The sequence below is a fragment of the Prosthecobacter fluviatilis genome (assembly GCF_042655725.1).
Taxonomy (GTDB): Bacteria; Verrucomicrobiota; Verrucomicrobiia; order Verrucomicrobiales; family Verrucomicrobiaceae; genus Prosthecobacter; species Prosthecobacter fluviatilis.
In genome coordinates, this window is sequence record NZ_JBHSMQ010000012.1 from 1 (window position 1) to 57,671 (window position 57,671).

General features: G+C 64.4%; 45 protein-coding genes (1 of these 45 running past the window's edge). 26 read left to right on the forward strand and 19 right to left on the reverse strand.

The window, feature by feature from the left end; genetic code table 11:
* Positions 1 to 116 precede the first annotated feature (116 nt).
* The 8 genes from ACFQDI_RS22510 to ACFQDI_RS22545 all read left to right on the forward strand — a co-directional run bounded on the left by ACFQDI_RS22510 (position 117) and on the right by ACFQDI_RS22545 (position 11,184).
* Positions 117 to 851 (forward strand): hypothetical protein, encoded by a 735-nt coding sequence (locus ACFQDI_RS22510; RefSeq protein ID WP_377171218.1) that lies wholly within the window; start codon positions 117 to 119, stop codon positions 849 to 851.
* Between the two features lie 17 nt (positions 852 to 868).
* Entirely contained in the window at positions 869 to 1,483 is a 615-nt protein-coding gene (locus ACFQDI_RS22515; protein WP_377171220.1) for a hypothetical protein, read from the forward strand.
* Between the two features lie 367 nt (positions 1,484 to 1,850).
* On the forward strand, positions 1,851 to 2,573 hold the full coding sequence (locus ACFQDI_RS22520) for a hypothetical protein (protein ID WP_377171222.1): 723 nt from the start codon (positions 1,851 to 1,853) through the stop codon (positions 2,571 to 2,573).
* A gap of 251 nt (positions 2,574 to 2,824) precedes the next feature.
* Positions 2,825 to 4,510, forward strand: coding sequence for a hypothetical protein (locus ACFQDI_RS22525; protein ID WP_377171224.1), 1,686 nt, complete (start codon positions 2,825 to 2,827; stop codon positions 4,508 to 4,510).
* Between the two features lie 206 nt (positions 4,511 to 4,716).
* Positions 4,717 to 6,903, forward strand: coding sequence for a hypothetical protein (locus ACFQDI_RS22530; RefSeq protein WP_377171226.1), 2,187 nt, complete (start codon positions 4,717 to 4,719; stop codon positions 6,901 to 6,903).
* A gap of 155 nt (positions 6,904 to 7,058) precedes the next feature.
* Positions 7,059 to 8,639, forward strand: coding sequence for a hypothetical protein (locus ACFQDI_RS22535; protein ID WP_377171228.1), 1,581 nt, complete (start codon positions 7,059 to 7,061; stop codon positions 8,637 to 8,639).
* A 10-nt stretch (positions 8,640 to 8,649) separates the two neighbouring features.
* A complete protein-coding gene (locus ACFQDI_RS22540; RefSeq protein WP_377171230.1) occupies positions 8,650 to 9,234 on the forward strand; it encodes a hypothetical protein in 585 nt (194 codons plus the stop codon).
* 558 nt (positions 9,235 to 9,792) lie between these two features.
* Complete coding sequence (locus tag ACFQDI_RS22545; protein ID WP_377171232.1) at positions 9,793 to 11,184, forward strand: hypothetical protein; 1,392 nt, start codon at positions 9,793 to 9,795, stop codon at positions 11,182 to 11,184.
* Positions 11,185 to 11,262: 78 nt separating this feature from the next.
* Here the strand turns inward: ACFQDI_RS22545 and ACFQDI_RS22550 are convergent, their stop codons facing one another.
* A complete protein-coding gene (locus ACFQDI_RS22550; protein ID WP_377171234.1) occupies positions 11,263 to 13,218 on the reverse strand; it encodes a HEAT repeat domain-containing protein in 1,956 nt (651 codons plus the stop codon).
* Between the two features lie 575 nt (positions 13,219 to 13,793).
* On the reverse strand, positions 13,794 to 14,198 hold the full coding sequence (locus tag ACFQDI_RS22555; RefSeq protein WP_377171236.1) for a hypothetical protein: 405 nt from the start codon (positions 14,196 to 14,198) through the stop codon (positions 13,794 to 13,796).
* Between the two features lie 159 nt (positions 14,199 to 14,357).
* Here ACFQDI_RS22555 and ACFQDI_RS22560 point away from each other — a divergent pair, with 159 nt between their 5' ends.
* Entirely contained in the window at positions 14,358 to 15,245 is an 888-nt protein-coding gene (locus ACFQDI_RS22560) for a hypothetical protein (RefSeq protein WP_377171238.1), read from the forward strand.
* A gap of 207 nt (positions 15,246 to 15,452) precedes the next feature.
* A complete protein-coding gene (locus ACFQDI_RS22565) occupies positions 15,453 to 17,564 on the forward strand; it encodes a tetratricopeptide repeat protein (RefSeq protein WP_377171240.1) in 2,112 nt (703 codons plus the stop codon).
* A 103-nt stretch (positions 17,565 to 17,667) separates the two neighbouring features.
* On the opposite strand, the gene ACFQDI_RS22570 is transcribed toward ACFQDI_RS22565, so the two are convergent.
* The 6 genes from ACFQDI_RS22570 to ACFQDI_RS22595 all read right to left on the reverse strand — a co-directional run bounded on the left by ACFQDI_RS22570 (position 17,668) and on the right by ACFQDI_RS22595 (position 22,655).
* Positions 17,668 to 18,759 (reverse strand): hypothetical protein, encoded by a 1,092-nt coding sequence (locus ACFQDI_RS22570; RefSeq protein ID WP_377171242.1) that lies wholly within the window; start codon positions 18,757 to 18,759, stop codon positions 17,668 to 17,670.
* Between the two features lie 56 nt (positions 18,760 to 18,815).
* Positions 18,816 to 19,583: a hypothetical protein gene (locus tag ACFQDI_RS22575; RefSeq protein WP_377171243.1), complete on the reverse strand. Its 768-nt coding sequence runs from the start codon at positions 19,581 to 19,583 to the stop codon at positions 18,816 to 18,818.
* A gap of 44 nt (positions 19,584 to 19,627) precedes the next feature.
* The gene (locus tag ACFQDI_RS22580; protein ID WP_377171245.1) at positions 19,628 to 20,344 is read right to left on the reverse strand and encodes a hypothetical protein; all 717 of its coding nucleotides are present in this window, start codon (positions 20,342 to 20,344) and stop codon (positions 19,628 to 19,630) included.
* A 100-nt stretch (positions 20,345 to 20,444) separates the two neighbouring features.
* Positions 20,445 to 21,203: a hypothetical protein gene (locus ACFQDI_RS22585; RefSeq protein ID WP_377171247.1), complete on the reverse strand. Its 759-nt coding sequence runs from the start codon at positions 21,201 to 21,203 to the stop codon at positions 20,445 to 20,447.
* A gap of 179 nt (positions 21,204 to 21,382) precedes the next feature.
* Positions 21,383 to 21,961: a hypothetical protein gene (locus ACFQDI_RS22590; RefSeq protein ID WP_377171249.1), complete on the reverse strand. Its 579-nt coding sequence runs from the start codon at positions 21,959 to 21,961 to the stop codon at positions 21,383 to 21,385.
* Between the two features lie 82 nt (positions 21,962 to 22,043).
* Complete coding sequence (locus tag ACFQDI_RS22595) at positions 22,044 to 22,655, reverse strand: hypothetical protein (protein WP_377171251.1); 612 nt, start codon at positions 22,653 to 22,655, stop codon at positions 22,044 to 22,046.
* A 369-nt stretch (positions 22,656 to 23,024) separates the two neighbouring features.
* Between ACFQDI_RS22595 and ACFQDI_RS22600 the strand changes: the two genes are divergently transcribed.
* The 4 genes from ACFQDI_RS22600 to ACFQDI_RS22615 all read left to right on the forward strand — a co-directional run bounded on the left by ACFQDI_RS22600 (position 23,025) and on the right by ACFQDI_RS22615 (position 26,239).
* Positions 23,025 to 24,671, forward strand: coding sequence for a hypothetical protein (locus tag ACFQDI_RS22600; protein ID WP_377171253.1), 1,647 nt, complete (start codon positions 23,025 to 23,027; stop codon positions 24,669 to 24,671).
* The gene (locus ACFQDI_RS22605; protein ID WP_377171255.1) at positions 24,668 to 25,528 is read left to right on the forward strand and encodes a tetratricopeptide repeat protein; all 861 of its coding nucleotides are present in this window, start codon (positions 24,668 to 24,670) and stop codon (positions 25,526 to 25,528) included. Before ACFQDI_RS22600 ends, ACFQDI_RS22605 begins: the two co-directional genes overlap by 4 nt.
* Before the next feature lie 221 nt (positions 25,529 to 25,749).
* Positions 25,750 to 25,998: a hypothetical protein gene (locus ACFQDI_RS22610; RefSeq protein WP_377171257.1), complete on the forward strand. Its 249-nt coding sequence runs from the start codon at positions 25,750 to 25,752 to the stop codon at positions 25,996 to 25,998.
* Positions 25,979 to 26,239, forward strand: a complete 261-nt coding sequence (locus tag ACFQDI_RS22615; protein WP_377171259.1) for a hypothetical protein — start codon at positions 25,979 to 25,981, stop codon at positions 26,237 to 26,239. The genes ACFQDI_RS22610 and ACFQDI_RS22615 overlap by 20 nt, the downstream gene beginning before the upstream one ends.
* A gap of 43 nt (positions 26,240 to 26,282) precedes the next feature.
* Here ACFQDI_RS22615 and ACFQDI_RS22620 read toward each other — a convergent pair whose 3' ends face one another.
* A complete protein-coding gene (locus ACFQDI_RS22620) occupies positions 26,283 to 29,414 on the reverse strand; it encodes a HEAT repeat domain-containing protein (RefSeq protein ID WP_377171261.1) in 3,132 nt (1,043 codons plus the stop codon).
* Positions 29,415 to 29,613: 199 nt separating this feature from the next.
* Between ACFQDI_RS22620 and ACFQDI_RS22625 the strand changes: the two genes are divergently transcribed.
* Positions 29,614 to 30,219 (forward strand): SOUL family heme-binding protein, encoded by a 606-nt coding sequence (locus tag ACFQDI_RS22625; protein WP_377171263.1) that lies wholly within the window; start codon positions 29,614 to 29,616, stop codon positions 30,217 to 30,219.
* A 21-nt stretch (positions 30,220 to 30,240) separates the two neighbouring features.
* Here ACFQDI_RS22625 and ACFQDI_RS22630 read toward each other — a convergent pair whose 3' ends face one another.
* From ACFQDI_RS22630 to ACFQDI_RS22640, 3 genes are all read right to left on the reverse strand, one after another.
* The gene (locus ACFQDI_RS22630; protein WP_377171265.1) at positions 30,241 to 31,788 is read right to left on the reverse strand and encodes a glycoside hydrolase family protein; all 1,548 of its coding nucleotides are present in this window, start codon (positions 31,786 to 31,788) and stop codon (positions 30,241 to 30,243) included.
* Between the two features lie 21 nt (positions 31,789 to 31,809).
* Positions 31,810 to 32,715, reverse strand: coding sequence for an alpha/beta hydrolase (locus ACFQDI_RS22635; protein ID WP_377171267.1), 906 nt, complete (start codon positions 32,713 to 32,715; stop codon positions 31,810 to 31,812).
* A 213-nt stretch (positions 32,716 to 32,928) separates the two neighbouring features.
* Complete coding sequence (locus ACFQDI_RS22640; protein ID WP_377171270.1) at positions 32,929 to 37,062, reverse strand: tetratricopeptide repeat protein; 4,134 nt, start codon at positions 37,060 to 37,062, stop codon at positions 32,929 to 32,931.
* Positions 37,063 to 37,247: 185 nt separating this feature from the next.
* On the opposite strand from ACFQDI_RS22640, the gene ACFQDI_RS22645 reads away from it, so the two are divergent.
* Both ACFQDI_RS22645 and ACFQDI_RS22650 read left to right on the forward strand, forming a co-directional pair.
* A complete protein-coding gene (locus ACFQDI_RS22645; RefSeq protein WP_377171272.1) occupies positions 37,248 to 37,793 on the forward strand; it encodes a carbohydrate binding domain-containing protein in 546 nt (181 codons plus the stop codon).
* Positions 37,794 to 37,848: 55 nt separating this feature from the next.
* Positions 37,849 to 38,274 (forward strand): hypothetical protein, encoded by a 426-nt coding sequence (locus ACFQDI_RS22650; RefSeq protein ID WP_377171274.1) that lies wholly within the window; start codon positions 37,849 to 37,851, stop codon positions 38,272 to 38,274.
* A gap of 98 nt (positions 38,275 to 38,372) precedes the next feature.
* On the opposite strand, the gene ACFQDI_RS22655 is transcribed toward ACFQDI_RS22650, so the two are convergent.
* Together ACFQDI_RS22655 and ACFQDI_RS22660 are read right to left on the reverse strand one after the other, a co-directional pair.
* Positions 38,373 to 38,867: a hypothetical protein gene (locus ACFQDI_RS22655; protein ID WP_377171276.1), complete on the reverse strand. Its 495-nt coding sequence runs from the start codon at positions 38,865 to 38,867 to the stop codon at positions 38,373 to 38,375.
* Between the two features lie 55 nt (positions 38,868 to 38,922).
* Positions 38,923 to 39,429: a hypothetical protein gene (locus ACFQDI_RS22660; protein WP_377171279.1), complete on the reverse strand. Its 507-nt coding sequence runs from the start codon at positions 39,427 to 39,429 to the stop codon at positions 38,923 to 38,925.
* A gap of 247 nt (positions 39,430 to 39,676) precedes the next feature.
* Here ACFQDI_RS22660 and ACFQDI_RS22665 point away from each other — a divergent pair, with 247 nt between their 5' ends.
* Positions 39,677 to 40,420, forward strand: a complete 744-nt coding sequence (locus tag ACFQDI_RS22665) for a carbonic anhydrase family protein (RefSeq protein ID WP_377171281.1) — start codon at positions 39,677 to 39,679, stop codon at positions 40,418 to 40,420.
* Positions 40,421 to 41,066: 646 nt separating this feature from the next.
* Here the strand turns inward: ACFQDI_RS22665 and ACFQDI_RS22670 are convergent.
* Genes ACFQDI_RS22670 through ACFQDI_RS22685 form a run of 4 tightly spaced genes read right to left on the reverse strand, consistent with a single transcriptional unit; the run spans position 41,067 to position 47,462 of the window.
* Positions 41,067 to 42,470, reverse strand: coding sequence for an efflux transporter outer membrane subunit (locus ACFQDI_RS22670; RefSeq protein ID WP_377171284.1), 1,404 nt, complete (start codon positions 42,468 to 42,470; stop codon positions 41,067 to 41,069).
* Between the two features lie 41 nt (positions 42,471 to 42,511).
* Positions 42,512 to 45,652: an efflux RND transporter permease subunit gene (locus ACFQDI_RS22675; RefSeq protein WP_377171287.1), complete on the reverse strand. Its 3,141-nt coding sequence runs from the start codon at positions 45,650 to 45,652 to the stop codon at positions 42,512 to 42,514.
* Between the two features lie 29 nt (positions 45,653 to 45,681).
* Entirely contained in the window at positions 45,682 to 46,779 is a 1,098-nt protein-coding gene (locus ACFQDI_RS22680; protein WP_377171290.1) for an efflux RND transporter periplasmic adaptor subunit, read from the reverse strand.
* Complete coding sequence (locus tag ACFQDI_RS22685; protein ID WP_377171292.1) at positions 46,776 to 47,462, reverse strand: TetR/AcrR family transcriptional regulator; 687 nt, start codon at positions 47,460 to 47,462, stop codon at positions 46,776 to 46,778. Before ACFQDI_RS22685 ends, ACFQDI_RS22680 begins: the two co-directional genes overlap by 4 nt.
* 253 nt (positions 47,463 to 47,715) lie before the next feature.
* Here ACFQDI_RS22685 and ACFQDI_RS22690 point away from each other — a divergent pair, with 253 nt between their 5' ends.
* The 4 genes from ACFQDI_RS22690 to ACFQDI_RS22705 all read left to right on the forward strand — a co-directional run bounded on the left by ACFQDI_RS22690 (position 47,716) and on the right by ACFQDI_RS22705 (position 51,086).
* On the forward strand, positions 47,716 to 48,096 hold the full coding sequence (locus tag ACFQDI_RS22690) for a hypothetical protein (RefSeq protein WP_377171294.1): 381 nt from the start codon (positions 47,716 to 47,718) through the stop codon (positions 48,094 to 48,096).
* 109 nt (positions 48,097 to 48,205) lie between these two features.
* A complete protein-coding gene (locus ACFQDI_RS22695) occupies positions 48,206 to 50,392 on the forward strand; it encodes a multicopper oxidase family protein (RefSeq protein ID WP_377171296.1) in 2,187 nt (728 codons plus the stop codon).
* 61 nt (positions 50,393 to 50,453) lie between these two features.
* Positions 50,454 to 50,708, forward strand: a complete 255-nt coding sequence (locus ACFQDI_RS22700; protein ID WP_377171298.1) for a YHS domain-containing protein — start codon at positions 50,454 to 50,456, stop codon at positions 50,706 to 50,708.
* 66 nt (positions 50,709 to 50,774) lie between these two features.
* Complete coding sequence (locus tag ACFQDI_RS22705) at positions 50,775 to 51,086, forward strand: hypothetical protein (protein ID WP_377171300.1); 312 nt, start codon at positions 50,775 to 50,777, stop codon at positions 51,084 to 51,086.
* Between the two features lie 77 nt (positions 51,087 to 51,163).
* Here ACFQDI_RS22705 and ACFQDI_RS22710 read toward each other — a convergent pair whose 3' ends face one another.
* Positions 51,164 to 51,685 carry an RNA polymerase sigma factor gene (locus ACFQDI_RS22710; protein WP_377171302.1) on the reverse strand — a complete coding sequence of 174 codons (522 nt, stop codon included), beginning with the start codon at positions 51,683 to 51,685 and terminating at the stop codon, positions 51,164 to 51,166.
* A 111-nt stretch (positions 51,686 to 51,796) separates the two neighbouring features.
* Between ACFQDI_RS22710 and ACFQDI_RS22715 the strand changes: the two genes are divergently transcribed.
* The 4 genes from ACFQDI_RS22715 to ACFQDI_RS22730 form a co-directional block, all read left to right on the forward strand.
* Positions 51,797 to 52,537 carry a heavy-metal-associated domain-containing protein gene (locus tag ACFQDI_RS22715; RefSeq protein ID WP_377171304.1) on the forward strand — a complete coding sequence of 247 codons (741 nt, stop codon included), beginning with the start codon at positions 51,797 to 51,799 and terminating at the stop codon, positions 52,535 to 52,537.
* Between the two features lie 162 nt (positions 52,538 to 52,699).
* The gene (locus ACFQDI_RS22720; RefSeq protein ID WP_377171306.1) at positions 52,700 to 54,877 is read left to right on the forward strand and encodes a peptidase domain-containing ABC transporter; all 2,178 of its coding nucleotides are present in this window, start codon (positions 52,700 to 52,702) and stop codon (positions 54,875 to 54,877) included.
* A gap of 52 nt (positions 54,878 to 54,929) precedes the next feature.
* Positions 54,930 to 56,234, forward strand: coding sequence for an HlyD family secretion protein (locus ACFQDI_RS22725; RefSeq protein ID WP_377171308.1), 1,305 nt, complete (start codon positions 54,930 to 54,932; stop codon positions 56,232 to 56,234).
* Positions 56,235 to 56,292: 58 nt separating this feature from the next.
* Positions 56,293 to 57,671: the 5' portion of a TolC family protein gene (locus tag ACFQDI_RS22730; protein ID WP_377171310.1), read on the forward strand. Its footprint extends 88 nt past the window's final position; 1,379 of the gene's 1,467 nt are visible here — the first part of the coding sequence; its start codon is at positions 56,293 to 56,295; the stop codon falls past the right edge of the window.

Here is a 57,671-nt window from a genome sequence, read left to right on the forward strand (position 1 = left end):
AAGTGGAGTTCAAGCATCGTTGGAATGTTCAAATAATGTTACACAAAAATTTTAATACATATGCCTGTAAATGAACCTGCCAAAAAACGAATCCTGCCCTTAATCAAGTGCCATTCATGCCTGGCATTTCATCCACGCAGAGTGACAAGGTGGTCAAGACCTCCAGCAGCAGCCCGGAAGGCTGCGGCAGCAAGGGCGACCTGTATGATATTCCAGACGCAACGTTTAAGTCATTGACTGCAGCTGATATATTTAAGAAAAACCAAGACGAAGGTGGTCTTGCACTTACTGAACGCAATGGCGGTTACATTGGTGATAAAATCAAAGCGAAGGCGACGGTCAAAAAGGACGCCAACGGCAAGTATGTAGGATATGTGTGCATACCGCGTATTTATACCTACAGTCCTACTTCCTACATTGCCCGGCCGCAGCTCCGATGGACCTCGGGCAAACCCGGAGCAGACACAGCGGACATCACCGCCAAAACGGTGGCTGATTTGACCGAGCACGAAAAAGCCCACATCAAGGTTGATCAAGCAGTGGGACGGCGTATCTCCAAATACTATTCGGAAAATATATTCAAGCTTAAGACCAAGCCTTATGCAACCGAGGAAGAGGCAACAAAGAAAGTGCTCAACATGGAGCAAATGTTCTTTCTCGGATGCCACAGAGCGTTCACAACGATGAGGGACAGATACAATGACAAGCATCTTCCCACCCACGTACGTGCCTGCAAGGGAGGATCGGGCACCGAGTTCTATGAGCCTAATCCAGACTGGTTTACCAGCCTGGGCCTGGATGACAAGATTCAGAATGAGCCCGTGAATGTCCCGTTGCCCACAGACCCATAATCCTTTTGAATGAACCTATGAAAAATCGCCTTCTACTTCTTGCGTGCTTTCTCGTGGCGGCAACCTGCCTCCCAGGGCAGACCCCAGGGCAGCCCGCCGAGCCGACGGTGTATACCAGTGCCCAGATCCTGCCTTTCCTCAGGCTCTATGATCTGGAGGGCTTGAGCGATCTCATTCACAGGGGCTCTGACGTCGGCAAAGAAGTGGCTGTTTCATTCAATGATTACCCCTGGTACAATGTGCCCTTTAAAATGATGCGCGTCGAAGGTGACAATGTGTCGCTCAAGACGGATGAACGTGGCTATTATGTCCTGCTCCCCTTTCTCCCGCCCACGCTGGAGAAGCTTGCAGAAGCGCGCACGTTTCAGGAAGTGCTGCAGACTCTGGTGCCGCCTTCCCGCTCAGGAAATGAGGCCTACTTCAACATCATGTATGTTCCCGAGTCCACCCAGTTTCTAGAGTTGGACAAGGGCAATATTGGTCTGATCCTAACGGCGGCATACCTCTATCAGGACAGGATTGTTTGGGTGGAGTGCGAGATGCACTACAAGCAAAGCAAGGTAGCGCGCACCGTCGCCACTCCATTTGATGAGTCGGTGATTCAGATCCATCTCTCACCGAAATATAAATGAGCCATTGAGTGCCAAGTTTTGGCAGATGACTGCTCGTGGCGCTTGAAGGCGAAGAGAGCTGTTGTTTGCGAGCCCATCATCGATGAGCGGGCTGTTATCCGATCAACGGAAGATATAAGATATAATATCAGTCTTTCACTTGTAGCCACGACGGCTCTGCTCGACTGCCACAACCAGCTTGCCCGACTCCCTTCTCAAAACCCGCGCCACTAGCATCCGAGGCAACGATCTGTCATGAGGTTGAAAATGAGAAGCGTAGGCGTCTCACCTTTGCTAAATGCCTGGCATCTTTTCTGGCATCTTTTCCTGTTGCGAACATTCGAATTGCCGATTGACGCCCCAGTCATGATCAAACTAAGGTTTTGGAGTGAGTAAATTAACTGCCAGGCTTCTTTTCGGCGGATCGCTGCTTGCAGCACTGGGTGCAGGATTGTCTCTGGGCTTTTTGACGGATTATTTCCTCGGTTGGAAATTTGGGGCGTCCCAGCTGGTGCTCGAGTTGACTGACACTCTAAGCTATTCAGTGCTGGCTTTCATGGCGATCGTGGCGCTGGTGAGTGCGATCTCCTTTTATCGGAAGAAAAAGCCGGCAGACATCCCCGGTGCGGCCTGGTCTTTGCTTCATCATTGCATCACCCTGGCAGCGGTGCTGGTCATGGGTGTCAGTTCCTACTGCATCCTGCCATCGAGTGTTCGCAACACTGCTTTTGGATGGGGAGTGACGGACTTTTTGAACGCGTTTCCTGGGGAGGCAGACCTCCTTAGAAAAACACTGACAGCGAAAAGACCTGCTCCGGCGGAAGGTGAAATCGATCTTTCGGATACACCAGCCCCCCTTATTGGAAGCAGCTGGGAAAGTCGACCAGGCATCCGTGGAGTGGGTTATGCCAGACGTGGCAATGCCCTTGTCTTTGAAAGTTATTTGCATGGCCACAACCGGCACATTGTCGCTGTTTATTTGACTGGTGTGGATGAGGCTGCCACAGAAAAGGTGCTTGCTGAGGACCTCTGGATACTTCATGCGCGTCCTTTATTCAGCACTAGAACGCAAGGACTGACGCTGGAATGGCAGGATATCACTTTCAGATAGCCTGACAGGCGCAGAAGTCAGCCCATCAAGGTATTTTCAAAAAATGCGGACAGCGCCACAAACATGCCAGGCATTTTGCCTTTGGCGACGGGTGAAAAAGCGCGCTGATTTTGCGCCCCGCCAGCAGCGGGCATCCTGCATTTCATGCCTTGTCATCTCCACCGGCATTCCATACGGTTTTTAAACCACATCATACCACATTCCGGTATCTTTTCACTTGCATCCCCAGATCCAGACCCAAGACTTTTCCCATGTCCTTCATCTTCTCCACCTCCCACCTTCCTGAAACACGAGTCCGCCGCCCTGCTCACCTCGAAGACGAGGAGAAGGAAGACACCATGCAGCCCATGCCCCGCGCCGGCGGCGTCCGCGCCTTCAGCCACCTGCCGGTGCGTGACAATCCTGCGCCTTCCACCGCCCCGCTCCGGGAAGACAGCCCCCGGAGAGGGATCGCCCCGATCCCTCCACGCTCCGCCACACCCACCAGCCCCGCGCCCACCAGACTGGAGGATCAGGATGATCCCCCTCCTTCAGAAGCCGACCCCGAAGACGACACCGCCCCGCAAGACCACGCAGACGACAGTCCCTGGTACATGCCCCGCATCACCGCCCAAGACCTGCCCCCGCAGGCCCACGATGAGGATGTGGGCAGCTCCAGCCTGAACCGCCCCGTCCGCAACTCAGGCTTCGACGACGCGCATTCTGCTGAACGCAGCACCTCCACCACTCGAGACAACGGCTTCTCACCCTCCCCGCAAGACCTCCGCGATGGCTTCCACGCTCCCTCCCCGGACTCTCCCACCCGAGAAACCCCCGCTCAAGACAGCCGCCCCGCCCTGACCCGAGGCCGCATCTTTGAAAAGCGCCTGCCTCCCGGCCTCCGAGGTCAGAGCACAGGCCAGTTCCAAAGCCTGGCTGACAAGCCTGAATACCATGGTCTGGTGTACCGCCCCGGCAGCACAGAGAATGAGCGGCATCAAGCCGACGGCTTCTTCCAGAATGTGGCAGACACCCGCGCCACAGGGCAGGCTCCATCAAGCCCCAAAGCACCGCAAACATTCGCGCAGAATGTCACTCCTGGGTCGAAACCACCATCGGGCACGGCATCTGGTGCCGCTGCAGCCAATGCACCCGCCCCCGCCTCGGGAGACCCGGATCAAAGATCAAACATCTCAATCGACGACGATCAAAATTCCCCCTTTGCGAAAGCTGTGCAAGATGCCCTGAACAGAGAACTCCAGGAGTCGCCCACCACAGCTGCAATCATGCAAGCAGTCAGGAGTCTTCCCAACAAGATCCGAATCGTTCCAAAATCGGGAAAAGGCGAGGCAACCATGAGCATCGGCGATGACGGCACCGTGACCATTGAAATCAATCCAAGCGAACTGTCTGGCGCAACTTTCGGGCACGAACTGGCCCATGTGATTCAGCGGGTTGCATTTAAAAATGAATATAAAGAAGCCCTCGCCAAACCTGACAAAAACAATCCCAACCCCTTTGAGCGAGCACGGAAGAAAGCCAGCGAGGCACTGAATCAAATCATCCCGGTGGCATACCATGGAGATCCCGGGGACGACTACACGGAAAACGAAGCCGTTCGCGTGTCCAACATTGTGAATGCGGAACGAACAGCCGCCAAAATCAAAGAACAGTTCAAGGGCAGAACCAACGTCCCCCCGGAGGAAATCGCCAAAGCTTTCTGGCAGGAAGCCCGGAATCTGGAGGAAGGCAAACATTTCAGAAACACGTATGCAATCCCCATGCTCACCAGGTACGGCAATCATGATTTTATCCACGTGGCAAAGACATTGGGAAATGGAGTCACGCCAGAAATGCTGAAGAAGGTGAGGAACTCCATGGACAATCCCCCTCGTTATCAAACCTTTTACATTCCACCCGCACCACCAGCATTCCAGCCCGCGTTGAGACCACGTTGAATGCGATCTTCAGGTCCGTTTGATCCCCTCTCTCCTGCTTCATCACGGTTCACCGTTGCAAATCATCGGGGATGGGTTCAGCCTGAGGCATGCGGTACTCGGCCATCTCAAAGAAGCTTGGATCACGATGCGTACACCGAACGGGGCTGGCTGCCGCCGCGCTGGCCTGCTGCTGCTTCGCCGTGCTGGCATCCGAATCCAGGCCCATGATCCCGCCGGAGAAGGAGCCTGCGCCGTGGCAGCGCGCGGGCATCGAGGCGGCGCTGGCTGATCCGGCTCCCATGGTGCAGTATCACGCGCTGCACTACTGCAAGCGCAAGAAGTGGGTGGCGCAGCTTCACCTCCCCACCACGCAGTGGCTGAAGTGGCTGGCCCTCCCTGACAGAGATGTCCGGGAGCTGGCAACCAGCGCCGCTGCGCAACTGGGCGCGCAGATGCCGCCGGAGGTGCAGCACGCACTGGCACGCCTGCAGCATGACAAGGGTGCGGAGATCTCCGCACGACACGCCGCCACAGAGGCGCTCGGGCGGGTGGGCGGCGGCATGATCCCCGAGGTGCAGCTGGAGATGGCGGCTCTTCTCGATCAGCCACAAACCGATTTGGAGCAGAGGATGGCCGCCAGCAAGGGCCTCGGTGAGCTGGGGTCCGCCATGACCGCTGCCACGCAGGAGGCGCTGCTCTCTCTCCTGAAGAACCCGCAGGCCCCTGCTGAAGCCGCCTTCCATGCGGCGGAAGCAGTGGCCGGTCTGGGTGCCAGCATGCCGCCACAGGCACGGGAGGTGATGCTGGGCCTGCTGCTGGACACGCATGCCAGCCTCTCGCTGCGGGACAGCGCAGCAGTGGCCATGGCCCGCCTGGGGCCGCAGATGCCGCCGCAGGCACTGGAGCTGCTGCGCGCAGCGCTGCGGGATCCCGCCGCCAGCCATCCCCTCTACTTCGTGGCTGCCAGAGCCCTGGCCATGCTGGGGCCGCGCATGCCGCCGGAGGTGCCGCAGGCGCTGCTGGCCGCGTATGATGTCCAGCCGCCCGCACAGGGCGGTGAAGATGCCAGAAAAGAGCACCTCCTGCTCCATGAAAATATCGCACATGCGCTGAAGCTGACGGCGCCGCACATGCCCCAGGCTGTGCAGCAGGGGCTGCTGGAGCGCTTTCTCAAGGCCGCGCGCACACCGCAGCCGCCCGTGACAGCGCAGGATGCCGAGCACTTCATGATGGAGCGCGACATCCTGGGTGCGGAGCTGCGCATTCTGGCCGGAGCAGGCACGCATGCGAGCCCCCCGGTGATGAAGGAAATCCTGGCCGAGTTTCTGAGCCCGGCCGCCCGCGATGACTCACGGCAGGCCATCGCGGAGGATTTCTTTCAGCAGCTTGCCACGGGTGGCGCGCTGCCGCCGGAGATCCAACGCGCGCTGGCGGCCTGCCTGCCGGACAAGAACGCCGTGCTGCATGCGCGCGCGCTGGCCGCCCAGACACTGGGGCACCTGGGTGCCGCTGCCAGCCCGGAGATCAGGCATGCTCTGGTGGCGCTGCATCAGGACCAGGCCGCAGACGAGATCCTGCGCTCCAGTGCGCTGGAGGCCATGACGCACCTGGGCGCAAACATGCCTGCGGAGGCCGTGCCGGCGCTGGTGGGCATCATCACACAAGCGGCCGCAGAGACCGCGCCCCCCTCTGCCCCGCGCAGCGTTCCCCTGATCCCCGTGGAGTTCGCCGTACCCGCACTCGGAAACCTGGGCGAAAAAATGCCATCCGAGGTGCAGGAGGCGCTGCTGGCAGCCATGCAGCACCCCATGGGCAACGCCCAGACACCCTGGGACGCCGCCTACGCCCTGGCGCAGATGGGCGACAAGCTCCCGCCGCAAGTACAGCAGCGCCTCCTTGCCCTTCTCGATGCACCTGGGCTAACGTGGCAGACGCGCCTCGCCATTGACCAGACGCTCGGTGTTTCCGGCATCCATCCCATCACAGACGCGCAGGTCGCAGAACTCCTCGCCAAAACCTATGCTGGCGAGCCCGATCCCGAGCTGCGCTTCTACCTCCACCTCTGGCTCGGACGCACACCCGCGCACCTCCAGGCCGTGCGCTGGCTCGGCAGCACCCAGACGGATCCGCCTTTGGGAGACACACCGCCGCAGTCAATCCTCGGCCTCATCTCCCGCTTCTGGCCCCACAGCGCCGGCATAGACGCCTCACACACCGCACTGCGCCACGCCATGGCCCGCCGTACCAGCCAGCTCATCACCACCCATCTGAAATCCCGCCCGCTGGACGAGCCCCTGCGCAAAGTGCTGAACACACTCGCCACCCAGCTTGCAGAAGCCCCCTCCCCCGACTGCGCCACCGCCCTGCGCGCTGTGCAGGCCGCACTGGCGGCGGGTGAAAAAGCGCGCTGATTTTGCGTCCCCGCCAGCAGCGGCCAAACGGCGGGCATCCTGCATTTCATGCCCCGTCATCTCCACCAGCATTCCATACGGTTTTTAAACCACATCATACCACACTACGGTATCTTTCCACTGGCATCCCCAGATCCAGGCCCAAGCTTTCCTGCATGGCCTTCATCTTCTCCACCTCCCACCTTCCTGAAACACGAGTCCGCCGCCCTGACCACCTCGAAGATGAGGAGGACGAAGACACCATGCAGCCCATGCCCCGCGCCGGCGGCGTGCGCGCCTTCAGCCACCTGCCGCCCGCGCGCGCTCTGGCAGACTCCTCCGGCCCGCTCTCCGCACGCCCCGCCACCCCCGTCGGCCGCCCACGCCGGCACATCGAGCCCGAGGACGATCAGGACAGCACCCAAGCCCCCGTAGCTGAATCCGACCACGGTGATGCCACCCGCGCCCATGCTGACTACGCGGATGACACCCTCTGGCACAGCCCCCGCATCACCGCCCAGGACCAGCCCCCGGAGAGCCATCAAGAAGACGACCGCGCCCTGGAGGAGGAAGACCATCCCGACCCCTCCATGCACCGCGACTCATCGCGCACCCGCAGCAGCGGCTTCATCCCTTCCCCGCAGGATCTCCGCGACGCCTTCCACTCCACCATGGGCGAAGACTTCTCCCAGGACGACCGCTCTGCCCAGCCCTATGGCCTCCGGGATCAGCGCACAGGCCAGCCCCAGGGGTTCGCAGGCAAAGCTGTATACCACGATCTGGTGTACCGCCCCACAAGCAGCCCTGAGAATGAGCGGGATCAACACGAAGACTTTTTCCAACACACGTCTGGCACCAGCGCCACGCGGCAGGCTCCATCCAGCCCCCGGGCACCGCAGACATTCGCACAGAGCGCCAGGCCTGCGGCGCAGCCCGTGCCAAAGGCGGGCCAAAACACTTTCGCCGCACCTCCCCCGCCACCCAAGACGCCCGACCAACAGTCACAGGCAGACATGGCGCGGAGCGTTCTCAAATCATATCCTGAAGACCAAAGGTTGGAAAAAGCGAAGAACCTGATCGATCTCAAAGTCCAGTACACCCTTCATACCCAGGGAATACCGGGCCTGCAAAAAATGGTGTCCGGTGAAGCTGGTTTCTCCAAAAACATCCAGACAGGCCTTCTGGACAACTACCTAAACGGCGCCCCGAAAAAACAATACAAGATGAGTCATCAGGATGTTTATGACTGCAACATCGGCCTGAACTTCGCCCGGTCCGCAGAATTTCTGAAGGCCTTGAAGGAGAACACCACCGGAACCACTCCCAAAGTCTGGACCTTCAAAGCCAATGTCCCCGCGATAGCTGGCACCAGCGCAACTCTCGGCAATTTTACCGCCCAGGTTGACATGAAGGTGACAAGCCACCTCGAACAAGACAAGAATGGAAACTGGATCACCAAGTGGGAGGTGTCGGGAGCTTTCACGGTCAATGACACCTACGACTTTGACATCGTGGACAAAGAGGCGGAAAGAGCGGTCAATGACATGGTCAACGGCGTGAATCAAGGCCTGTATCAGGGAAGAACCCAGGCAGGCCAGCTCAAGACCCTCCTCATGTCACGCGTCCCCGGAACAGGATTTGCAGTCACCTCGGATCCCATTACATTCACCCAGACATCGAATCAATCCACCGCACAAATCATCACCGATGTGGGAACCTACCCGCCAAAGTCGACTGCTCCGCCGCCATCCAGGTAGCCTGGGGCTGGTGGCCCTGCTGCTGAGCGCGGCGGCGGCACTCTGCCTCACGCCCTGGGAGCTTCAGCGTCATCACAAGACCTCGGACGATGACATCGAGGTGCTCTATGTGTTTGATGACGAGGCCCTGTTTCAGTACCGCTTTCCCACCTTTGACGGAAAGCGGAGCTACCGACTGGATCTCGTCAGGGCGGTGCCCGGAGATGAGCCGGAGGTGGCCACTGCCATTGGTGATGAGATCGAGGAAGAGCAGGTTCTGGAGATCGAAGAGGGCTGCAGGATAGAGCTCACAAGCGGAAAAAAGCTGCTGATCACAGGTTACCCGCCCGCGGCAAACCGCAACATGTCGCTTGCGGAGCTCAGCCAGTATGAAAAGACCCGGAAATTGCTCTGGTGGCTGATCGATGAAAAGACGGTGGTCAAAGCCGGCACGCTGGAGGAGCTGGCGAAGGCCGTGCCTGAACTCAAGCCCGCGCTCGAAAAGCTGAAGCTGCTAAAGGCGGCGGATCTTTTCGAGCACCTCAAAAAAGAGCCGGACATGGCCGCCCCGCGCAGCGCAGCAGCACCACAGGCAGGAGCCGGGCCGTCCAAATAAAGCCGCTCTCGCCAGACTGGCCTCATCAGCACGCGCCTCATAATACCATGTAATGGTATTTTTATTTGCATTCCCGCTTCATGACCCAAACCATGCTCCATGGCCTTCATCTTCCCCACCTCGCACCTCCCCGAATCCGGACGCCCTTACGATGACGACGAGGAGGAAGACAACACCATGCAGCCCATGCCCCGCGCCGGCGGCGTCCGCGCCTTCAGCCACCTGCCGGTGCGTGACAATCCTGCGCCTTCCACCGCCCCGCTCCGGGAAGACAGCCCCCGGAGAGGGATCGTCCCGATCCCTCCACGCTCCGCCACACCCACCAGCGCCGCACCCTCCAGAACGAGGGATCAAGATGATCCCCCTCCGCCAGAACAGGCCCACGGTCGCCGGGAAGACAGCCCCCGGAGAGGGATCGTCCCGATCCCTCCACGCTCCGCCACACCCACCAGCCCCGCACCCTCCAGAACGAGGGATCAAGATGATCCCCCTCCGCCAGAAGCCGACCCCGAGGACGACACCGCCCCGCAAGACCACGCAGACGACAGGCCCTGGTACATGCCCCGCATCACCGCCCAAGACCTGCCACCGCAGGATCACAATGAGGACGCACACGCCCCAACCCTCAAACCCTGGGAAAACACCACCCGCAGCTCCGGCTTCGATGATGCGCCTCCCGCAGCCTCCAGCACCCGCAGCAGCGGCTTTCCCCCTTCCACGCAAGACCTCCGCGACGACTTCCACGCCCCCACCTCAGACTCTCCCAGCAGAGAAGCCCCGGCGCAAGACCACAGCACCGCCCTGCCCCGAGGCCGCATCTTTGAAAAACGCAGCGCTCCAGAGTCGTTTTTGAGGCAGCAACTGGGCAGGAATGCCAGCGGCCCCTCTTCACAACAACGCCTTCAGGGATCCCATCAAGTGCTTGCCGCGCAACAGCAGGCGCGTGGGGCCAATCCCCCGACTAAGGGCGGTGCGCCCGCAGCACAGCCTCAAGCCCTGGCTCAAGCTCAGCGTCCAGCCGCCGCTCCTGCACAAGCTGCTCCCGCAGCCCCTCACTCCCCCGCCGGAAGCGGCTGGGTAGATCAAGCCGGGCAGCACCCATACAAGATTCATGAGGCAGATGAGAATGCGGAGATTGTCCGCACCGCCGACGCCTCGGCACCTCCTCCGCAAAAGGGCGCTAAATTTGGAGAGCACGCCCGCTCAGTCATCAATGCAGCACTTGAGAATTCTCCCACTGCCAGAGCTGTGCTCAATAAAGCGCGTGAACTTTCGGGAAAGGATGTGGTCATCCACTCAACAACCGCTACCAACGCCCAACCGTATATCGGTCTCGACGGCACCATCCACATCTATGTGAATCCTAACACGCTCCTGCCCGGGACGCTCGCCCATGAAACGGCTCATGCCATTCAAAATTGGTATCAGCAAGCAGCGAAAAGAGGCGCTGCCCCCCCGACAGACCAAGAATTGGATGATGCCAAGCTGCGGGGAAGGCAAGAGCTGCATAAGATCGCGCCGGTGACGTATATTGACCCCAGGAGCAAGCCCGAGGACGACACCAGCGATCACGAACCTCGTAGCAAATCCACGGAAAATGAAGCGATGCGCATCGCCAACATCGTCAATGCCGAGATCAGCGCCGCGAAAGTAAAGGCGAAGATGGAAGCCTTCAAAAAAGAACGGCCGGAAGAGTTTGAAACGATGCTCAAAGATCCCAAAAAAATGGCCGAATCTGTTGCCCAATCATTTTGGTTCGAGCAGAAAAAGCTCGAAGCCATTTCTCACCAGACCGATATGCATGTCCCCATGCGTGAAAGTACTCTCTATGGGAAGGAAGGCGGCCTCAAGCACGTGCTTGAGATGCTGGGATATGGGGTGACTGAGAGCCATATAAAGAACGCAGCTCCCATCAGGCATCGCTATGCTCCACCCACTCCACCCAGGTAAAAAGCTCTGCCTCCACAGCGCCTTCATGCAGCGCCTCTCCCGGCGTACCCTGCCTCTTTTTGGAATCTCACTGCATCATCATTTCTTCCCCGCACTCCGAGCCAGCACACGTTCGACGGCACTGCGTGCGGTGGCAGAGGCGGGCTGGGTTTCTTTGACGTCGTCGGCTTTCAGGCTGGCCTCCAGGCGCGTGAAAAGCGCGACGACTTCTTCATCCGGCGTAGCGCCAATGCTTTGCGCGACATCGGCGGCGCGCTGGGCCATCTCCCTGCGCACCGCAGGATAGGCCGCACTGTGAGGCCAGAGTTTGAGCAGCGTGCGCAGCACGGCCTGCTGCTCCTGCGCACTCAGTGCAGTTCCTTTGGCAGGCAGTGGATCGGCAGGCCGCCCCAGCCAGCGCACGCTCAGCAGCAGCTCAGGATCATGCCCGGACCAGAGGTAGAGGGAGAATCTGAGAGACTGCAGATCCTTGTCATCCACAGCGGCGGCTGCTCCTGCGAGCGCGGCGCACTGCCAGGCGGGATCGCGCTGGAGGTTTCCCCAGAGTTCGAGGGGTTCAATGGCCCAGTAACGTGTCAAGAGATCGGTGCTCTGGAGCAAGGGAAGTGAGGACGAGATGGCAGGAGCGGCGGCGGCGGGCCCCATGCGCTCCAAAGCGCGCAGGATGTGGCGGTTCAGCGTGTTGTCTCCGTCTTTGAAATGCTGCACCAGCGCCGGGACCACGAGGGGCACCACACTGGGGCCAAGCTGCCCCAGAGCCTCCGCAGCGATATGCTGGGAGAAGTTGCCCAAATGCCCGAGCCCCTGCGTGTCTGGATCATCAAGCACCGCCAGCAGATCCCTGGCAGCAGGCGCAGCCGCCGGGCCCAACTGGCCGAGCGCGACAACGGCGCAGAGCCTGCACTCCTCGTTTTTCTTCTTTAGAAATGGCAGCAGTGCAGGCAGCGCCACAGGTGCCGCAGACGGTCCCATACAGCCGAGAGAATCGATGACCGTGCAAGGCAGATAGGGCTCCTTGCTCTGCAGCAGCGGCAGCAGGGCACGGGCCACCGTGGGCGCGGCTTCATCCCCCACAGCGGTCAGGGCTCTCGCGGCAAGAGCCTGCACCATGGGCTTGCTTTCGTCCTTCAGGAGCGGCAGCAGATCCTTCAGGTAGGGCACGAGCCTGGGCCCCACCTTCTGCAGGCAGACCACCACCGCCTCCCGCACGTATCTTTCAGGGTCTGTGAGCAGGGGCAGAATGAAAGGGATGCCCTCGCTGTAGAGCCCCTCCCCCGGACCTCCGTAGATGAGCAGATACATGGCATCGTGCCGCGCGCTCCACGCGGGGGTCTTGGCCGGGAAAACGTCCTGCGGCCCGGAGTCCTTCGCTTTGAGCAGGCTCAGCAGCGCCTTGCGGCAGGCGCCCTCCTCGCGGTCCATGTTTCGCAGAGCCTGGACAGTGCTGAGGACAACGCCAAAGTCGTCATCCTGCAGCAGCGGGACGAGGGCGCTGACCATCTCCTCTGTGGCCAGCGGCCCAGCCTGACCGAGCGCCTTGACGGCACTCTCACGCTCATAGAAGTGCGGATCATGCAGCTGCGTGAGCAGTTCCTTCACTCTCTCCGGCGCGATCTTCTCCGGCGCTTTTTTCCCAGCCTCTGCGCCCTCAGGCGGAGCTGGATCGCGCTCCTTCTCGGCTGCTCCCGCGCCGCCGGGTGTGGGCGTTGGGCTCAGTTGCTCCAGCGCTTTCGCCGCCCTTTTTTTGATCTCCTCATCCGGGCTTTGCAGCAGCGGCTCCAGGTCCTTCGCGGTGAGCAAGCCATCGCCCCAGTGTTTCCAGGTGATATGCTGCACCGCCAGAGAGCGGAGGAGTGGAGAGGCATCCGCCAGCGCAGCGCGCAGCCCCGCCGCCTGCCATGGCTGAGGCCGGGCGCTCTGCTTTTCTTCAGGGGTGGGAAAGTATTCCTGGGCTGCGGCAATGCACTGCAAGGCAAGCATCGCGCAGACCACCCAGCATACTCTGCCAGCACGACCCCTGAAAAGAAAAGACATGCCGTCAATTACACCACTCCCATGGCGCTTTGAGCAAGGTTTTTTTGCAGGCAGCAGAAAGCCAGAGCCGCCCCGCCGCCGTGAACCTGCCGGACGAAGCCTCTCCATCCTCCCGCCTGAAAACCAAGAACCAAGAACCAAGAACCAAGAACCAAGAACCAAGAACCAAGAACCAAGAACCAAGAACCAAGAACATATATCATTTCCTACCACACCTCGGTATTTTCACACTTGCATCCCCAGATCCAGGCCCAAGCTTTTCCGCATGGCCTTCATCTTCTCCACCTGCCGCCCACGCGTGGTCTGGCAGACACCTCCGGCCCGCTCTCCACACGCCCCGCCACGCCAATAGGCCGCCCGCGCCCTTACACCGATCCCGAGGACGATCAGGACACCGCCCACGCACCCGCGCTTGACTCCGAACATGAGAACGACACCCGCTCCCGGTTGAAATTGAAATGTTTGAGCTTCATGTATCTACAAAATGCCTGGCATGAATGGCAAGCCTGACGGCATCTTTTTGCGGTCAAATCGACAGCCTCACGTAAAGCATATCATACCACATTTTGGTATTTTTAATTTGCATTCCTGAATCTGGGCCCAATTATTTTATCATGTCCTTTCTTTTTGCCTCCTCCCACCTCCCTGAAACCCGAGTCCAGCGTCCTGAAGATGAAGAGGAGGATGACGTGCAGCCCATGCTGCACAGTGGCGGCGTGCGCGCCTTCAGCCACCTGCCGGCGAAAAGAGTGGCCGCAGATCCCGCCGGGCAGGGGCCGCTCTCCCAGCGCGGTGCGCGGGCCCTCGGCCACCCGTTCCAGCGCACTGAGACCGAGGACGCGGCCACGCCCCATGAAGACGGCATCGCAGCCGCCAAGGCCAGCGGCGTTTTCGATGCCGTCCGCCAGCAATTCAACCGCGACGACTCCCCCCACTTCATGGATGAGGACGGCAACCTCCGCCCGCGTGATGAGGCCCACCAGCAGGACTCCCCTTCCCCCCGTGACCTTCGCAGCCTGCAGTTCGGTGCCGGAGCGCCACCCCGACCCGCGTGGAGCGCCGGGTACGCTGCCGGTGCCGATTCCAGCCGCAGCCCCCGCACCTCTTATTCTGCGTCCGATGATACCAGACCTTGGTATATGCCACCCATCACCCCCGAGGATCTCGATTCTCAGCACCTCGGTGATGATGACGCCGCCGGTTCCCATTCCGCCATCAACGGCATGCCGGAACTCAATAACCTCATGTATCGCACCCCCGGTGCATCCACGCCCAAGCCCGGGCTTCAAGATCTCGTGCACCGCTTCAACGGCAACCCCGAGGAGGCGGGCGATCACCGCAGCGACTATTTCCATAGTGCGGCAGCAGCAGCCGATGCGAGGGGGCGCCTCACGCAGCATAGCAACTCCTATGGAGCCGCTCCCGACAACCGTGGCAATGCCGGCAACTCCAGCTTCGGCAGCCCGTTGGCATCCACAGCTCCAAGCTCCCCGCCGCTGACCACCCAAGATGTCTTGGACTTGGCAGACAAATCAGAGCTGGGCGCTGCGAAGCGACAATTCAAAGCCCTTCTGGCAGAGCAGCAAAGAATCTCAAAAGAGCTCGCTGATGCCAGACAGGTGCTGCAAGCCAATCAAGACAACATCAAGAGCCTCGAAGAACTTCGACTGGTTCTCAAAGGTGCCAAGAAAGGGTATGAGCGCGGAAAGAAGCCGCTCCCAAAACCCGCAAGAGAAATCCTTGAAGACATCATGAAGAAAACAGGCGCCGATCCCGCTGCACAGATCGAAAGGCTGGAGCAGATGATCAGGGAATCCGAAGCTCGGACGGCTGAAAACGAGAGGGCGATCCAGCAGGCCGAAGAAGCCTATCGCCAGGCGCTTAAAGCGACTCAAGATGCGGGTCAGCGGATGCGGACCCTTGAAGAGCAAAAAAATCGGCCACCCGTACCGCCCCCTGCCCCAGCACCCGTGCCATCGCCGTCCCCCACGCAGCAGTACAAGCTGCCAACACAGCCTTGGACGTGACTGACAGCCTGAAGCCAGGTGGAAGGGGGAAAGATGAAGCACCCTGCACCTGGCCCACTTTGGACACTGTTAAACGTTGCTGGCACTCCCCCTGACACTAAGAATTACAAAGCACCCCAACGTTTGTTTTAGGTCAGAAACCTCGTGACGTTCCTATGTGCGCGGTTCATCATGGCATGCCATCACGTACCTGACCCCGCGCCTACCATGAAACCGCTTCTGTCCTCAGCGCTCTCCTTTGTCCTGCTATTTTATACCATGGGTACGGAGCCCGCGCGCGCGGCGGAGGGCGGCGAGAAGAAGGCAGGCCAGAACAGCCCTGCAGCAGTGGCTGATGAGAAAGCCTTCGCGGCTGCGGAGGCTCTGTACGCGGAGGCCAAATTCGTCGAGGCGGAGAAGGCCGCGCAGGCGCTGGTGGCGGCGCGCACGCAGGCGCTGGGCGCGGAGGCCCGGGAAACACTGCGCGTGCGCCTCCTGCTGGCGGAGTCCCTGCGCATGCTGGGCAAGATGGCGGAGTCTGAAAAGCAATTGCGCGAACTGCTGCCGGTGGTGACGAAAGTCTTCGGAGCGGAGGATCGCGAGACGCTGCGCTGCCAGTCCGCCATGATCGCGGCCATCGGCAGCCAAGGAAGGAACGAGGAGGCCGAAGAGGGGTTGCGCAGCCTCATTGCCACCGCGACACGGGTGCTCGGAGCTGAGGATCCCGTCACTCTGGTGGCGCGCCGGCGTCAGGCTGAGGGCTGGCACTTCCAGGGAAAACAAAAGGAGGCCGAAGCGGACCTGCGCGAGAGGCTGGTCATTTACGAGCACAAGCTTGGAGCCGAGGACAGGGAGACACTGCGCTGCCAGTACCATCTCATCCGAGTCTTGTCTGCGCAGAACAAATATGCTGAAGTCGTGGAGCTATGCCGCAGGCTGCTCCCCGTGGAGACGAAGGTGCTCGGAGCTGAGCACGAGGAAACGCTGTCTTGCCAGAATCATCTCATCCAAGCCCTGACGGCCCAGGACAAGCACGCCGAAGTGGAGGCGCAGTGCCGCAGCCTGCTGCCACTTCAGATCAAGGTGCTCGGCGCGGAAAACACCGACATTTTGGCAACACGCATACGTCTGGCCTTCGCCTTGAGACAGCAGGACAAATGGGCGGCAGCCGAGGCGGAATACCGCCTGCTGCTCCCACTGCAGCTCAAGGTTCTCGGCACGGATAACAAGGAAGTGGTGGACACCCGCGGCGGGCTGGCTCTCTCCCTGCGCCATCAGGAAAAACTGGCGGAGGCCGAGGCGGAATATCGTGAGTTTCTGCGGCTCTGCGAACGCGTGCTCCGTCCGGATGACTGGTCCATGCTCCACCTTTACGAGCTGGAAGATTTCATCAAAACCCTCAACAAGAAGGACAAAAAGACGCTGGCTGTCAAGTGGAGCCGTCGGCTGACCGACCTGCACACGAAGCTGTGCGGCCCCGAGGACAGATTTACTTTGTACCAGCGCGACTTCGGGGTCCGCACCCTGACGGACGCGGGAAAACTGACGGAAGCCGAAGCGGAGTGCCGCCTGCTGCTGCCCATTTACGCACGGGTGTTTGGCCCGGAGTCCAAGGATGCGTTGGATGAGCGCATGACCCTTTCCAAAATCCTGCACGAGCAGAAACGGTACGCAGCGGCGGAAAAGGAGTGCCGCCAGGTGCTGGACATCGCTTCGCACGTGTACGGTGCCGCAGATAAGTTCACCTTGGGCCATGTCATGCTGCTGATCATATGGCTCGAGAGGGTGGAACTGGCTGCGGATGAAGCCAATCTGCGGCTGGTGGACCGGAACAAGGATCTGGCAGTCCTGCTGCGCCAGTACCTGCCCGCCTTCATCACGGCCTATGGCAAAGGCCACAGCAAGGTTCTGAACCTCCAGAGCACATTCATCACCACGCTGATGGAGCTGCGCCAGTTCGCGGAGGCGGAGAAGGAATGCCGCAGCCTCGTGGCCGATGCAATCCGCGCGCTCGGGCCAGAGGCCAAACAGACCCTGAAGGCACGCGGCATTCTGGCGAGCCTGTTCGATCAACTCGGCAGAAAACCGGAGGCCGAGAAGGAATACCGCGAGGTGCTGGCTCTCTCCGAACATGCGCTCGGCGCTGAGAGTACGGACACGCTGGAAACCTGCCACCGCCTGGCCCTGTGCCTGGTCAGGCAGAAGAAAGAAAAGGAGGCCCTGAAGTACGCCCAGCGCGCCTACGCAGGCCGCCTGAAGGTGCTGGGCCGGGACCACAAAGACACACGCGAGGCCAATGAACTGGTGGAGCGACTGACCAAGCCCGAGACGAAGGCGTGAGCCGCAGCCCTGGGCAAAATGGCTGCAGCTGTTTTCTTTTTTTTGCGGAAGTCGCTGGATGGACTGGCGGAGGGGCACCGCAAAAGGGGCGGTGCCGGGCGGCCTAGGCCTTGGGCGCCTTCACCCGCAGGTAGCGCATGCCCCACACATGGTCTGGCGAGGCGGCCTCGGGGCGGTCCAGCGTGCCGGTGCTGCCTTTGAGCTCCATCTTCCACTGCCCAAACCCCTCCACGGTGAGGGTCAGCCTGTCCCCCTTCGAGTTCGCCTTCCAGAGGCCGGTGTGCGGTATTTTAGGATTGGCCAGGTCGTTGATGCTGACGGTGCCGTCCGGATGAAAATGCAGCTCGCCATGGGCGGGACCGACAGAGCCGTCCGGCCGCTCGGTGGCGTGGTAGGTCCACTGCGGGGGCATGGGGGAGAGGGTGGCCGCGGCCCCCTTCCCGGCATCGTTCTCCGCACGCGCCGCGCCCGGCTCCGCCCTGGCCTTGAGGTAGCGCGTGCCGACGGGGCGCACCAGTTCGGCCTCGTTGCCATATATCCTCATCTCGCAGGTTTCCCCGCCTTTTTCACCTTCGAGAATCACGCTGAGCACATTCGCCCGGCTGGTGGCCGACCACCTGCCCGGCGTGGAGTCATTGACGTTGCCCAGGACCAGCGTGCCGTCCGGTTTCATGTCCATGAAGCCATTGTCCACCTGCCTTTCCGGCTTCAAGTGGTAGGACCAGTGCATGGGAAACGGACTGGCGGGCGCTGCTGCGGCGACACCTCCACCCGCATTGATCTCCGCACGCACCTTCCCCAGCTCCGCCACCACCTCCAGACTGCCGCCCTCCTTGCCGTTGAGCATGGCCTCGATGCGCGCCACCGCCGCCTTCTGCGCGGAATCCAGCGCCTTCACACGGGCGGCATCGTAGAGCTTGAAGATGTTCGCCGCGCTGGCCTGCGGCTTCAGCACCGGCTCTCCCGCCAGCTTGGCCTTGAGCTGCTGCTGCAGTTCCTCCGCCCCTGCGGTGTCACCGGCTTTCACCAGCGCGGCAATGAGCGGCACGGTGGCCTTTTCCAGCGTCTCGTTCACCTTCACCAGCGCCGCCGCCGAGGCTTTGCGGTAGTCTTCGGCGATCTTCGCCGGCGTATCCGCCAGCACGGAGGAAACGGTGACCAGCAGGAGAGTGGCGCGGAGGAGGAGGCGTTTCATAGGCGCAGGGTGATGAATGAAGGGGGCGTGTGGGAAAATGAGCAGTGCTGGGCGGACTAGGCCTGGGGGGCTTTGATCCGCATGTAGCGGCGGCTCACGCCGGGGCAGTCCATCGTGGCGGTGGAGCCCTTGACCTCCATCTGCCACACGCCTTCGTCGCCTTTCAGGTAATCCATTTTGATGGTGATTTTGTCGCCTTTTTTGTTCGACTTCCACTGTCCTGGCTTCGGCGTCTTGTCCTTGCCCCGGTCCAGCATGATGACCGTGCCATCCGGCTTGAAATGCATCTCCCCGTAGACCACGCCCACGGAGCCGTCCGGCTTCTCCGTGACATGATAGGTCCACACTTCCGGCAGCTGGGTGGCGCTGCCAGCGCTCCTGCTGAGCTCAATCTCCTCCCGCACCTTCGCCAACTCCGTGACGACATCCAGCTTCCGTCCTTCGCTGCTGCCCAGCATGGCATCAATCCGGGAGATGGCGGCCTTCTGCACGGGCTCCAGGGCTTTCAAGCGTGCGGCGTCGTAGCTGAGAAAGAGCACGGCAGCCGCCTCCTGCGGCTTTAGCACGGGCTCCCCGGCCAGCTTGCTTTTCAGCTGCTCACGCAGAGCCTCGGCACCTGCACCATCCCCCGCTTTGACGAGATCCGCGATGAGAGGCACGGTGGCCTTTTCCAGCGTTTCATTCACGCGCTCCAGCGCCTTGGCGGCCTGCTTCTGGTAGTCTGCCGCGATCTTGGCCGCAGTGTCTGCCAGAGCACCGGTGGTCAGCAGGAGCACCGCAGCGGCGGCCAGAAAGAAGAGGAAGTGGGGGCGTGGATGCTTCATGGGAATTGAAATGTGGCGGGTGGATGCTTCAAGCACGAAAGTTTTCAGGGCGCGGAGGCAGCCTTGAGGTGGCGTTTGCCTATGTCGGGGCGGTCAATGGTGCCGCTCTTGTCATCGTAGGTCATTTTCCACACCGCCCCTTTCCAGGTGAGATGCAGGCTGTTTTTACCGGCCTGCACCCAGCCGCCTCTCTGCGTGCCATACCTTGATTTCGGATCCGCATCGATCAGGGACCAAGTGCCATCCGGATTGAAAATCAGATCTCCCATGCTCGGGCTGGCGGCGTTGCGGTGGTACGTCCACCGCAGCGGGAGCGGCGCGGCTGTGACGGGCGTGTCCGCATCGATCTCCGTGCGAAGCTTGCCCAGCGCGGCGAGGGTGTCGAGCTTCGCACCGGCGGGTGTTTGAAGCATGGCATCGATGCGGGCAATGCTGGCTTTCTGCACTACGGCGATGGCCTTGGCCCGGGCCTGATCATACTGCACGAAGAGCTTCATCAGGCCGGCATTCTGGCTGCGCACGAGTTCACCTGCTGTCTTGGCACGCACCTCCTGGGTGATCTGCTGCGCGCCAGCGGCGTCCCCCTGCTGTAAAAGCCTGGCAGCCAGAGGCGCGGCAGACTGCTCCAGTTTCTCATTCACCCGCTGCACCGCCTGCGCGGACTGCAGGTGGTAGTCCGCCGCGATGATGGCCGGCGTATCCGCCAGCACGGTGGAAACGGTGACCAGCAGGAGAGTGGCGCGGAGGAGGAGGCGTTTCATAGGCGCAGGGAAGAAGAAACCGTGGATGGCTGCAGGATGATTTGAAGTGTCGGGGGAACTGTAAAACGCGCTGAAAAAAGCGGACGGGCGGCTCTCTTCGTCATTCCTTGGCGGTCAGAAAACGATCGCCGACGGCGCGCTTCATCACGGCGTTTTTGTCTGTGATGATCATCTCGAATTCCTCCCTCTCGCCCGGAGGGGTCAGCGTGATTTTCAAGACGTTGTTCTTCGTTCTCTCCCACAGCCCGGGACTGCCCGCAGGCCTCTTGGGATTGCCCACCATGTAAGGCGTCCCATCGGCTTTCAGAGTATTGAGAGCCAGCGTTCCGTCCGCACTCAGCAGGAGCTCCCCGACCAGCCGCGATTTGTCGATTCCGGTGTAGTAATTCCAGGCCATGGGAATGGCCGGAGGCGCGGGAGCGGCCTTTCCCGCCTCGATCTCCGCACGCACCTTCCCCAGCTCCGCCACCACCTCCAGACTGCCGCCCTCTTTGCTGTTGAGCATGGCCTCGATGCGCGCCACCGCCGCCTTCTGCGCGGGCTCCAGCGCCTTGCCACGCGCCTGGTCATACTGTGCAAAGAGCAGCGTGGCGCTGGCATGCGGCGTGGGCACGGGCTCGCCGGCGGTCTTGGCCTTGAGCTGCCCGGTGAGCTGCTCCGCCCCTGCGGTATCCCCGGCTTTGATGAGCGCGGCGATCAGCGGCGTGGTGGCTTTTTCCAGCGTGTCATTGAGCTTCACCAGCGCCGCGGCGGACTGCTTGTGGTAGTCCTCGGAGATCTTGGCCGGGCTGTCTGCCAGCGCGGCGGTGGAGGCGAAAGAGACCAGCAGGAGCAGGGAGAGAAAAAAGCGGTGGCTCATGGGAGTGGGCGGAGCATGACACCCATGTGCGACCCAGTTCAAGCAATTAGCTTTCTCTTTTTCCTAGGCTGGAACCGTAACCGGCACCCAGACGCCGACGCATGCGCCCCAGCGCCCCCCTCCACCCAGGCTGCGGCACGCCCATGCTGGGCATGACGGGCGGCGCGGGGCGGTGGCGCTCAGTCGGTCAGGGCGGCGGCGGTCTTTTGGGCGGTGCCCAGCATCTCGGCCTCCAGCTGCAGGATCTGGGCGGCCTTTTCCTCGCCCACCATCAGTCCGAAAAGCTTTTCCGTGAGCACTCGCTCCGTCTGGTAGTCCACGCCAAACTCCTTGATGCCCTTCATGCCCGCCGCGCGCTGCCGGCGGTGCGCCTCAAAGAGCCGCTCCTCGCGGTCGCGGATGGCCTTCAGCAGATCCGCCTGCGTGGCGGAGTCCAGCTGCATGGAGTCAAACAGCCGCTGGTAGCGCGGCGTGCGCTCCTGCATGAGGACATCGAGCATGAGCTTTTTCAGCTTCGGGTTCATGGCCCGGGCGTTTTGGGCCATCACATCGTCCATGCCCGCGCGGCGCTCCTGCTGCTGCTGCAGCTGCTGCGCTTTCTGGGCGTTGCGCGCCGCCATGAGGGAGGGGCGTCTGGCGGCCTCCGCGCTGCTGCCACTGCCCGCAGGCGGGGCGGCAGGCGGCCGGGCCTGCGGTGGCTGCAGCAGCAGGAGGCCCAGCAGCAATGCCGCTAGGAGTACCGGGATGGCAAGTTTCATGACCGTTTGATGGGAGGTGGGGGGGGAAAGAAAGCCCTGGCGGCACCGGCTGCAAGATCAGGCCGCGCCCCGGGCCAGGAGTCTAGTAATAGCACACGCAGGGATTGCTGAAACACACGGGGCATACCGACGCGCACACGCAGGGATTGCTGAAACACACGGGACATACCGACACGCACACGCAGGGATTGCTGAAACACACCGGGCATACCGACACGCACACGCAGGGGTTGCTGTAGCACACCGGGCACACTGTCACGCACACGCAGGGGTCGCTGTAGCACACCGGGCACACCGTCACGCAGGTGCAGGGGTCGTTGCCACACACGGTGCAGGCCATCAGGCAGGGGCCGGTGTTTTCAGCCAGGTGCGCCTTCAGCGCCTGGGTCGCCTGGTCCAGCACATTGAGCGCCGCTGCGGCTGCGAGGATGTCGTTCGCATCCGTCATCTGCTCCATGGCATCGTGCAGCTCCCACCAGGCATACTCCTGAAAGGCGATGACGTTTTCCAGGTCCGAAGTCGGCCCGCACCAGGCCTCAGCCCGGGCCGCCCCCGGCTGCAGCAGCCCGGCCATCAGAGCCAGCAGCAGCAGCAGGCGCACCCAGCTGCCGAGCCACGTTTTCCCGCCCGATGGCGCCCCGCCCCCAGCTTTCTCAAAAACGGATTGGCGAGCATTTGTGCAAGTCTTCTTCATAGTCGTTTGGATGATGTACTTTTTGCCCTGGCCTTATTCTGACCAAGCCTGTTTCTGTATTTTTCCGTATTTTGCATTTAAGCATAATCATAAGCTTAAAGTCAAAACAAACTAAGCCCACAGCCTAAACCATCCTCAGATGAATATGGATTTACCCAACCCCTGCCCCCATATGAAAGGCACCGGCAGTGAGGCATCGCGGGAGTGAAGCCCGGCACGCAGGGCCGCATCCAGCGCGCCCGGAGCCGGGCGCCCCGCCGCCCGCGCGGCCGCGTCACCACGGCTGCAGCAGTCGCATTCCTGTCACTTCCTACCATTTCCGGGTATCGTTTTTCTTGCATCCGCAGATCACGGGCCAAGACTTCCCCCATGTCCTTTCTTTTTGCCTCCTCCCACCTCCCTGAAACCCGGGCCCGGCGTCCTGATGAATGGGAGGACGAGGATGAGGACACGCAGCCCATGCAGCACAGCGGCGGCGTCCGCGCCTTCAGCCACCTGCCGGCGAAAAGATTGGCGGCAGATCCTGCCGGGGCCAGCGGCCTGAGGAGAGGGATCGTCCCGATCCCTCCACACACCGCCGCACCCACCAGCGCCGCGCCCTCCAGAATGCGGGATCAGGATGATCCCCCTCCGCCGGAGCAGGCCCTCGGCCGCCCGTTCCAGCGCACGGAAACCCAGGACGCGGCCACGCCCCCTGGAGACGGCATGGCCGCCGCCAAGGCCAGCGGCGTCTTTGAGGCCGTCCGCCAGCAGCTCAACCACGACGACTCCCCGCACTTCATGGATGAAGACGGCAACCTCCGCCCGCGTGATGTGGCCCGCCAGCAGGACTCCCCTTCCCCCCGTGACCCTCGCAGCCTGCAGTCCGGAGCCGGAGCGCCACCCCGCCCGACGTGGAGCGCCGCACACGCTGCCGCTGCGAATTCCAGCCGCAGCCCCCGCACCCCATCGCCTGCGTCCGATGATACCAGACCTTGGTATACGCCGCCCATCACCCCCGAGGATCTCGATCCTCAGCACTTTGATGATGATGACGCCGCCGGTTCTCATTCCGCCCCCAAAGGCAGGCCGGGGGCACATGACCTCGTGTACCGCTTCCACGGCAGGCCGGAGGAGGCGAAGGAACACAACAGAGGCTTCTACCAGAATGTGGCTGATACGTCGAATACGAAGGCGCAGCTGCCAGATTCTGCTGCCACACCTTCAGCGAGCCCGGCAAAATCCACGAAGAGACACTCCAAAGACAGGCCTCTCGGATACAGAGAGAAAAAAGCACCACCGCCACCCCGGATGGTCTTTGATGAAGTCGGCCCTTCATTTTATGGGAATCCCGCAGACTTGTCCTCACAAGCCAGCGCCATGGGGCTTGATTATGCAAAGCAAGCCAATCCCACCCTCGCTCAGGTTCGGGAAAGAACCCGGAGCCTGGGAACAGGAGACATCTACGTCTATAGCGGCCACGGGGGGCGTGTGGGCGATGAAGCCTTTCTTGCTGCCCATGGAAAAGCGGACTCAAGCAAGCAGGAGGTTCCCATATCCTATGATCGAAAAAGCATTTGGGGAGACTCTTACAAGCAGGCGGGCACAGGTTATTCGGTCGGGCAGTTGAAAGACGACATCGCTCAAAGCGCCCAGGGTGCGCCCATGATGGTTTTTGTCAGCGGCTGCGTGGTGAGCGCCAAGGACATGTCCAAGCTCACGGATGCCGGGGTGCCCATGGTGGTCTCTGCAGGAGGAAAGGCCGGGGAGCGGGATGCCCCCATTCAGATGAAAACCTTCATGGATGTCTTGACAAAAGGCGGCACAATCAACGAGGCTCTGAAAGCCGTGAATGAAATCGTTGACAGGGACAACCGAAGCAAGCTCGACGAAGATGACATGCAGAAGCCCTTCACTGCCGTGTTCAAGGACGGCATCACTGGCGACTGCACCCTCGAAGACCTGCGCAGGCACAATGCCCGGATCAATGACGAGCGGAAAGCCGGCATGAAGAAAGCGGGGGCGCCCGTGCCATGAAGCGCCACCTGCTTCAATTCGGCGCACCTTTGCTCCTCGTCATCGGGATGTGGGCCGTCGGCTGGCTGCCGCTGCGCTGGAGCGATCCCGCCGCCGATCAAAGCCGTGCAGCGGCATCTTATGAAAAAGGCCTGAGCAGCCAAAAGGGCGGCACCACCACCGAGGCGCTGCGCTGGTTCCGCCAGGCTGCCGACCTGGGGCACGCAGGTGCGCAGGCCAAGGTGGGCACGGCCTATGCCACCGGCGCCGGATTGCCCGAGGACCCCGCAGAGGCGCTGCGCTGGTGGCGCAAAGCCGCCGCCCAAGGCGATGCTGAAGGCCAGTATGGGCTCGCACTGGCACAGCTCTCCGGCACCCTGGTCCCGCAGGACAAGGAGGCCGCAGTGAAGCTGCTGCAACAGGCCGCCGCCCAGGACTTTGCCCCGGCCCAGCACCGGCTGGCAGAGTGCTGCCTCCATGGCGATGGCCTGACCGAGACCCCCGCCGAGGCCGTGCGCTGGTACCGCCGCGCCGCTGAAAACGGGCATGCCGGGGCGCAGGTGGAATTCGGCTTCATCTGCAAACGCGGACTCTGGGGAGCGCCGCAGGACGCTGCACAGGCCGTGCAATGGTTTCAAAAAGCCGCCGCGCAAGATGATGCCAGGGCGCAGTATCAGCTCGGCAAGTGCTACGCAGACGGCACCGGTGTGCCAGAGGATCTGGCGGAGGCCATGAAATGGTGCCTCCTGGCCTCTTCCACCTTCGGCAACGACGCCACCCAGTGGATCGAGACTCACGAAAAAGATCTCACTGCCGGGCAGTACGCGGAAGCCCGCGCCCGGGCGCAGGCCTTCCGTGCGCAGCCGCAGAGAAAGTGACATGCAGGAGGCCAGGCCGACGCAGCCCGGAACGCAGCCGCACGGCAGACAAATCTCGCGCCACAGCCCGCCAGCAACGGACCATGAGGCCGCGGATGACAGGCCTTCGCCGCATGCCACCCATCCGCCCGGCCGCCCTCCGAAAACCAATGTCTATTTTTTCATACCACTCTTTGGTATTATTGAGTTTGCATTCCCAAATCCGGCCCAGGACTCCCCCCATGTCCTTTCTTTCTGCCTCCTCCCACCTCCCTGAAACCCGGGCCCGGCGTCCTGATGAATGGGAGGACGAGGATGAGGACGCGCAGCCCATGCAGCACAGCGGCGGCGTCCGCGCCTTCAGCCACCTGGCCCAGCGCGCACATGCCCGGAAAGACTTCGAAGGCCCGCTCTCCACACGCCCCGCCATACCCGTCGGCCGCCGCCCATACATCGAGCCTGAGCACGACCATGCAAAATGCCTGGCATGAATGGCCACTGATCTCGGTGGAGGCCCTGTGGCGAGCTCATCCGCTGCCAGGTGAGAACAAGGCGCTGCACCTCATGCTGCTGGTGCAGCTCAGCCCGCGTCTGAAGTCACTGCGGCCTCGCATCCTGGTCCCGATGCCGGAAGGGCCGGACAAGTCACGGGCTGCCGGCTTCCTCGACCACATCGCCACAGATGTCCAGTCCGCCCGCGAGAAGTTCATCCTCCGGCCCGGTGCTCCATAAAGGCGCATAAAGCCCGTTGCATGGGCACTGCCTCATCATCGTCTCACCTCTTCCCATTCCCCCGCGCCAGCGCGCTCTGCACGGCAGCACGCGCCTTGGCGGAGGCGGGCTGGGTTTCTTTGACGGCATCCGCCTTCAGCAGTTCATCCATCTTCATCAGCAGCTCCGCCACCTTCGCCTCCGGCGCGGCGCTGAGGCTCTGCGCCACCTGCGCGGTGCGCCCGGCCATCTCCTGCCGCAACGCTGGAAACGGAGCACTGTGCGGCCAGAGAGTGAGCAGCATGCCCAGCACGGCCTGCTGCTCTGCGGCGCTGAGGGCTGCGTCCTTCGCGGGCATGGGATCGGCGGCAGGCCTGCCCAGCCAGCGCACGCTCAGCAGCAGCATGTCATCGTTCCCGGACCAGAGGTGGAGGTGAAAGCGCAGCTCCTGCGTGTCTGCCTCCTTGGAAAACCCCAGGGCGGCGGCCAGCGCGGCGCACTGCCAGGCCGGGCTCTGTTTCAGCGGGGCGGTGGAGTCGAGAGCCTCCATCACGTAAGACCTCACCGTGGCATCCTCATGCCGGAGCAGCGGCAGCAGGGCCTGGCCGACTTGCGGCGCGGCGGTTTTGCCGATCGTCCGGAGAGCGTTGAGAGCGTCCAGCGGCAGGCCGGCATCATACATGTCCATGCCTTGCGGATTGTGCGAGTTGTCGCGCAGCAGTTGCGGCAGGGCCTGCACCAGCACGGGCAGGCTCTGCGGGCCCAGGCTTGCCAGCGTGCCCAGCGTCCTGGACTTCACCACCCCGGCGGAATCCTGCAGCAGCGGCAGCAGGGCGGCGGCGTACGGCACGGCAGCGGCGCCCATGTCCTGCATGGCAAAGACCATGCGCACTTTCACCGTGGGATCTGGATCATTGACCAGAGTGAGCAGCGCGGGCATCACCACGGGCGCGGCGGCGGGCCCCAGGTTTGCCAGCGCGTCGATCAGCCTGTATTTCGCCTCGCCCTCCATTTGCGGCAGCAGCGGCAGCAGCGCCCTGGCCACCACGGGCGCGTCCTTCTGCGGCGCGGCCCCCAGGGCCTCCAGAGCATGCAGGCGCACGCGTTCGTTGGCGTCCTGCAGCAGCGGCAGCAGCTCCTGCGCGTAGTTGGGGACTTTTTCGCTCATGCCGCAGAGCAGCCCGGCTGCCGTGGTCTTGTGATAGTCCACCTCGTCCTGGCGCAGCACGGCCAGCATGGCCTGAAAGGCCGCCGGCTCCCCGCCCCGGCCTGCCTGCTGAAGCGCCGCCACCACCTGCAGCGGCAGCTCTGCCGCAGAGACACCGACGCCGCCCCAGCCGTCCGCGTCTCGCGCCACCTCAGGCGCATGCATGGGGCCGCCGGGCTGCTGCAGCAGCGGCAGCAGCTCCGGGAGCAGCGCGGGCGTGGCCTCCGGGCCCATGGCCTTCACCGCCATGAAGGCGTGGTGCCGCACCATGCTGCTGGGGTCTCTGAGCAGCGGCAGCACGGCCTGCAGGTAGGTGGTGGTGTCGCGGCCCAGCGATTCCAGCGCCATCAGAGCCCGGCTTCTCACGGAGCTGTCGCCATCTTTCAGCAGCTCCACCAGCGCGGCGGAGGCGGCGGGTATTTTCTGCCGGGCCATGTCTTCCAGCGCATACACAGCGCTTCTCTTCGCCTCACTGCTGAGGCTGGCAAAGACGGACTGCAGCGCAGGCACCACGGCGGCCGCCTCGTTCAGCCCTGCACCGGACAGCGCATGCATGGCGCAGATGCGCAGGGACTCGGCGCTGCGGCTGTCCGTGAGGTGGTGCAGGAAATCTTTCGCATAGGGTGCGGCGGCCGCTCCCCAGTCATGGAAAACATCTGATGCCACATACCGCACATTCCCTTCAGGGTCATTCAGCAGCGGCAGCAGTGCAGGCAGCACCACGGCTGCGGCATCCGCGCCGGGGCCTGCGTCATTGAGCGTCTCCACCGCCAGCCGCCGCGCCCCGGCATCCGGGCTTTTCAGCAGGAGCAGCAGCGCACTGCGACACGCGGTGGTCTCATGCCCCGTCTTCAGCAGCGCGGCGGCGGCGCCGCATGCCGTGTGAAAATCCGCCTCCTGCAGCAGCGGCCGCAGGGCGCTGATGACCTGCGGCGCAGTCTGGGCCCCGTCCTGCGCCAGCCCCGCGATGGCGGCGCTGCGTGCGGCATCATCCGCAGCGCGAAGCTGCGGAATCAGCGCACTGACACGCTCCGCAGTGAGCGGCGGGGGCGCCGGCGGCACGTATTTTTTCAGCGCCTCCGCCACGCTTTCAGGAGCCGCCTCCTTCAGGTCTGACAGGGCACGCTGCGCATCGTAGCGGACAGAGTCATCCGCATCCTGCAGCAGCGGCTGCAGGAGTGGCACGGCCAGCGCTGCGCCAGCCTTTCCCGTGCTGCCCAGCACCCGCGCGGCGTGGCACCTCAGCATGCTCTGCCTCCTGAAGCTCTCGTCAGCAGGTGAGGAGGGAAGCGGCCCAAAGGGGTCGGGTGCGGCAGCCGCAGGCGCGGGCGGCGGAGCAGGCTTTGCAGCCACGCCCGCTGCCGTGCCAGCATCGGCGGCCAGCAGCAGAGGCTGCATCAAGGAGACCACCAAAGGCGCATCCACACGCCCGAGGCTGCCCAGCGCATCCCTCGCAGCGGTCCACACCGAGCTGCTTTCATCGTTCAGCAGCGGCACCAGGTCTTTCGCAAAAGGCACCGCCTCACGGCCCATCTGCCCCAGCGCCTCCACCGCAGATCTTCGGACCCACTCATTTTCGTCCTGCAGCAGCGGCACCACGTCCCCCGCACAGGGCGTCCCCGCCGCGCTGAACTGCGCCAGCCCCGCCAGCGCCTCGCAGCGGGAACCGATCTCCGGGCTCTGCACCATGGCCCTCAGCTCCTCGATCTTGAGGAATCGCGGAGCCCAGCTCTTCCATACCAGCTCCCTCACCGCCAGTCCGCGCACCGTCGGCGAAGGATCTGCCAGCGCCGCACGCAGCGCGCGCTCCTGCCACGGCAGCGGCGGGGGCGGGGGCGGGAGGCGCCTCTCCTCGGGCGGCGCATCAGAGCCCTGCGCCGCCGCAGGCCCCCGTCTGAGGCAGAGCAGCGCCGCCACGCCGAGCAGCGCCGCCACACCGCACACCACCCGAAACGCCCTGCCAGAAAATACCACGGAGATAAAAGACATGCCGCCGATTTCACCACCCGCACACCATGCAGGCAAGGCTTTTGTGCCCAGGCACACGCCGCCCCCCCTCGCTCCCTCAGCACACCCAGCCATGCGCGGCATCCCTCGCAGCAAAGTGCGCAGGCCTGCATGAAATGAGAATCCGCGCGGCAGGGGCGGACGTTGAATGGGCAGACTCATCACCTTGCACCCACCTCCCATGAAACGCCCTTTCTCCGCCGCCCTGCATGCCCTGCGCCGCCGCCCGCTGTCCTCCAGCCTCGCGGCGGTGGTTTTGGCGGGCGTGGTTTTCGGCAGCCAGTCCTGCGCCTCCTCCTCGCGCAAAAGCTACCCCACCACGCCCTACCACACCGTGGTTTCAGAGGGGCGGCTTTCCATCCGCGAGTATCCGGCGCTCAAAATCGCCCGCACGAGCGGCGCGGAAAATGGCGGCAGCTTCATGCGCCTCTTCCGCTACATCGGCGGGGCCAATGAGACGAAAGAAAAGATCTCCATGACCACCCCCGTGCTCATGGAAAAGAGCACCATGAGCTTTGTGCTGCCGGAGAGCCACCAGAAGCAGGCCCCGCGCGCCGGAGACTCCGCCGTGGAGATCACCACCCTGCCCGCCCGCAAACTCGCGGTGTGCTCCTACAGCGGCAAGCCCGAAGGCCCCGGCCGCGAAAAAGCCCTGGAAGAACTCCGCACCTGGCTGCGCACCCGCAAGCTCGCCTGGACCGAGGAGCCCGTCTTCGCCGTTTACGACGGCCCCTTCACCCTCCCCGCCATGCGCCTGAATGAGGTGATGCTGCCGCTCAAACCCTGACGCCCGCAGGCCCAGGCTCGTTCACTTCTTCGAAGAAGCCGACGGCGCAAACCTGAGGCCTTCGACAAACTCATTCGTCTTGAAAAACTCCGCGCTGGTCACCGGCTTCCCACCGACGGTCAGGTTCTCAAAGGTCAGATCTCGGATGCGCGCATTCTTCTGCCCCCAGAGCATCTGCGGCTCGCCCAGCACGCTGGGCGCGGCGATGGAGATGTTTTGGAAGAGCACGCCCGAGATGTCGCCCTTGCTGTGGCCGCCGTCGCCATAGGGCTTGGGCACGTTCAGGCAGATGAAAAACTGCTGCAGCGTCGGGCGCGGGTCCGTGATGCGGATGTTGCGAAAGACCACGCCGGGGCCTCCGGCTTCATCGTTCTCGCCGCGCGCATTGAAGACACGCCCGCCGCTCCAGCGGTGCCATTTGGCGCGGGAGTAGATCACGTCGCAGTCCTCCACCATGAGCCTGCGCTCCGGGATGCTGCTCAGTACAAAGGAGGAGCCGTTCGCGTCATTCCACAGCACACAGCGGCGGATGCCGCGCCCGTTCACATACAGCGAGTCGTCCTGGGTGCGGATGAAGCAGTCCTCGATCAGCGTGTTGCCAAAAGGGTTGATGCCATCGCCGTTCGCCCGCCAGGTGAAAATCTTGGTCCACTGCACCTTGTTCGGATGCCCCTCGGTGTAGCGGTTGATGAGCATGACCGAGTGCGAGGCCGAGTCGGCGACAGTGATCCCCTCCACCTGCGTGTCCTCGGCTCCGAAGATCTCCACCGGCTTTCGGCTGATGTTTTTCTGCCCCAGGGAAAACAGGCCCAGCGCACTCTCATGCTTGATCCGCGCACCGGAGAGCGTCCCATGGCCGAAGATGCGGATGTTGTGGCCGTCCTTCCATTCCGGATTGCAAAACGTGCCGTACACCATCGCATCTCCCGGTATGTAATACCGGCGGCTGGCATGCACCGGAAACGCCGCCCCGATGTCATGCACCCCCGGCAGAAAGTAGAGCGTGCTCCACCCGCCCTCCGCCGGCGGTTTCTCTCCGGGCTTCACCGTGCGCACCCCGGGGCCGTCCGGGCTCGGCTTGTCCGCCAGCGGTGGATTGGCAAAGACCGAGACCGTGTGGATCGGCGGCCCTTCGTAGCCTTTGCCCGTGTCCTGCCCGTCCATCTGCCCGTCGATGTCCACCGCCACCAGGCAGGGCCTGTCCAGCTTCACCAGCGCCCTGCCCTCCTTCACAGCGCACGCGGAGGCATTGCGCTCCGGATGCACCGCCGCACTGCGGATCGGCTGGCCATTGGCGCGGCTGATCTCCACCTCCACCGCGCCGGAGGTTTCAAAGTTCACGTAGCTGTGAGTCCAGCCCGCCAGGGTGTCAAAGTAGGCCTCCTCCGTCTTGCACTCCGTCTGCCACACAAAGGCGCTTTTCCATTCACCGCCGACAGCCCGCACGCGCACCCGGTAGTGCTCAGACGCCGCAAGCCCCGGCACCGGCGGATAGACCACCAGATCATCGCCCGCATGCAGCAGGAAAAACGGTGCGAGCAGCAGGGCGGTGAGGGCGATGAATTTCACGGGTGGGTCCTCGGAAGGAGGTTACTTCTTCCCTTTCGCCTTCTTCTCCTCGGCCTGCGCCTTCGCCTTCTCCTCCGCCGTCATGAGGAAGCCGCTGTCGGCCAGCCAGTCCGTCATGCGGGTGGTCCAGGTCTTGATGGAATTGAGCTTGGAACGCCCGCCCATGCCGAAGCCGTGGCCGCCCTTGGCGTAGAGGTGCACTTCCACGGGCAGCTTCGCCGCCTCATACTGCGCCAGCTGGTCGAGGATGGGCTTCACGTGACTGGTGTCGTCATTCGCCACGAGGAAGAAAGCAGGCGGAGAGTCGGCGGGGATGGGGCCGGCGGACACACCCAGCGGGCCAGGATAGATGGAAATCTGAAAGTCCGCGCGGCAGCTCGCGCGGTCGATGGGATCAGCCGCAGCGGGATCGCCTGCGGTGGGGCTGTAAACGACCATGGCCACCACCTCGCCACCGGCGGAGAAGCCGAGGATGCCGATGCGCTTGGGGTCCAGATTCCACTCGGCGGCGCGGGTACGGATCACGCGCATGGCACGCTGGCCGTCCTGACGCGGATGGATGTCCAGATTGTAGGGGCTGCCCTCCTCGCGCGGCAGACGGTGCTTCAGGATGAAGCAGGTCACGCCCAGCTCATTGAGCAGCTTGGCAGGCTCCACGCCCTCGCCACCAAAGCCGAGCTGGCGATGCCCGCCGCCGGGCACGATGAGGATGGCCGCGCCATTCGCCTTGTCCTTCGGCGCAGGATACACCGTGATGGAAGGATGGTTCACATGCGTGACCGAGGTGCCCTTCATCACCTCCGGCTCGTCCTTCAGATTTTCAAATCCCGGCGCTCCTTTTTCCCACAGGTGAATCACCTGCGGCCCCTCCGCACGCAGCGGGGCACAGGCAAGAACGAGAGGCAGAAGGAGGACGAGGCGTTTCATGGGAGAGGGTTGGGGTTGGTACAGATGAAAAAAGCTTCCGAGCTCGGACAGCAAGATGGAACGAGAGCAGGAACGCGCCGCTGTCAGGCACTTTGTTCGATCACTTGAGCCTTCGCCACAGGTAAGTCGCGCGCCCGGGCACCCCCTGCAGAAGAAACCGTACCGCTCCCCTCAGCCTCAGCCTCAGCCTCAGCCTCAGCCTCAGCCTCAGCCTCAGCGCGCAGCCGCCCGGCGCTCCGCCTCCGCATATTGCTCGGGTGTCATCTCAAGCCGGACTCGGGCGGCCAGCTTGGTGCTTTCTGCGTGCCCCTCGGCAGAGGCGAGCAGCAGCCACTTCGCAGCCTCCACCAGATCAACAGGAGCCCCGGTGCCCGTGTAGCAGACGATCCCCATGGAGAACTCCGCCTCCACCATTCCCTGCTCCGCGGCTTTGCGATACCATTGGGCGGCAGCGGCAGCGTCCTTTGCCACGCCGCTGCCAGTGCTGTAGCAGCAGCCCAGATTGAACTGCGCCGCTGGCGTTCCCTGCGCCGCAGCTTTGCGGTACCACTCCGCGGCGGCGGCTTCATCCTTGGCCACGCCCTCACCGTTGGCGCAGCAAACGCCTAGATCATACTGCGCCGGCGCATAGTTTTGCTCAGCAGCCCACCCAAAGCACTGCACGGCCGCCTCCAGGTCTTGCTTCAGGCCGGTGCCGTTCAGATAAGCCAGGCCCAGCTCATGCTGCGCCTCGGGCAGCGCCTGGACGGAGGCCAGTTGCAGCCACCCCGCCCCGGCGGCTTCGTCTTTGGCCGTTCCCTCCCCGGCCAGGCAGGCACGCCCCATCTCCAGCTGCCCTCCGGCATGCTCCTGCTCTGCCGCCTTGCGAAACCACGCCACCGCCGCCACGGGATCTTTCACCACGCCGTCGCCGTGCTTGTAGGCGCAGCCCAGAGAGTACTGGGCGCCCGCCGCCCCCTGCGCGGCTGCCAGACGGAAACACCCAAGGGCCAGTGTGTCATCCTGCACCACCCCCTGCCCTGTCGAAAAGGCGAGCCCCAGGGCAAGCTGAGCCGGTGCGTAGCCACGGTCCGCGGCCTTTCGGTACCACTCCACCGCCTCAGCCTCATTGGCAGTCATGCCCGTGCCCACCCGGCAGCATTCGCCCACTTGATACTGCGCCACGGCATCGCCCTGCTCCGCCAGCAGACGCGTCTCCGCCAGTGGCATGCCCATCTTCCATGCGGATCTGGCAACCGGGGCCGATTGCGTGAGCGGCACCCGTGGCCCGATGGGCCGAAACTCCGCCCCTCTCTGATACGCCTCGTCATGCTGCTGGGGCGTCGTCGCATCATGCGCCTTGGTCAGCCAGTCATCGGAGGCTTCGTCCGCCCCCTGAGCCAGCCAAAACCATTTCATGGCCTCCACGAGATCTTTGGGCACATCCCCCTCACCGGTGAAACAGGCCATGCCCATGCGGGTCTTGGACTTGCCATGGTCGCGTTCTGCCGCATGGCGAAACCACTGCAGCGCTGCGCCCGTGTCTTTCGGCACACCGTCCCCGGATTCCACGCACACACCCATGCGATACTGCGCCTCCGCATCTCCCTGCTCCGCCAGCGCGCGCACCTGCGCCAGCGGCATCCCCTGCCTCCATCCGGTGGGGGCGACCACCGGCATCTTCACAGGCTTCGGGAGCTTGTGCATCATGTCGAGGCATTCCCTCCACTTGCTCCCGCCAGCCGCCATTTCCTCAAGCGACATGGTGTGCATGAGATCGTCCAGAATCTTCTGCGCCTCCGGCCGCCGGGCTTCAGCATCCGGCAGGTGATCAGCCATGGAAGCGGAGATCCAGCCATAGGCGGCCGCCTTGTCCACCGCCACCCCGTCTCCCGCGTGGAGCATCTTCCCCAGAAGCCACTGGGCTTCGCTGAGGCCCGCCTCGGCCGCACGCCGGAACCACTCCGCCGCCTGCTCACCGTGCCCATGTTTGAGCAGGAACATGCCCAGGAAAATCTGTGCCTCCGCCAGCCCCTGACTCGCCGCCAGATGCAGCCACCTCATGCCCTCGGCCTCGTCATGTTTGACGCCCGCGCCCAGGGTGTAATCACGCCCGAGCGCCAGCTGCGCATCCGGCAGACCCAGCTCAGCCGACCGTCGGAACCACCTCACCGACTCCGTGTAATCCGCCTGTGTGGGGTCCGACTTGCTGAATTCGGCCGTGGCACTGTCCACCCCCAGCCAGTACATCGCCCGCGCATCGCCCCGCTCCGCGTGCGCATGCAGCGTTTTCGAGTCGATGCTGCTTCTTTCCTCCGGTGCCCGGACAGGGACGGGGGGCGGAAGCGTCAGGACTGCCACCGGAGTTGCAGGCTTCTCTTCTTTCGGGGCCACAGGCTGCGCCGCCGCTGCCACCGCCGGGTGGCCGCGCTGAAACTCCCGCGCCTTCTGCCTTGCCACCGCCAGTTGCGCGGGCGTCAGCATGCTCCGCGTCACGGCGGCAAAGTAAGCGGAGGCACCGTGGCCCTGCTCACCGGCCAGTGAAAACCACCGCATCGCCTCCACCAGGTCTCTGCGGGTCCCCGCCCCCATGAAGCAGCAGCCGCCCAGGCTGTGCTGCGCCATGAGGTGCCCCAGCTCCGCCGCTTTGCGATGCCACGCCACCGCCTCCGGCAGGTCCTGCTTCACCCCCTCCCTTCCCTGGAGATTGCTCCCCATCCAATACTGCGCCTCCGCATCCCCCTTCTCCGCCAGCACCCGCAGCTCAGGCAGCGGCATGTCCATCTTCGGCGAGGTCGTGATGGCAGCACCCGGGTCCGGCGGAGGTGCGCTCCCCACCCTGTTGCGGCGTTCCCTTTGCCCCTTGCTCAGCCGTTTGCGCCAGTCCCGCTCAGATTGCCGGAGGCGGCTTAAATCTTCGATGGACACCTCCTGCCTCACTTCCTTCAGGTACGGCTCTGCCTTGGCGATCCCGTGGGACGCGGCGAGGCTCAGCCATCGGTACGCCTCCACCTTGTCCACGCGCACGCCCTCGCCCGTGGCCAGAATCCTTCCCAGCTGGTATTGCGCAATGGTGTCACCGCCTTCCGCGCCCAGGCGCAGCCATTTCTCAGCCCGCACCGGATCCTTTGGCACGCCCCAGCCCATCAGGTAATAGATCCCCAGGCTGGACTGGCCGTTCTCATTTCCCTGCTCCGCCGCTTTGCGCACCCAGTACGCCGCCTGCGCGACATCCTGCGGCACGCCATAGCCCTCAAAGTAGCACGCGCCCAGCCTCGCCTGCCCGCCGCCGCTGCCCTGCTCCGCCGCTTTGCGAAACCACCGTGCCGCTTCGGCGTCATCCTTCGGCACGCCAACGCCCTTGGAGAAGATCAGGCCCAACGCCACCTGCGACTCGTCATCGCCCTGTTCCGCAGACTTCAGCAGCCACTTCATGGCCGCATCTCCATCCTTGGCCACCCCTTCGCCCAGGAGGTGGTACATGCCCAGATAATACTCCGCCTTCGGGTGGCCCTGCTCCGCCGCCCGCCGCGCCCACATCACCGCTTCGAATTTGTTCGCGGACACCCCGTAGCCTTCATACCAGGCAAAGCTCATCCAGACCTGCGCCTCCACATCCCCCTGCTTGGCTGCTTTCTCCATCCATCGCATCGCCTCCGCATCATTCGGGACCGCCAGCACCCCTTTGAAATACCGCATGCCCATCTCACGCTGCGCCAGGGCATGCCCCTTCTGAGCCAGCGCCTCCAGGTCAGTCATGTTCAGCGCCTGCACATCCTCCAGGGACAGCACGGCAGCCGGGGCCTCCGCAGCCGCCGAAGGATTGGAATGGTCGCCGCCGCGTCTGCCCGCCGTGTAAATCAGCGCCACCAGGACCGCCGCGCCCACACCCGCCGCCGCCCATGCAGCCATGCCCGCCTTTCCCTTCAGCCGCCCCCGGCCACCCGCCGCCCGCGCCCCCTCCTGCGAGTCCGGCACATACCCGTGCAGCGGCGGCGGTGGCGGTGAAAACGGATTCTGGGGCAGTCTCGGCGGCAGGTCTTCATGTGCCGCAGCCGGTTCGGCCTGGGTGTGCTGCAGCGCCGCCTCCACCTCCCCCTGCCGCGCGTCATTCTCTCCCGGCTCGACCGCCGTTTGCCCGCTCATCCCCGCGTGAAAAGGAAACTCATCCTGGGGCAGCGCCACCAGCCACACATAGGCCGCGTAGAGTTCATCCATCTTTGCCGCCGCTTTCGCCTGAAGCCCTGCAATTCCCGCAAACGAGTCCGGCCGCCACACCATCGCCCCCTCCTCATAAGCCCTGTCCAAGTCCTCCCGGCTGATGGGGGCATCAAGGTCGAGAATCCGCAAAGCTTCGTGAGTGGTCATGGTTCCTTGGCTGCGATCCAAGCATCAAATCAATCCACTGTCACGCCTGGATCAGGGAAGAAAAGGACCCCGCAGGCGTGCCGGGAAAGCACGGCATGGCCGCAGCATTTGCATTTGCACGCCGCATGCTTCATGCTCGCACCGTTACGGCCCTCTCCTAATCCTCCCTAATAAGACGCCATCCAATGAACACCGCCGCAAAACTTATCGTCTGCGCCGCCGCATTCGGCACTCTCTTTGCGCTGGCCGCCGCCCAGCAGCCCACCGTGGTGAAGACCAACCTCCTCAGCAATCCCTCCTTTGAAAACGGGCTCGAAGGCTGGACCCTCTCCGCCTATGAAAAGCGCGGCACCGTCGCGGTGGACACCGTGGAAAAGCACGACGGCAAGAGCAGCATCCGCATCGAAAATCCCGCCGGGGACGACAGCTTTCTGCAGCAGACCGTCACCGTAAAGCCCCGCACCCGCTACCGCCTCACCGGTTACATCAAGACCAGGGACGTCGTCGTCAAAGGCACCGGCGCCACGCTCTCCCTCGCAGGCGGCTACGAGCACACCGAGGCCTTCTCCGGCAAGCAGAACTGGAAGAAGGTCTCCTTCGAGTTCGACACCGGCGCGCAGGACAGCATCAAGGTCGGCCCCCGCCTGGGCCACCACTCCAGCATGGCCATGGGCACCGCGTGGTTTGACGAGCTCCAGCTCATCGAGCTCGGCCCGTCCCGCAAACGCTGATCTCCCGAAAAAAGCCCGGCACTTCAAACGGCGGGCCACGTCTCCTGCACAGGCCATGAAGCAGCGCATCCTTCATACCATCGGGTGGTTGTTCACAGCACCCCAGGCGCCCCTCACCCCGCGCGGCATCATCGTCTGGTGGGAGCGGCGGCGCATTCCGTTCAATCTCATCATCGGCCTCGTCGGTGCGCTCGCCCTCTTCGTCTTCACCGCCAGCATCGAGGGAGCGGGCGTGCTCCAGCCCGGGGAGGACGCCGTCGAGCCCGCCGCCATCATGGTCGTCCCCCTGCTGGCCAATGCCGCCTACACCGGCGGCTGGCTGGTCGATGTGCCCCTGCGCCTCGTGCGGCCCCGCACCAGCCCCGGCTTCACCCCGCGCCTCTTCCGCCTCGGGCTGCTCTTCTCCCTCTTCGTCGTCTGCTTCCCCGCGCTCTTCTGGGGCGGCTGCCGCCTGCTGCAGCTCCTGCACCTGCTGCGGTGAGCCACGCGCATGCCACTCCATGCTTTGAAATACCACAGCGCCGCAGCCCTGCCGGCCGCCAGACCTGTCCCCCCGGTCCACCGCCCCGGCGGCGCGGCTCAGGTGATCGGCCGCGTGCAGTGCAGGCACACCCTGTTCGCCGGGCGCAGCTCCTTGGGCAGCTCCCGCAGCAGCGCCTGCCGCTCCGCCAGGTAGCTGCGGCGCGCCTCCTCGTAGGCCTGCCGGCCCTGCGGGTCCCTGCGCGCGCTCCACAGCACCAGCACTCCCAGGCCCGCCGCACACAGGCCCAGCCACACCGCCCACTGCCCCGGCAGCGCAGACAGCCCCAGCAGACCAGACAGCAGGCACGCGATCCCCAGCCCCGCAGCCCCCCTGGAGCCTCCCACCTCCGGCAGGCGATGCGTGGTGACGCCGCAGATCCTGGCCTGGATGACATGGTCCGGCACCGACTCCGTCCAGCGAAAGTCCAGCAGGTCCAGCTTCAGCCGCCGCTCCCAGTTTTCGGAAAAGGTCTGAAACGCCGCCAGCTCCGCCGCGTTCAGGCAGCCGGAGCCCCGTACTTTTTCATAGATCAGAGTCTGGATGGGGCTCATCGTGGGCAGTTCATCGAGTCCAAAAAAAAATCAGCGCGTCGAGGGGTGCGGCGTCTCAGTCCGTGTACTTCAGGCACTTCAGGCAGAGGCGCGCGCCCGGGCGGTGCTCCTTGGCCAGACGCTCCAGGTCTTCGCGCCGGCCGCTCTCGTAGGCCATCTGCACAGGCCGGAACCTGCGCAGCGCCGCAAAGCTCTGCCACGCCATGAAAAACAGCACGCAGGCCCCCGCGCGCAGCCCCACCGCCAGCCAGCGTAGCTCCTCAGCCGCGGCGATGCCCTGCCTCATCTGCGACACCAGAAACAGCCCGCAGCCGCCGCACAGCAGCCCCAGCAGCGCGTACACCGCCACATCGCCCAGGCCCGGCACATGCGGCCTGCCCAGACTGGCCACGCGGCAGACGTGCTTTTTCAGCTCCGTCTCCCACTGGCGGTCACGCTCGTCCACACGCATCAGCGCGTCCCACCCGGCCACCATGCGCGTCTGCCTCAGCAGCTCACGCTCAGACAGGCAGCCCGAGTCCCGGATTTTGTCCACCACACTTCTCATTTCCTCCACATTCATGCCGCGCAACAGACAGCGCCCCGGCATTTTTGACGAGCAAAATCTCGCCACCTAAATCTTTCTTTCTTTAGGCCATCCACTTACCACCTTCAAGCCATCGGCTTATATTGCTTTAAATGACAGGAGAAGCATCACCCCGCACACCGCGCGGCACAAGCAAAATCCCACCTCCGCCCAGCCCCGCGTGCCGTGCAGCTCACCCCACCCGCAGGTTTGACAACCCGGGGAGGCCTTCTAGTCTGCGGCGATGCCAGCGCGTAAACCCAGCAAATCCCCCTCCTCCGCCCCAGACACCCACCCTCAGGATTCCGCCCCTCCCGGGTCAGCGGCAGACTCCCCCTTGCTCGTGGACACCTCCCCCATCATCAGCCACGTCACCACCGCCGAGGAGCAGGCCCTCCTCACCCCCGCAGAGGTCCTCCAGCAGTTCAAAGACGGCAACAAGCGCTTCCGCACCGGCCGCGTCACACGCCGCAATCACCGCGAGCAGGTCCGCCGCTCCGCCCCCGGCCAGTACCCCAAGGCCATGGTCCTCAGCTGCCTCGACAGCCGCGTCCCTGTGGAGGACGTCTTCGACCAGGGCATCGGCGACGTCTTCGTCGGCCGTGTCGCCGGAAACTTCGTCAATGAAGACCTCCTCGGCAGCATGGAGTTTGCCTGCAAGGTCGCCGGCGCCAAGATGATCCTCGTCATGGGCCACCAGCACTGCGGCGCCATCCGCGGCGCCATCGACAACGTGCAGCTCGGAAACCTCACCACCCTGCTCGCCAAGATCAAGCCCGCCGTCGCCATGAGCGAGGACTTCGACGGCGAAAAGACCTCCGCCAATCCGGCCTACGTCAAATACGTCGCCGAAAACAACGTCCGCCTCTCCCTCAACAACATCCGCATCCACAGCCCCATCCTCAAGGGCATGGAGGACGACGGCGAGATCAAGATCGTCGGCGCCTTCTACCGTCTCACCGACGGCACGCTCGAGTTCATCGAGTGACCTTCCTCCTGGTGCAGGCCAGCATTTGATACCACGAGTCCTGGGGGGAAGCAGGCCCCGTCTTCTGCCTCATCACGCATGAAGGCGCGCCTACGTCCAGGCCATCACGCCGCCCTGGGCCGTAGGTTGGGTGTGTTTGGCGATCGATGCTCCCTTCAACACGCTCAAGCCCACTCCGCCAAACCGCCCGACTGCGAGGACGTCCGTACGCCATCTTGCTCGCAACACACTCATGGACGGGCGGGCTTAGCCACACCCATCCTACGTCCAGGCCATCACGCCGCTCCGGGCCGTAGGTTGGGTGTGTTTGGCGTCCAGCACGTCCCCTCTCCCACCGTCCACTCCGCCAAACCGCCCGACTGCGAGGACGTCCGTACGCCATCTTGCTCGCAACACGCTCATGGACGGGCGGGCTTCGCCACACCCATCCTACGTCCAGGCCATCACGCCGCCCTGGGCCGTAGGTTGGGTGTGTTTGGCGATCGATGCTCCCTTCAACACGCTCAAGCCCACTCCGCCAAACCGCCCGACTGCGAGGACGTCCGTACGCCATCTTGCTCGCAACACGCTCATGGACGGGCGGGCTTCGCCACACCCATCCTACGTCCAAGCCACCCCAGCCCCCTCTGGCATCTCACAGCACTTCTCACCATCCGCCGCCCATCGCCTTCACCAGCCGCACGGTGGCGATGAAGCGCTGCGCCGCCACCTGCGTGGCCTGCCGCTCGGTCTGCAGCCGGGTGCGCTCGGCGTCCAGAAACTCCAGGTAGCCCGCCGCGCCGCTGTCATAGCGCGCATGGGTGAGCTCCGCCGCCTGCGCCGCCGCGGCCAGCGCCTCGTTTTGTGCGGCGGCCTGCTCCGCGCGGTAGCGCGTTTGCGCCAGCGCGGACTCCACGTCCTTCAGCGCGCCGAGCACCGCCTGGCGGTAGCTCGCCACGGCCTCCTCACGCGCCGCCTTTTTGCGGTTCACATTCGCGCGGATGAGCGCAAAGCCCGTGACCGGCAGGCTCACGCTCGGGCCAAAGGACCACACGCGGCTGTCGGCGCTGAAGAGATCGCTGGTGTTCTTGCTCAGGTAACCGCCCTGCCCAGTGAGGCTGACCGCTGGAAAATACGCCGCCGTGGCCACGCCGACGTCCGCATTGCGCGCGGCCACCAGGCGCTCTGCCGACGCCACATCCGGGCGGCGCTCCAGCACGCTCGCGGGCAGTCCGGCGGGAATGACCGGCGGCGCACCGCGCAGCGGGCGCTCGGCCAGCTTGAAATTCGTGGCCGGCACGCCGCACAGCAGCGAGAGGTTGTCCGAGGCCTCCTGGCGCTGGCGCTTGATGTCCGCCAGTTCGGCACGCGCCGTGGCCACCTCCGTTTTGGCACGCGCCACATCCGTCTCCTGCACCGTGCCTGCGGCAAAGCGCTGCTGGATCAGCCCCAGGCTTTTTTCCCGCAGCTCGATCGTGCGGCGCAGCGAGGCCAGGTCCGCGTCCAGCGCACGCAGCTGGTAGTAGGTCGCGGCCACGTCTCCCGTCAGCGTCAGCAGCACGTTGTTGTAATCCGCCGCGCTGGACTCCGCCTGCGCGCGCGCCGACTCAAACGAGCGCCGCACCTTGCCCCACAGGTCCAGCTCGTAGCTGAGGTCCAGCGTCTGGTTGAAGGTGTTGATCTGCGCGGAGGGAATGTTCACCGGCACCGGCGTGGGCAGGTTGCCGGAGGTGCGCTCGCGCTTGTTGCGTGAGTTGGCGGTCAATTCGGGAAACCAGTCCGTGGCCGCCGCACGGGCGTTCGCACGCGCCTGCTGGATGCGCGCAAACGCCGCACGCAGATTCTGATTGTCCGCCAGCGCCAGCGCCTCCAGCCGGTTCAGCTCGCTGTCGTGAAAGACCTTCCACCACTCGCCTTTGGGCGCGTCATCGCGCGGCGCACCGGCCTGCCAGCGCCATGTGGCGGGCGTGAGGTCTGCGGTGTCCGGTTTCTGATAATCCGGCCCGACAGTGCAGGCCGCAGGCGCCAGCAGCAGCGCGGCAAGACAGAGACGTGGGAGAGTGGAGGCCATGCGTAGGAGCGGTGGGGGAAAAATCGAAGGAGACAGAGGTTTCAGACGGAGGCGGACGCGCTCTCAGGCGGCAGCGCGGCCTCACGCGCAGCACGGCGTGCCGCACGCTTTTCAGCGCGCCGGCGCCGCCACTGCACGATGTCGTCAAAGTACGAATAGATCACCGGCGTGGCCAGCAGCGTGAGCAGCAGCGAGAGCGTCTGCCCGCCGAGGATGACGCCTGCCGTGGCGTTGTTAAACGCAGCGCCCACGCCGCGCGCCAGCATCATGGGCACCATGCCCGCCACAAAGGCCAGCGTCGTCATCAGGATGGGCCGCAGCCGGTCCTTGTTCGCCTTCAGGATGGCGTCCAGCCGGTCCATGCCGCGCTCACGCAGCTGGATGGTGTGGTCGATCTGCAGGATGCCGTTTTTCTTCACCATGCCAAACAGCACCAGCACGCCCAGCATGCTGAAGAGGTTCAGCGACTGCCCAAAGATGATGAGGGAGAGGATGGCAAAGGGCAGCGTCAGCGGCAGCGCCAGCAGGATCGTCAGCGGGTGCAGCCAGCTCTCAAACTGCGCCGCGAGGATCAGATACATGAACACAAACGCCATCAGGAAGGCCATGCCAAACGCACGCCCCGTGCGCGCCATTTCCTTGGAGCGCCCTGCCGCGCCGCTGCTGTAGTCCGCGGGCAGGTTCTGCTTTTTCACCAGCGCGTCGATCGCCTCCACGATCTGGCTTTCCCCCACGTCCGGCGCGTTGTTCGCCGTGATGGTGACCTGCCGCCGCCGGTTCAGCCGGTCGATCTGCGAAGGGCCGGAGGTCTGCTCCAGCTTCAGCACATTGTCCAGCGCCACCGGCGTGCCTCCGGCGCCCGGCACGGAGAGCTGCTCCATGGCCTGCAGGTTGTTGCGGTAGCCCGCCTCGGCGCGCAGGTGGATGTCGTACTGCTCCCCTGCCTCGTCGTAGGTGGACACATCCAGCCCGCCCACCAGCAGCCGCAGCGTGGTGGAGAGATCCGCGATGTTCACCCCCATCTGCCCCGCCTTGCTGCGGTCCACGCTCGCGGTGATCTCCGGCTTGCCGCTGATCAGTGTGGAGTCCAGGTCGCGGATGCCGGGAATGTTTTTGGCCTCCTTCATGATCACATCCGTCGCGCTCGTCAGGCGGTCCAGATCCGGCCCGGCGATGTAAAACTGCACGTTCGCGCTGGACTGCCCCGTGTTGAATGGCGGCACCGCCAGCACCGTCATGCGCCACTCCGCCGGAAACTTCGGCAGGATCTCCTTGCGCACCTGGTCCATGATGTCCTGCTGCGTGGCCTCGCGCGTGTCAGGCTCCGTCAGCCGCACGTAGATGCCCGCCAGATTCTGCACGCGCTGGTCGTTGTCCCCGATGGTCAGCAGCGTGGACTCCACGCCCGGCAGCGCGCGGATGCTGCGCGCCACGCGCTCTCCCTGCAGGTCCGTGGCCGCCAGCGTGGTGCCTTCCGGCAGCCGCAGGTTCACGATGAACTCCGCCTCCTCCGTCGGTGGCATGAAGCTCTTCTGCACCGTGCGCATCAGCAGCGGCAGCGTGGCCAGCGCGCCCAGGCACGCCAGCACGATCACCCACCTGTGCCGCATGGAAAAGCGCAGCATCACCATGTACACCGCCTCGATGGGCCGGTAAAACGCCCCCACCACACGGTCCAGCACGCGCTCCACCCAGCTCCGCCGGCGCCGCGCCAGCATGCGCGCCGCGAGCGATGGCACCAGCGTGAAGCTGATCAGCATCGAAACCGCGATCGCAAAGGCCATCGTCAGACCAAAGCTCTTCAAGAACATGCCCACGATGCCGCTGAGAAACGCCACCGGCACAAACACCGCCAGCAGCGACAGCGTCGTCGCCATCACCGCCAGCCCGATCTCACGCGTGCCGTTGATCGCCGCCTCATGCGCGTCCTCCCCCTTCTCCTCCATGTGATGAAAGATGTTTTCCACCACGATGATGGCGTCGTCGATCACGATGCCCACCGCCAGCGCCAGCGCCACGAGGCTGATCTGGTTCATCGTCACATCCTGCGCCCACATGACGCCAAACGCGGCAATAAGAGACGTCGGGATGGAAAGCGCGGAGATGAAGGTGGCGCGCGTGTTTCCCAGAAACAGCAGCACGATGAGCGCCGCAAACAGCGCGCCCAGCACCAGATGCTCCTGCACCGCATGCGTGCTCGTGCGGATCACGATGGAGTTGTCCCGCACCACATTCACGGCGTAGCCTGCAGGCAGGATCTTTTTCATTTCATCGAGACGCTCCTTCACCGCATCCACCACCTTGATCGTGTTTTCACCCGACTGCTTGCGCAGGGAGAGCACCACGCTGGGCGTGCCGTTGCGCCGCGCCGCCGTCTGCGGCTCCTCCTCGCCGTCCTCCACGCGCGCCACGTCCTGCAGGCGCACCATGCCGCCGTCTTTTTCACGCACCACCATCTGCCGCAGCTCCGCCACGGAGGCCGCCTTTCCCAGCACGCGCAGCCCCGCCTGGCTGGCGGCGTCCTTCACCGTGCCCGCAGGGATCTGCACATTCTGCGCGCGCAGCGCACGCTGCACATCGATCGCCGTCAGGTTGAAGGACTTCAGCCGCACCGGGTCCATCCACACATTGATCTGACGCTTCCGCCCGCCCAGCAGCGTCACCTGCCCCACGCCCGGCACGCTCTCCAGCTGCCTCCGCAGCACCTTGTCCGCGTATTCGGTGATCTCACGCGCCGGCTTGTCCGCCGTCAGCGCCACGTTGAGGATCGGCGCGGCATCCGGGTCCAGCTTTTCCACGATGGGCGGGTCCGCATCATCCGGAAGATCCGAGGTGATGCGGTTCACGCGGTCGCGGATCTCCTGCGCCGCCACGTCCACGTTCTTTTCCAGCAGGAAGACCACGATCACCTGCGAGATGCCCTCGCTGGAAACCGAGCGCAGTTCATCGATGCCGCTGACGGTGTTCACCGCCTCTTCAATCTTGTCGGTGATCTGCGTCTCCACCTCCTTCGGTGTCGCGCCATCCAGGCGCGTGGTGATCGCCACCGTGGGAAAGTCCACCTTCGGAAAGCGGTCCACCGGCAGACGTGAGTAGCCGATGAGGCCCACCACCACAAACACCAGCACGATCACGCTGGCGAGGACAGGACGCTGGACACAGATGCGGGCGAGCCATTGCATGAGATTAAAAAAGGAAAGAGGTTGGGTGATCAGGCGGCAGGCTTCGCAGGCACGCCATCGGCGGCGTCCGCGCCGGGAGAGAGCACCACGCTCTCGCCCTTCTTCACACCACGGCGGATTTCGACGCGCTCCTTGTCCGACTCGCCCGTCTCCACCAGACGCTCATCGAGCCGGCCTGCCTCCAGCACCCACACCTTCTGGCTGGAGCCGTCCGTGCGCACCGCGCTCACAGGCACGGTCACGGTCTTCTGCGGCGGCAGCGAGAGGCGCGCCTCTGCAAAGAGCCCGGGCCGCAGGCGTCCGTCGGTGTTCACCACCTCCGCCTCCACCTGCAGGTCGCGCGTCTCCGCACGCACCGCCGCGCCGATGAACTTCACCACGCCGGTGAAAACTTCGCCAGGATACGGAGCCACGCTGAACTCCACCTTCTGCCCTTCACGGATCAGCCCCACGGAAGGCTCCGCCACATTCACCAGCAGGCGCAGGTGCTGCAGATCCACCACACGCGCCACCTTGGAGTCTGCCATGACGTACTCGCCCGCGGTCACAAAGCGCTCCGCCACCGTGCCGTCAAACGGCGCGCGGATCGTCGTGTCTCCCAGCGTCTTGCGGCTCATGTCACGCCGTGCCTCGGCGGCCGCCAGGCTCGCGGCGGCGCTGTCGCGGTCCGCCTTGATGCGGGCAAAATCCGTCTCCGCCACCGCCTTCATCTGCGCCAGCGGTGCGTTGCGCTTCACCTCGCTCTCGGCGAGATCCAGCTTCGACTTCGCCTGCACCACATTGGCCTCGGCCTCCGCCAGATTCAGCGTCGCGGTGCGGCTGTCCAGCTGCACCAGCACATCGCCCGCCTTCACGGCGGAGCCGCGCTCCACGGGCGTCTCCATCACCTTGCCTGCCGTGTCCGCAGCCACGGCGGCATTCTGCGCGGCGGTGATCTCTCCGGTGAGCCGCAGGTAGCGCGGCATCGGCTCCTCATGGGCCGCAGCCGTTTTCACAGAGACGGGCTCCGGCGCCTTCATCTCCGCAGCAGGAGCCGCCGCTGCGGGCGCCTTGCCGCAGCCGGTGAACGAGCCGGCCAGCACGCCGAATACCAGTACATGGTAGCAGTTTCGAAAGATGGGGGTCATGGTGTTTTTTTGGATCTTGGGGAAGTTTTCGGCGGCGTGCCACGGCGTGAGGCCAGCGCGCCCAGCACAAAGCCGGAAATGTTTTCAGCGAGGCGCCGCACCTCCTCCTCCGTCTTCGGCACCGGAGGCCCCAGCCGGTCCACAAAGACGCGGCAGTGGTCGTAGTGGATGCACAGCCCGATGATGTGGTGGCAGTACAGGATGCAGTCCTCGTCCACCGCGCTCCTGCCCAGCACGGCGGCGATGATGCGCTGCAGCTCCTCGTGGAAAGGCCGCACGATGAGCTTGATGAATTCGTTCAGGCAGGGCGTCGGCTCGCGCATTTCGTGCGCCATGATCTGGCTCTTAACCGGATTCGCCTTTCGCTTCAGCAGCACGTGGTCCAGCAGGTGGTGGATCCACAGCCGCAGCGTCTCCTCCGGCGTGCCGCCGTCCGCCAGCGTGACCGGGCGGTCCTTGTCCATGCTCTGCTGGCAGGAGCAGAGAAACACCTCGCGGTAGAGCCCCTCCTTGCTGCCAAAGTAGTACTTCACCGCCGCCACATTGGCCTTCGCCTTCTCGCAGATGGCCCGCAGGCTGGCCTTTTCAAAGCCGTCTTTCGCAAAGACCGCCGCCGCCGCTTTCAGCAGCCGTCCGCGGCGCGCCTCGGCGTCATGCTCGCGTGATGAAGAAGAGTTAAACATGCGTTTATAAACAGCCGTTTAACTTATCGCGCCCGTTTCGTCAAACGCTTTCCTCCTTCGTACGCGCCGCTTTTTCGCCCGCCCTTCGCAGCACCGCCGGCCACCTGTCTTTTTTTGTTTTCAAACAAAACTGCAGCGCCATGAGCCAGCACACCGACGGCGCAAAGACCGCCGCCACTCCGGCCTGCCGCAGGCCACGCCCGGAAAAAAACTTGAAATAAAACCGCCCGGGCGGACTCTTAGACACAGAGAAATGAAACGTGTCCTCCAGATGAGTCTGATGCTGCTGGTGCTGCTCATGCAGACCGCTCCGCTGCTCATCGCCGCCGCTCCGCAGGAGGAGAAATGCCACATGGCATGCTGCGCGTGGCTGGAGCAGTCAGGCATGGCAGACTGCGCCTGTGCCCAGCCCGCCCTGCCAGACCAGGGTCTCCCCGCAGCCCCCCTGCCGCCTGCCTCGGAAGGACGCAGCTTCATCCCCCACGTGGTTTGGACGGAGCTCTCGCAGGCTTTTCATCTCCCCCCTTTCCAGGCAAAACACACGGGCTGCACGATCCGGCCCGCTGCCGATGAGCGCGCCAGCACCCGGCCCCATGTGCGGCTCAGCGTGCTGCACTGCGCTCTCCTGACCTGAATCCCGCACGGCACAGACGCACTGTGCCTGCAGCACTCGGCTCCCCACCGGGACCCTCATGCCCTGCAGGCTTGGCTTCTCGTATCCACGCCCCCGATTCAGCGATCCCGTGAAAACACTTCCCCTCCTGGCCGGTGCCGTACTCCTGGCACACGGCGCAGCCCTTGCCTGCGACACCTGCAAGAAAAACACGCCCCCGGCCCCCGGCCAGCGCGTCGTCGAGTACGACCTCCACATCTCCGAGCAGCGCCTGGCCCCGGCGGGCAGGATGGTGCGCGCCCTCACCATCAATGGCACCCTCCCCGGCCCCGTGCTGCGTTTCCGTGAGGGCGACTTCGCCCGCATCCGCGTGCACAATGACCTGCGCCATGAGGAGACCTCCACGCACTGGCACGGCCTGCTGCTGCCCAACAAGGAGGACGGCGTGCCCCACGTCACCACACCGCCCATCCAGCCCGGCACCACCCACACCTTTGAGTTCACCCTGCGGCACAGCGGCACCTACTGGTTTCACTCCCACACCCACCTGCAGGAGCAGAGCGGCGTGTACGGCGGCATCGTCGTGGAGCCACGCGGCGGCGAGCCCGTGCAGGCAGACCGCGAGCAGGTGCTCATCCTCTCCGACTGGACCAACACCGAGCCCCACGAGGTCCTGCGCATGCTCATGCGCGGCAGCGACTACTTCGGGCTCATGCGCAGAAATTCGCAGAGCATCCTCGGCGCCTGGCAGCGCGGAAATCTCAAGGACTACTTCCGCCGCGAATGGAGCCGCATGGTGCCCATGGACGTCTCCGACGTGGGCTACCACGCCTTCCTCATCAATGGCCAGCGGCAGACCCGCCTCACCGGCCGCCCCGGCGAGCGCCTGCGCCTGCGCGTCATCAATGCCTCCGCCGCCACCTACTTCCACCTCAGCTCCAGCGCCGGGCCCATGACCCTCGTGGCCGCAGACGGCCCGCCCGTTCAGCCCGTGCAGGTGGGCGGCTTTCTCATGGCCATCGCAGAGACCTACGATCTCATCATCACCATCCCCGCCAGCGGCGAGTACGAGCTGCGTGCCACCGCACAGGACGGCAGCGGCCACGCCTCCGCCTGGTTTGGCCAGGGAGAGCGCCACCCCGCCACCAGCCCGCCGCGCCCCAATCTCTACCAGATGGACCAGATGCTCGCCCTCTCGCTGGAAGAGCAGGAGGCAGATCCCCGCGCCCCGCTCCGCCTGCCACGCCCCGGCTCGCCCTACAGGCTGCTCAGAGCCACGCACGACACCACCCTTCCGGCCAGGCTCCCGCGCCGCCGCATCACCCTGCACCTCACCGGAGACATGGTGCGCTACGTCTGGAGCTTCAATGGCAGGACCATCGCCCAGGAGCCTTACATCAAAATCCGCAAGGGCGAGATCATCGAGCTGGAGCTGGTGAACGACAGCATGATGCACCACCCCATCCACCTGCACGGCCATTTCTTCCGCCTGCTCATGGGCGGCGGCTCACGCTCCCCGCTCAAGCACACCGTCGATGTCCCCCCCATGGGCCGGCGTCTCGTCGAATTCGAGGCCAATGAGGACAAGGACTGGATGTTTCACTGCCACATCCTCTACCACATGATGAGCGGCATGGCCCGCGTGTTTCGCTACGAGCCGGGCGCTGGCGCCACATCCCCTTCCCACAGCGAGCCCCCCGCAGACACACTCGCCGCCGCCGCCGGACTCACCGGCATGACCGCCGCGTCTCACGCTGCGCATCGCCCCAGTCCCTTCTCCTTGTTTAGCCATGACCACGCCGCCGCCGGCCTCGGCGAGCACGCCCATGACATGAGCTATCTCTGGGGCGCGGCCTCCCTCCAGACGCAGATGAGCAGCGGCCTCCTCACCTGGATGAACCCCAAAAACAACCTGCTCCTCTCCTGGGAGATCGGCTGGCGGCGCAAGCCCGCCACCGAGCACGAAGTGGACGCCCTCTACCAGCGCTACTTCAGCATGAACTTCCAGGCCTACGCAGGCTTCCGCTTTGCCAACCACGGCGGCGGCAACCGCATCATCGCCGGGTTCAACTACCGCCTCCCGCTCATGTTCCTCGCGGACTTCACCGTGGACAGCCATGGCAACGGCCGCTTCCAGCTCTCCAAGCGCTTTCAGCTCACGCCCCGTCTCGGCCTGTCTGGCTACGCCTTTTATGACACCGGCAGCCGCTGGGAGTGGAGCACCGCCGCCGACTACACCCTCGCGCGCAATGTCTCCCTCTCCGCCAGCTACCACAGCGACTACGGCCCCGGCGTCGGCCTCATCATCCGCTTTTGATGGAACCCGTTCCATCAACTCCACACCCCAAAAAAAACAACACACACACAAACACACCACCATGAAAACAAACACCCTCATCCTCCTCGCCGCCCTGCTCCTCAGCCTCGGGCTCGTCTCCTGCGCCAGCACCTCCGCCACCACGGGCGGCACCAAGCCCTACCCGCTGAAAGTCTGCCTCGTCACAGGCAACGACCTCGACAGCATGGGCGGCCCTGTCAGCACCGTGTACAACGGCCAGGAGATCAAATTCTGCTGCAAGCCCTGCCTCCGGAAGTTCGAGGCCAATCCGGCGAAGTATCTCTCGAAGCTGTGAGCGGCGACACTTTCCCAGGCGGCACCCTGCCGCCTGGGCTGAAGACAAAACAAACACAAACACACCATGAAAACGAAACTCATCCGCACCACCCTCCTCGGCATCAGCGCGCTCAGCGCCCTGCTGCTGGCCTCCTGCCAGGCCACCTCCGCCGCACCCCGCAGCGCGGTCACCTGCAGCAGGTGCCACACCGTTCACTTCATGTCTCCCTCCATGACCGGCACCGGCCCCAAGGGACTCGTGACCCTGAAGCACTCAGACAGCATGAGCTGCCCCGACTGTGAAAACAAAGTCGTGGCCATGCTGAAAAACGGCAGCCTCACCACCCACACCTGCAAGACCTGCGGCGGCACGCTGCACCACTGCACCGGCCACTGATCCATGAGCCCGGGGTAAACGCCGCCTGTGTACGCGCCACAGGCGGTACCCCACGCGCACCCGCGTGTGCGCCCGCCTCACCCGCAGTCGCAGTCCAGGCAGCCATGCGTGGCGCAGCTCCGGCACACCTTTTCCACCTGCGCGCGCAGCTTCTGCCGTGCGCGCAGCAGCCGCACATTCACCGTGTTCACCCGCTGCTGCGTGGCCCTGGCCAGCTCGGTGGGCGACTCCCCGCCCAGGTCGATGCGCCTCAGCAGCTCCGCGTCCGCCTCCGGCAGCAGCGGCAGCATTTTCAGCACACACTGGCACAGCGTTTTTTCATCCTCCGGAGACACAGACTCCGGCAGCTCCAGGCTCAGCATGGGCAGCGCCTTCTCCTGCGTCATCCTGCGCCGGTGCGCGTCGATGATGGCATGGCGCAGCACACGGTAAAACCACGTCACCACCCCCTCGCTGTCCGCAGGCGCCTGCCCGGAGCGCAGCGCCTTCAGCAGGCACTCCTGCACCAGGTCGGCCGCCAGCTCGGGGTCCCCCGTGCGCGAGCGTGCAAAGCCCACAAAAGCGTCGAAATGCTGCAGCAGCGCGTCAGGGATCATCATCTCATCATACGCCGCGTAAAAAAGCCTGTAACATCTTTCGTCCGCTGCGTGTGCAGTCAGGAAGGGGGCACGCCTCTTCACCCCAACCCCAAACTCAAACACCGCCACCCCATGAACCTCCCCCAGAAATTCCCGCTCACCGGCCTCTCCTGCACCTCCTGCGTGGACAAAGTCACTGCACGCCTGCTGCAGCACCCGGACATCACCGCCGCCACCGTCACCCTGCAGCCGCCCCAGGCCGCCATCACCACCCGCCACGCCCTCAGCGACGAGGAGATGAACGGCTGGCTGCGTCCTCTTGGGAAATACCAGGTGGCAGCATCCGCAGCCTCGGCGGCATCCCCGGCCGCAGCGCCCGCGCAGCCGGCCAAAAGCGCCCGCACCTACCGCCCGCTCCTCATCCTGCTGGGCTACCTGCTCCTCGTCATCGCCGCCGCCAATGCCATGCAGGGCCGCTTTGACCCCGCGCTCTCCATGCGGCTCTTCATGGGCGGCTTCTTCATCGCCTTCTCCTTCTTCAAAATGCTCGACCTCCGCGGCTTCAGCGACGCCTACCGCAGCTACGACCTCGTGGCCAGGGCGCTGCCCGCCTACGGCTTCGTCTATCCCTTCATCGAGCTCGGCCTCGGCCTCGCCTACCTGGCGCACTGGCAGCCCGTGTGGGTGAATGCCGCCACCGCGCTCGTCATGGGCGTGAGCCTCCTCGGCGTGCTCCGGGCCGTGCTCTCCGGCAGGGCCATCCGCTGCGCCTGCCTCGGCACCGTGTTCAACCTGCCCATGTCCACCGTCACCATCATCGAAGACGCCCTCATGCTCCTCATGGCGCTCATGGCCCTCGCAGGCCACGCCTGAGCACACGCCGGTATAAGCAAATCCTTTATAAGGCTACGCACCTCCACCTGACACCATTTTTTACTGGCGGACCCTCATTACATTCGCGCTTGTTTTTTGCAGTCTCCAAGGTGAGTCCACCCGTGTTAGCGAGACGTAGAACCCGCGACTTATCCCTAAATTTTGACACCGCCAACCACTCCCCACATCGTCCTTTCCTCCACCACGCTCCTGCAGCTCTCTGCCATCCTCGGCAGTGATCTCGACCCCGAGCGTGCGCGCCAGGCCGTCGAGCACGCCGCCCTGCCGCCCGGAGACCCCCTCGCCCAGCTCAGCTCCGCTGCAGCCGCCGCGGGCATGCTGGTCTCGCCCACGCGCCTCCCGCTCAGCGAGGCCGTGTGGCAGGCGCACTCAGACTCCCCCGTCGTCATCTGGAGCAGCGTGGAGAGCCGCTGGCTCGTCATCACCCACGCCGGCTGGTTCAGCCTCCGCATGGCCGAAGGGGAGCACCCCGACCACCGCGTCACCATCACCCGCCACGCCCTTGCGCGCCTCGTCGGCGTGGACAGCGTGCACGCTGCGGTGGAGGTGGGCGTCGTCCACCTCGCGCGCCCCGCGCAGGCCATCAGCGCCGCGCCCGAGCCCGGGCACACCGCCCCCCACGGCCACCCCGCCATCAATCCCGCGCGCCGCTTCATCGGCATGCTCCTCGCAGAGCGGCAGGAGGTCCGCACCCTGCTGCTCTTCTCCATCATCTCCGCGCTGCTCTACCTCGCCGTCCCCCTCGCGGTGGACGCCATCGTCACCAATCTCGCCTTCGGCGGCCAGGCCCGCCCCTACCTCCAGGCCCTCGTCATCGTCTCCGTCGCCCTCTTCGGCTGCCTCGGGCTGCAGGCCGTCATCAGCGGCTTTCAGTACTATGTGTCAGACATGATCCAGCGCCGCATCTTCGTGCGCGCCGCCTCCGACCTGGCCTACCGCCTCCCCCGCGTCAAAGCCCAGGTGCATGACGAGGTGCACGCCCCCGAGATGGTGAACCGCTTCCTCGACGTCGTCACCGCGCAGAAGTCCACCGCCATGCTCCTCCTCGACGGGGTGAACCTCGTCTTCGGCGGCCTCATCGGCATGCTCCTGCTCTCCCTCTACCACCCGCTGCTCCTCCTCTTTGCCGCCATCCTCCTGCTCCTCATCATCCTCAGCCTCTGGCTCCTCGGCCGTGGCGCGGTGGACACCAGCATCCAGGAGTCGCGCATGAAGTATGACCTCGTGAACTGGTTTGAGGAAGTGGCCCACTTCCCCTTCCTCTTCAAAGGCCCCGGCGGCAGCCGCATGGCCCACGCACGCGCCAATGAGCTCAGCACCGGCTACGTCATGGCGCGCAGCAGGCACTTCCGCGTCCTCATGCGCCAGATCGCCGCCCTCCTCACCCTCCAGGTCGTCGCCTCCGCCGCGCTCCTCGTCGTCGGCGGCTACCTCGTCATCAGCCAGCAGATCACCCTCGGCCAGCTCGTCGCCAGCGAGATCATCATGAGCGGCATCGTCGCCTCCCTCGCCAAGCTCGGCAAAAAGCTCGAAGCCTGGTACGACGCCATGGCCGCCATGGACAAGCTCGGCCACATCTTCGACCTCGAAACCGAACGCCAGGGCGGCGAAAAGCCCGCCCACCCCGGCTCCGGTGCCGAGGTCATCGCCAGCCACATCTCCTTTGCCCACCTCCCCGGCGTCCCCCTCTTCAACGGCCTCAGCTTCACCGTCCCCGCAGGCAGCAGCGCCGCCATCATCGGCCCCCATGGCGCAGGCGCCAGCTCCCTGCTCGACATCCTCTTCGGCCTCCGCCAGCCCTCCGCAGGCTTCCTCACCATCGACGGCGTGGACCTCCGCACCTGGGACCTCGAGGCCCTCCGCCAGAGCACCCAGCTCCTCCGCCGCGACGAAATCATGGACGCCACCGTCATCGACAACCTCCGCCTCGGCCGCAACGACATCGGCATGGACGAGATCCGCTCCGCGCTCAAGCAGGTGGGCCTCCTCGAAGAGCTCCTCTCACGCCCCGAGGGCCTCAACCTCCGCCTCAAGATCGGCGGTGCCCCCCTCTCCGGCAATCAGCGCATGCGCCTCCTCCTCGCACGCGCCCTCGCCCAGCGCCCGCGCCTCCTCCTCATCGACGAGCTGCTCGACAACATGGACGCCTCCTCCTTCACCCTCCTCTCCGAGACCATCCTCGGCAAAGACCAGCCCTGGACCGTCATCGTCACCACCCGCGACTCCCAGGTCAGCACCCGCTGCGCCCAGGTCATCACCCTCGCCCCCTGCCGCCTGACCGCCGTCCACCCCGCCTCCTCCTCCACAGCCTCCCTTTAATCCTCCTCGTCCCCGATCCCATCTCCCCCCCGTCAGCCACCGCCCCTCGCCTATGACGTCGCCCCACCCAGGTCCCCCCATCTCCTCCGCGCCACCGCTCCCCGCGCTCAGCCTCGCCAGCCCCGCGCGCTTCACCCGCGTCTTCTGCCGCGTCCTCATCCTCTCCTTCGTCGTCCTCACCATCGCCCTGCTCTTCCTCCCCTGGCGGCAGTTCGTCGCAGGCACCGGCCGCGTCATCGCCTTCAATCCCCTCGACCGCCGCGTCAATGTGGAGGCCCAGGTCTCCGGCCGCGTGCGCAATCTCCACATCACCGAAGGCCAGCGCGTCAAGAAAGGCGAGCTCATCATCGAGATCCAGGACAACGACCCCAACCTCATCAACAACCTCCGCGCCCAGCGCGAAGCCATCGAAAGCCGCCGCGACTTTGCCCAGGGCCGCGTCGAGTCCCTCACCGCCCAGATCACCCAGCAGGAGCTCGCCAAGGCCCAGGCCATCGACGGTGCGCAGCAGCGCGTCGCCGGCGCCAAGATCGCCGCAGAGACCGCCCAGCTCAACTACGCCCGCACCCAGGAGCTCTTTAACAAGAAGCTCGAATCCCAGCGCAACATGGAGCTCGCCACCCTCCAGCGCGACGCCACCGCCGCCGACCTCAAGTCCGCCGAAGCCGCCCTCAAGCGCACCGGCAACGACATGGACGCCCTCATCGCCTCCATCCACGCCTCCAAAGGCAGCGCCCTCGGCGAAGTCGCCACCGCAGAGCGCGACCTCTCCGTCATCGACGTCCAGATCAACCAGAACCTCCGCCAGATCGTCGAAGCCCCCCGCGACGGCGTCGTCCTCCAGGTCGCCGTCACCGACGGCACCTACCTCCGCCCCGGCTCCCTCATCTGCGTCATCATCCCCGAAAGCGACAGCCGCAACGTCGAAGTCTGGGTGGACGGCAACGACATGCCCCTCATCCACGCCCGCAAGGAGGTCAACGGCGTCGTCACCCCCGGCAGCCCCGTGCGCCTCGCCTTTGAGGGCTGGCCCGCCGTCCAGGCCATCGGCTGGCCCCAGCTCGCCATCGGCACCTTTGGCGGCGAAGTCGTCTTTGTGGACGCCAGCGACGACGGCCAGGGCCGCTTCCGCGTCCTCATCGGCCCCGCCGAAGACATCGTGGACCGTGGCGACGGCAAAGGCCCCGTCACAGTCCCCTGGCCGGACCGCGAGCGCTGGCTCCGCCAGGGCACCCGCGCCAACGCCTGGTTCCTCCTCGACCAGGTCCCCCTCTGGTTTGAGCTCTGGCGCCAGATCAACGGCTTCCCCCCGGTGAACTCCAACGCGGACGGCAAGCTCGACCCCACCAAGAAATAAAATTTCCTACCACACTGAACCACGCATCCCCCCCGCCCTGCCACACCAGCCACGCCCTATGTACTCCGCCCCGCCCGCCTACCTCTCACGCCGCCGCCGGCACACCCGCCTTCGCGCCGCCATGGTCGCCCTGGCGCTCCCCTTTGCCGGGCTTGAGGCAGCCCCGGAGGAGAAGGAAAAGGACAAAGGCGGCAGCCGCCCCCTCCTCCTCCCCGAAGTCCTCCAGAGCGTCCAGAGCCAGTACCCGCCCTACCTCGCCGCCATGATCGAGCAGGACATCGCCAACGGCCGCGCACGCCAGGCCCTCGGCGCCTTTGACCTCAACCTCAACGCCGGCACCACCTTCACCCCCGCCGGCTACTACGACGGCCAGACCGCCTACACCGTGCTCGAGCAGCCCCTCACCAACTGGGGCGGCAGCGTCTACGGCGGCTACCGCCTCAGCAGCGGCTTCCTCCCCAACTACAACAAGGACCGCACCAGCACCGACGGCGAAGGCGTCCTCGGCTTCCGCATCCCCCTCCTCCGCGACGGCACCATTGACCGCCGCCGCGCCTCCCTCTGGCAGGCCCGCATCGACCAGGAGCTCGCAGACCCCTACATCTTCCGCCAGTACCTCGACTTCGTCCGCGCCGCCACCATCGCCTACTACGGCTGGCTCGCCGCAGGCCAGCGCCTCACCCTCAGCGAGGAGCTCCTCCGCGTCGCCAAAGAGCGCGACTCCGCCATCGCAGAGCAGGTCAAAACCGGCGCCTCCGCCCCCATCGTCCAGGTGGACAACCAGCGCCTCGTCGTCAGCCGCCAGATCGCCGTCGTCCAGGCCACCCGCCGCCTCCAGGCCGCCACCATCGAGCTCTCCCTCTTCTACCGCGACAAGGCCACCGCAGAGCCCATCCTCCCCCACCGCAAGCGCCTCCCCTCGGCCTTCCCCACCCACCCCAGCCCCGCGGAAAGCCAGCTCACCGTGGACATCGCCAAAGCCCTCATCTTCCGCCCCGAGATCCGCCGCATCGAGCTCACCCTCGAAAAAACCGGCATCGACCTCCGCCTCGCCAAAAACAACCTCCTCCCCAGCGTCGAAGTCGGCCTCCAGGCCGCCCAGGGCACCAGCAGCCGCCTCCCCTCCGCCATGGAGCGCACCGAAGTCGAGGCCAAGATCGAGTTCAAAATGCCCCTCCAGCGCCGCGAAGCCAAAGGCCGCGTCGATGTCGCCGACGCCCAGATCGCCCGCCTCAATCAGGAGATGCTCTTCGCCCGCCAGCGCATCACCGCCGACGTGCGCGACGCCCACAGCGCCCTCCTCGCCGCCCACGAAGTCCTGCGCCAGACCCGCCTCAACGTCGATCTCGCCCAGAAGCTCGCCACCGCCGAGGCCGAGCGCCTCAAGCAAGGCGCCACCGACCTCCTCGCCCTGCAGATCCGCGAGCAGGCCAGCTT

What these genes read in the sequence shown, in the direction of transcription:
- ACFQDI_RS22510 (WP_377171218.1), top strand. Translation starts at nt 117, where the DNA reads ATGCCTGGCATTTCATCCACGCAGAGTGACAAGGTGGTCAAGACCTCC.
- ACFQDI_RS22515 (WP_377171220.1), top strand. Translation starts at nt 869, where the DNA reads ATGAAAAATCGCCTTCTACTTCTTGCGTGCTTTCTCGTGGCGGCAACC.
- ACFQDI_RS22525 (WP_377171224.1), top strand. Translation starts at nt 2,825, where the DNA reads ATGTCCTTCATCTTCTCCACCTCCCACCTTCCTGAAACACGAGTCCGC.
- ACFQDI_RS22530 (WP_377171226.1), top strand. Translation starts at nt 4,717, where the DNA reads ATGATCCCGCCGGAGAAGGAGCCTGCGCCGTGGCAGCGCGCGGGCATC.
- ACFQDI_RS22535 (WP_377171228.1), top strand. Translation starts at nt 7,059, where the DNA reads ATGGCCTTCATCTTCTCCACCTCCCACCTTCCTGAAACACGAGTCCGC.
- ACFQDI_RS22545 (WP_377171232.1), top strand. Translation starts at nt 9,793, where the DNA reads ATGCCCCGCATCACCGCCCAAGACCTGCCACCGCAGGATCACAATGAG.
- ACFQDI_RS22550 (WP_377171234.1), bottom strand. Translation starts at nt 13,218, where the DNA reads ATGTCTTTTCTTTTCAGGGGTCGTGCTGGCAGAGTATGCTGGGTGGTC.
- ACFQDI_RS22560 (WP_377171238.1), top strand. Translation starts at nt 14,358, where the DNA reads ATGCCACCCATCACCCCCGAGGATCTCGATTCTCAGCACCTCGGTGAT.
- ACFQDI_RS22565 (WP_377171240.1), top strand. Translation starts at nt 15,453, where the DNA reads ATGAAACCGCTTCTGTCCTCAGCGCTCTCCTTTGTCCTGCTATTTTAT.
- ACFQDI_RS22570 (WP_377171242.1), bottom strand. Translation starts at nt 18,759, where the DNA reads ATGAAACGCCTCCTCCTCCGCGCCACTCTCCTGCTGGTCACCGTTTCC.
- ACFQDI_RS22575 (WP_377171243.1), bottom strand. Translation starts at nt 19,583, where the DNA reads ATGAAGCATCCACGCCCCCACTTCCTCTTCTTTCTGGCCGCCGCTGCG.
- ACFQDI_RS22580 (WP_377171245.1), bottom strand. Translation starts at nt 20,344, where the DNA reads ATGAAACGCCTCCTCCTCCGCGCCACTCTCCTGCTGGTCACCGTTTCC.
- ACFQDI_RS22585 (WP_377171247.1), bottom strand. Translation starts at nt 21,203, where the DNA reads ATGAGCCACCGCTTTTTTCTCTCCCTGCTCCTGCTGGTCTCTTTCGCC.
- ACFQDI_RS22590 (WP_377171249.1), bottom strand. Translation starts at nt 21,961, where the DNA reads ATGAAACTTGCCATCCCGGTACTCCTAGCGGCATTGCTGCTGGGCCTC.
- ACFQDI_RS22595 (WP_377171251.1), bottom strand. Translation starts at nt 22,655, where the DNA reads ATGAAGAAGACTTGCACAAATGCTCGCCAATCCGTTTTTGAGAAAGCT.
- ACFQDI_RS22600 (WP_377171253.1), top strand. Translation starts at nt 23,025, where the DNA reads ATGTCCTTTCTTTTTGCCTCCTCCCACCTCCCTGAAACCCGGGCCCGG.
- ACFQDI_RS22605 (WP_377171255.1), top strand. Translation starts at nt 24,668, where the DNA reads ATGAAGCGCCACCTGCTTCAATTCGGCGCACCTTTGCTCCTCGTCATC.
- ACFQDI_RS22610 (WP_377171257.1), top strand. Translation starts at nt 25,750, where the DNA reads ATGTCCTTTCTTTCTGCCTCCTCCCACCTCCCTGAAACCCGGGCCCGG.
- ACFQDI_RS22615 (WP_377171259.1), top strand. Translation starts at nt 25,979, where the DNA reads ATGCAAAATGCCTGGCATGAATGGCCACTGATCTCGGTGGAGGCCCTG.
- ACFQDI_RS22620 (WP_377171261.1), bottom strand. Translation starts at nt 29,414, where the DNA reads ATGTCTTTTATCTCCGTGGTATTTTCTGGCAGGGCGTTTCGGGTGGTG.
- ACFQDI_RS22625 (WP_377171263.1), top strand. Translation starts at nt 29,614, where the DNA reads ATGAAACGCCCTTTCTCCGCCGCCCTGCATGCCCTGCGCCGCCGCCCG.
- ACFQDI_RS22635 (WP_377171267.1), bottom strand. Translation starts at nt 32,715, where the DNA reads ATGAAACGCCTCGTCCTCCTTCTGCCTCTCGTTCTTGCCTGTGCCCCG.
- ACFQDI_RS22640 (WP_377171270.1), bottom strand. Translation starts at nt 37,062, where the DNA reads ATGACCACTCACGAAGCTTTGCGGATTCTCGACCTTGATGCCCCCATC.
- ACFQDI_RS22645 (WP_377171272.1), top strand. Translation starts at nt 37,248, where the DNA reads ATGAACACCGCCGCAAAACTTATCGTCTGCGCCGCCGCATTCGGCACT.
- ACFQDI_RS22650 (WP_377171274.1), top strand. Translation starts at nt 37,849, where the DNA reads ATGAAGCAGCGCATCCTTCATACCATCGGGTGGTTGTTCACAGCACCC.
- ACFQDI_RS22655 (WP_377171276.1), bottom strand. Translation starts at nt 38,867, where the DNA reads ATGAGCCCCATCCAGACTCTGATCTATGAAAAAGTACGGGGCTCCGGC.
- ACFQDI_RS22660 (WP_377171279.1), bottom strand. Translation starts at nt 39,429, where the DNA reads ATGAATGTGGAGGAAATGAGAAGTGTGGTGGACAAAATCCGGGACTCG.
- ACFQDI_RS22665 (WP_377171281.1), top strand. Translation starts at nt 39,677, where the DNA reads ATGCCAGCGCGTAAACCCAGCAAATCCCCCTCCTCCGCCCCAGACACC.
- ACFQDI_RS22670 (WP_377171284.1), bottom strand. Translation starts at nt 42,470, where the DNA reads ATGGCCTCCACTCTCCCACGTCTCTGTCTTGCCGCGCTGCTGCTGGCG.
- ACFQDI_RS22675 (WP_377171287.1), bottom strand. Translation starts at nt 45,652, where the DNA reads ATGCAATGGCTCGCCCGCATCTGTGTCCAGCGTCCTGTCCTCGCCAGC.
- ACFQDI_RS22680 (WP_377171290.1), bottom strand. Translation starts at nt 46,779, where the DNA reads ATGACCCCCATCTTTCGAAACTGCTACCATGTACTGGTATTCGGCGTG.
- ACFQDI_RS22685 (WP_377171292.1), bottom strand. Translation starts at nt 47,462, where the DNA reads ATGTTTAACTCTTCTTCATCACGCGAGCATGACGCCGAGGCGCGCCGC.
- ACFQDI_RS22690 (WP_377171294.1), top strand. Translation starts at nt 47,716, where the DNA reads ATGAAACGTGTCCTCCAGATGAGTCTGATGCTGCTGGTGCTGCTCATG.
- ACFQDI_RS22700 (WP_377171298.1), top strand. Translation starts at nt 50,454, where the DNA reads ATGAAAACAAACACCCTCATCCTCCTCGCCGCCCTGCTCCTCAGCCTC.
- ACFQDI_RS22705 (WP_377171300.1), top strand. Translation starts at nt 50,775, where the DNA reads ATGAAAACGAAACTCATCCGCACCACCCTCCTCGGCATCAGCGCGCTC.
- ACFQDI_RS22710 (WP_377171302.1), bottom strand. Translation starts at nt 51,685, where the DNA reads ATGATGATCCCTGACGCGCTGCTGCAGCATTTCGACGCTTTTGTGGGC.
- ACFQDI_RS22715 (WP_377171304.1), top strand. Translation starts at nt 51,797, where the DNA reads ATGAACCTCCCCCAGAAATTCCCGCTCACCGGCCTCTCCTGCACCTCC.
- ACFQDI_RS22725 (WP_377171308.1), top strand. Translation starts at nt 54,930, where the DNA reads ATGACGTCGCCCCACCCAGGTCCCCCCATCTCCTCCGCGCCACCGCTC.